The following is a 57,671-nucleotide window of genomic DNA, read 5'->3' as shown; positions in this document are numbered from 1 at the left end:
AAATAAATGGATCATTTTGAATCAGTTAACGTCTTCAACTGAATCAAAATGATCTATTTTTTTGATTTCTTTCCCCCTTCTTCAAGTTGGAATAACAAATTAAAAAAACTTTTCAAAAATGAAACCTTTCTATATGATAGACCGTAGTACTAATTGTCACAAAAAGTGACTGCTCATTTTTAAAGGGAGGAACATACACCATGATAAAGAAATTATTTTCAGCAATGCTCGCTATTACCTTACTTTGCACTCCAATAAGTGGATTTTTAGTTGGAGATCATGTTACAACAGTTAGCGCAAAGGGCTACAAATCTGGTAAAAAATCATTTAACTCAAATACAAACAGCCCGTCACTTATTAAAAAGGATGATACTCAGCAAAAATCCTCTACCACAACAAAAAGTAACACTACTACAAAGCCAAAAGCCGGCAGTTTAATGAAAGGTTTGTTTTTAGGTGGGTTAGCTGGTTTATTACTCGGAGGATTGTTAAGTAATCTTGGCATTTTAGGTTCATTAATTGGCCTAGTTATTAATGTTTTAGCCATATTTGCCGTTATTTTTATTATTCGAAAAGTATTTACTTACTTTGTAAATAAAAATAAGCGTAAACACAAGGAAGATACAATATGGGGCAAATAAAGCTTTCTGAACAAAATATTGTAAATGCACTCTGTTTACACATTGCTCATAAAAGGCAAATCAAGCCTCAGGACGTTGAAATTGAGCTATTATATGATGATGACTATGGTTTTTCTGCTGAAGCATATATACAGGATCGAAAGCAAATATTGATAACTGCCAATATAATAGAGGCCATTCGCTTTTGGTTGGAAAACGAAATGAATATCGATCCTTTTGCTGCCGCAATAGAGCTAGTATTAGATGAAAATGAGGGAATCATTACATTGATTAAATAACAAACCGAGTGGGTAAAAGCCACTCGGTTTTTATTTTCACAAGAATCTTCGCTATAATTGTTATGAAAGCACGCTAATAATTAAAGGAGATAGTATAGCATGAGATCCCCGAGGGTACTTTTTATAGGTTCAATTTTAACAGATATCATACTAATCATTTACCTTCTAACGTTAATTGATGAAATTGGATTAGGTTTTGTCATTTTGTTATCTACTCTACTGATAGGCGGAACATTTATCACCTATAAATTTATGTCTAAGATATAAAATTGTAGGTAACTTATCAAGAGTTCTCTTTCAGTTAGGGAAAGAGAACTCTTTTAAATTAGAAGAACTCTAAAACCATTCACCTTTTGCAACCTTAACTACATTTCCTCCAACATGAATAGAATAGTTTCCTTCTCTTTCTTCTGCCCGAATATGAATTAAGGATTCTCTTTGAATCTCGTACCCCTGCTCAACTTTTAAATCTAATGAGTTTGTTTGAAAATATTGATGTTTTAGCAAGTAACCTGCCAAGCATCCATTGGCACTTCCTGTTGCAGGATCTTCGGGTATACCGAAAACATCAACAAACACCCTTGCATTTAGGTGATGTTCCTTGTGATAAGTTTCTTTACTGAAAACTAGAATGGCTTTTGCTCTAGTTTTTTCGGTTAATTTAAGAAGTTTTTCTTGATTAATTTTGGCTTTTTTTACTTCAGCCAATCCTTTTAAAGGAACAATAATGAAAGGGAGACCTGTTGAGACATCCTCAATTGGATAGTTCTCATCAAAATCATCAATATCCAAGTTAAGTACATCACTCAATTGTTCATATGTAAACGTTTGAGCAAAGCTAGGCTCATTTTGTTTCATCCAAAGTATTTCAGATTCATCAAAAGAAACAGGGATATCTCCAACCTTTAACTTTAATATAACCTCTTCTTCTAGCTCTTCCATTATCTCATTTCGAATAATATATGAAGTCCCTAAGGTCGGATGTCCTGCAAACGGCACTTCTTCATTAGGTGTAAAAATTCTTACACGGTACCCTCCATCTACCTTTTCATCAGTTTCAATAAAAGTTGTCTCTGAGAAATTAGTTTCTTTCGCAATTTTCTGCATTTCCTCACTAGATAAATCTCCTATATTCCGAAAAACAGCCAATTGATTTCCTTTATATTTTTCTTCAGCAAAAACATCAACAACATAATAGATCATGCTAACGTCAACTCCGATTGAACATAATGATAAAGCAAGTTTGAAGTATGCTCCAATGAGGAAGTATGTGTTCGTTCAAACGCATGTGAAGCATCAATGCCAGGCCCGATTAAGCCATGAATAATATCATGTCCTGATCGTATCGCAGCAGAAGCATCTGATCCATAATATGGATAAATATCAACTTTATATTTAATATTATTTTGTTTCGCTAACTCAATTAGTTTCCTTCGTAGCCCTAAATGATAAGGTCCACTAGAATCCTTTGCACAGATTGAAACTGTAAATTCATCCGTTTCTTGGCCGTCCCCAATTGCCCCCATATCCACAGCTAAATATTCAACTGTTTCACTAGCTATATTTGAATTACCACCGTACCCGATTTCTTCATTATTTGAGATCAGGAAATGAGTTGTATAAGGCAGTTCAATAGGATCTACTACTATTCTTTTAATTAGTTGTAATACTATCGCAACACTTGCTTTGTCATCTAAATGACGAGACTTAATAAATCCACTAGGTGTTACTTCAACTCTTGGATAAAGTGAAATAAAATCACCAACCTCAATTCCAAGATCTTTTACATCGTCTGCATTATGTACTTTCTCATCAATTCTTACTTCGATATTTTTTTGGTTTCTCTCTAGCTTACCGGCATCCTTATATACATGGACAGATGTTTGATGCATAAGAATTGTACCAGTATAGGTTTTCCCACCGGCGGTTTCAATCTGACAGTATTCACCTTCTATAGAGTTATAGTTAAAGCCCCCGATTAAATCAATCATTAATCTGCCGTTAGATTTAATGTTCTTTACAATTGCACCTAAAGTGTCTACATGAGCCGTTAACATCCTATGTCGATCATTATTTTTTCCAGGTATAGTAACAAGTAAGCCACCTTTGTGATTTCTTTTCATATTTACATTCAAAGGCTTTAAATACTCCTCTACAAACGAAATGACTTTTTCTGTATTCCCTGATGGGCTTGGTATTTCAACCAATTTTTTAATTAACTGTATTGTTTCATCCATTGTCTATTCCTCCTTTTTATGAATATCCATAAATATGATTGTAACTTAGATAAAATACAAATAAAACTCGCAGCTTGCGAGTTCACAAAGAAGTTTCACTCTATTTATTCAATAAAAATCCCCTTAACTTGTTTAAGGAGTTTTTATCTATTCCACACCCTTTGATAAAATAGTTTTCCACTGTTCCAAATTCCTTCATAATTTCCTGTAAAACATCTTCTAAATATTCACGACTTACAATTAATAACGGTTTTATTTGCTGTGAAGAAACACGGTATAAACTCATCACTCGAATAAAGTTTTCAACTTTTTTCATTCTCGGCCCAACCAATTCATTTGACAATAAATAATGGTCGATTACTTTATCATACGGAACATGTAAATAAAGCTGTATGAGTGCGGTTATTAAACCTGTACGATCTTTGCCTCCGGTACAATGAATTAAGCACGGAGCTTTGTTATAATTAGCAATTAAAGTAATGATCTCTTTTATTTCTTCTCTTCGTTCTATGATCATACAACGATAAAAATCCTTAATCATTGCTTCAAAATCCAGATTCTTAGACCCTTTAACTAATAACTGGAAAAACTCCCTATGGGAAAGGTCCTGACTTTCATGATAAATAGGGATATGCTTTAATTCAATTCCCCAGCTTTTAGGAAATTCATAAAGTTTAGATTTTCGCTCGTTAGATGTACGTAAGTCACAAATTAACTTAAATCCATATTGACTAAATTTTTCTAAGTCCTTCTTAGTCAATCGCGAAATATCATCAGACCGAAACAAGACTCCAGATTTCACATTATTTCCATCCTCTGTTTCCATTCCCCCAACATCTCTAAAATTATATAATTTTTCAAATGGTATAGTTGCTTTCTGCATTTCATTTATACTCCTTCGTTCTTCTAACTATGGAAAACTTCTCCACTTCTTATATTAACTCCTTTATTTTTAAAAAAATATTTATTTCCCGGATAATTATTTTTAAATTGGGAAACTTAACTTTAGTTTTTTAACGTTTTTTACATAGGAGGAAGGAAGCATGGATTTACATAATAATATGGAATTTGAGTTAAGCGGAAATTTCATTCCAAACATTAGCAACTCCGACAAATTAAAAATCATTGAAATTTCTAGTGACAGTGTTGTAATCCAAATGAACAACTCAAAAAGAAGAGGAATTTTTCCACTGGACAGTTTTCAGTATTGGATTAAAAGAAAGTCGCTTATTTTTATCGAGCAGGAGAAAAAAACGTCATAAAGAACAATTTATGTTTTAAAGGTTTTTAGTAAATATGTATTACATAGAGTTTTAGGTTTCGTAGAACTAATTACCTGGCGAAAAGTTTCATTTATATAGAAACTACACAAAAGAGGATCTGACTAATCAGATCCTCTATCTTAGGTTATCTTATAACCAAGCAGCACCAACGATGATTAGTAGAATAAACAGTACAACGATTAACGCGAAGCCTCTACCTGCTCCTCCGTATCCTGCACCATAACCATAACCGCCAAATCCTGCGCCATAGCCATAACCGAATCCGTAACCCATTCTATATTCCTCCTTCTTAATATTTATAGAAACGATTCATTTCTTATCAATTTTTAGTTTAACCAATGTAAGCAGAGCCCACAATTATTAGTAGGATGAATAACACAACGATTAACGCAAAGCCACCACCGTAGCCATAGCCTGGAGTTGCACCACTCATTAACAACACCTCCCTTTCGTTGTAATACTACTGTATGTATCTAGGAAGTTGTCTGTAAGGGCATCCGCACATTTTCCTAAAAAAGATAAAAAATTTTATGTTAGACATATAGAAAAAGAGGGCCTGAATAAATTCAGCCCTCCCCTTACCTATCTTATAACCAAGCAGCACCAACGATGATTAGTAGAATAAACAATACAACAATTAACGCGAAACCTCTACCTGCACCGTAGCCATAACCTGCTCCACCGTATCCTGCACCATAACCATAACCGCCAAATCCTGCACCATAGCCATAACCGAATCCGTAACCCATTCTAAATTCCTCCTTTAAATTATTTATAGAAACGATTTCTTACTAATCAATTTTTAGTAACCAACGTAAGCAGAGCCTACAATTATTAGTAGGATGAATAACACAACGATTAACGCAAAGCCACCACCGTAGCCATAGCCTGGAGTTGCACCACTCATTAACAACACCTCCCTTTCGTTGTACTATTACAATATGTATCTGGGGACTTGTCTGTAAGGGCACCCGCACAGTTCCCTAAAAAAACTTTTAAAAAATCCAGTCATAAAGTTTTTTGTTTGCTAATTTGTCAGAAATGGTTTATGAATGGAGAATACATTCAATGCTAAAATAGGTAACAGAAATAAATTAATAAAGGATGTTTTGATATGAAGAAAAAAATGCTAACAATACTAAGCTTTTTATTAATTTTTCCTTTAGCAGTTTCAGCACATACAACTGTTAAAACTTCAAATCCTTCTGAGGGTGAGGAAATCACGCAAGAACTTACAGAGCTTTTTATTGAATTCGCAGGAGAGATTGAAGACCAAAGTACGATGACCTTAACAAAGGAAACGGAAGAGCAATCCTTTGATACGGTAACAGTTCAAGGAAGTAAGCTAATTGGGACATTTAATCGTCCACTTACAAATGGAAGCTACGTGTTATCTTGGAAGATTGCAGCAAAAGATGGTCACATCCTTACAGGAGAAATTCCCTTTACTGTGAATCTTCCAGCTACAGAAGAAGAAAATATTACAAATAAAGAAACTGATACACTCATTGACGAGGAAGCGGAAGCACCATCTGATACAGAGTCAAATCAAAATGACAAAGAAGAAACAACATCAGTTAATGAAGAGCAAACTTCTCCAGAACCTGAAACAAATGCTAAAGAAGAAACAAATAACTCTTCTGTTGCCACTATTTCAATTACGATCTTAATCCTTTTATTAATTGGTGGGGCATGGATCTTATTTCGTAAAAGAGGTAAATGATGAGTCAACTAATTCCAGTAACTGAATATGTTTCGTATATGCTTTATTCTTTTTTAGTCGGACATGTTGTATTACAATTTGTTCCACAAACACATAAACCTATTGTTACCGTTAAAAAACAAAGCTTATTATTAGCTGTGTTAGGAATTATAATTTTAACTTTTCTTCCTGTATTACAAGTTATTTTATTTTTCTCTCCTGATGGGTTAATAAGCTTAACTTCTTATTCAATCTTAACTGAGTTTCAAGTCGGTATCGCTTGGTTATACGGAAGCTTCTTTGCAGTATTATTATGGATGACTATTTATGTCGAAGGCTCTAAATATATTCAAGCCCTTTTCTTGCTACTAATGATCTTCTCAGTAGGGTATGCTAGCCATTCTTCAACACTTAACCTTTGGCCTGGTTTATTTTCACATGCTATTCATTTTTTAGTGATTACAATGTGGGTTGGAGTGCTATTACATGTTGGATGGCTTTCTAAAGATAGTAATGATTGGCGTTTGTTTTTAAAATGGTTTACCCCTTTATCCATAATCTTGTTTCTAACAGTCACGATCACAGGCATTTTTCTTATGTTTTTTGTTGTTGAACCAAGAGATTATGTTAATTCATGGGTAATCACATATGGACAGGTGTTGCTATTAAAGCATTTAAGTATTATTCCCATTCTTGCTTTTGCCTTAATAAATGGATTTTTAGCTAGAAAGGTCAAAGCCAATAATCAATTTAACCCTATAAAATGGGTACAAGCAGAAACAATGATCTTAATGGTTGTGTTTTTCATCACAGGTGTATTAGGAACATTGCCGCCACCACACCAAGTAAATGCGACACTCATTCAAGAGGGACCAGCACCGTGGATAGAGTTCTTGCTCGGGCAAAACATTACGGCTCCTTTTATCGTTCAACTTTCTTTTCATTTAAATGCTGTCTTATTAGTTATAATTGGGCTCCTATTTATTGGATTGCTTATTATTAGCTTTTATAAAAAGATCTCTCCAATTCTTGCCGTAGGATTTGGAATAGCCTTTATTATTTCTACCTATCTGGGTCTAATGTTTTCAATTGTTATTAAGTAAGAAATTTCAGTGCTACAATATAGAAAGGCGAACCATTTAGCTTTGGTTCGCCTTTTTATCATCCTACAATTTTCTTTTGATCTGTTCTTGCAACAGTAATACCTGTCGTTTCTTCAAAATTATATAAGCTTGTTGGTAAGTCTGTAAAACGTTCTAATTCATTATAAGCAGGAATTCCATGGTAAGACATGTCTAATCCTTCCTCTTCTTCCTCTAATGTAGCACGCAAACCAACAGTTGCCTCTGATATTTTGGCGATTGCCGCACCACCTACTAATCCCCAAGCTGCCACAACAACTGCACCCAATAGCTGAACTCCTAATAGTGAAACTTGACCTGTTGTAAATAACCCGGCAGTTGTGTCAAACAACCCAACTGCAATTGTTCCAAATAAACCATTAAAACCGTGGACAGCAACTGCTCCAACCGGATCATCAATTTTAAGATTATCGATTAGTAATGTTGCATAAATAACAATAACACCACTAATTGCCCCGATGATAATTGCACTCCAATGATTCACAAATGCACAGCCAGCTGTAATAGCAACTAATCCAGAAAGTACCCCGTTAATCGTCATACTCGGGTCAGCTTTTCCAAACTTATTCATTGTTAAAAGTAAGGTAACTGTCCCACCGCTTGCCCCAGCTAACATTGTATTAATTGCAATAGATGCTAAAGATGCATCGGAAGCATCTAATGTACTACCACTATTAAAGGCAAACCAACCGAACCATAAAATAAATGCACCACTTGATGCTAACGGAATATTACTTGGTGCGAATACGTTGACGCTTCCATCAGAATTAAATCTTCCTTTTCTTGGACCTAAAATTTTGGCCATTGCCAATGCAGCAAAGCCTCCAACTGCGTGAATTGCAGCTGATCCTGCAAAGTCCTTCATTCCAAGCTGTGCTAACCAGCCTTCACCATTCCAAATCCAATGACCAGAAAGTGGGTAAATGATTAATGTAATCAGTGCAGCTGTTACTATATAAGCCTTAAAATTCATTCGTTCGGCTACAGCACCGGAAATGATCGAGATACAAGCAACAGCAAAGCCCATTTGAAATAGCACGAACGCTTCACTCGGTAGTTCTATTCCTAAAGAAATTTTCTCAGGACTTCCAAATAAACTTGTGCCTATAAACCCAAAAGCACTCTCTCCAAACATAATGGCAAATCCAAAGACCCAGAATGCTAAAGCCCCAATTGTTAAGTCAACAAAGATTTTCATCGTTACGTTAACAGCATTTTTTGTGCGAACTAAACCAGCCTCTAATAAGCTAAATCCACCTTCCATGAACAAAACCATTGCTGCCGCTATAACAATCCAAACGGTATTTAAATGAATAAGTTCCATTGATTAGATTCCCTCCTTTGCGGGAAACTCTCTTATTGTCAAATCATCAATTGACACATCCGGTTCGCCAGTGCGAATATTATAAGCTTCTAGAATAGGATATACATAGATTTTGCCATCACCATCTTCACCTGTTTGAGCAGATGAAATAATTGTTTTAATAGTTGGTTCTACCATATGATCAGATAATATAATTTCAAGTTTAATTTTCGGATGTAACGTTACATTATAATTTTTCCCTCGATAAACACCCTTTGTGTCTCTTTGCTTTCCTCTTCCTACAACTTGAGAAACAGTAAATCCAGTAATTCCAATATTCTTTAATCCCTTTATTGTTTCAGTAATTTTCTGCGGTCTTATAATCGCTTCAATCTTTTTCATCTTCATCACCCTAATTGTCTGTTAGATTTTCTAACATTATATGTTATTGATTATAACACCGATGAAATAAGAGTCAATACTTTAAAAAATAAAAGTTTTCAGATAAGTTCACTTTGTCTATGTTATCTCTAAAAAACAAAATACACCTCTTATACTGAATAGGATAGGTCAAACTTGTTTATCCTAACAATGAAGGAGGTGTTTTATAATGGCACTAGACGTATTATGTGAAGTAAACAGCTGTGTTCATAACATCCAAAATGAAAACAAATGTGGTGCATCTCAAATTTATGTAGTCAATCATAAAGAAAAGAATGCATCAAGTAGTGGAGAAACTGATTGTAAAACATTTGAACCAACTGATCTTTAATATGTATTAAGAGGCAACCATCACCGTGGTTGTCTCTTTTCATTACTATTATTGAAAATAATTATCATTATTATTCATGAATGATAAAAAAACTTTTCCAGCAATAAAAAAAGCCAACATCATAAGATATTGACTACCTTTCTATACTTTCTTTAGCTTTTGCTTCTTTAACGTTTACTACGTTATATAAGCCGCCTTCTGAGTTTACAATGTACTCTGGGTTTGGTTTACCTCTATTTGCTTTATGACCGGCGATATGTGCTTCACTTTTTTCCCACTGCTTCCAATATTCTTCTGATTTCCAACGAATTTGGACCATTACCTCTTCTTCACCGCGTCTTACTTTTTTCACCATTACTGTTGCATCAACAAAACCCTCTTGCTCTTCAATAATACCTGGCTTACTAAACCGATCAACAACTTGAGCCGAACTTCCCTCTGTTACTGTAATTTTTTTCACTTGAACAAACATGCAATCTTCTCCAATCAATAAGTTATTTTTTGTTCTACAAATATTATAATCAATAATGATTATCATTGTCTATTTATAAAGTGTATTTTTCTAATAGAAAATTAAAAAAAGTAAAGAAAACTAAATTCAAATTTTTATACTTTCTGATCTTACTAAAAAGAAGTGACCGATATTCGGTCACTTCTCTTTTTACTTATCTTGTTTGCCCATTACCTGACATCATAAATTTTACTGTTGTTAAAGCCGGTAAGCCCATCGGTCCTCGCGCATGGAGCTTTTGAGTGGAAATACCAATCTCAGCACCAAAGCCCAGAGCTCCACCGTCAGTAAAGCGAGTAGACGCATTATGATATAGAGCTGAAGCATCTACTAAGCTCATAAATGTTTTAGCTGTTTCTTTGTTTTCAGTTACAATCGCCTCTGAATGCTTTGTACCGTATGCTTCGATGTGATCTATTGCTTCTTCGACGTTACTAACTGTTTTAACAGCTAAGTCTAAGCTTAAATATTCATTCGCCCAGTCTTCTTCGTTTGCAAGAACTGAGTTCGGAATATAGGATAAAGCTGTTTCATCACCATGAACAGTAATTCCATTTTCCTGCAAAGTTTTCACTAGGACATCTCGATTCTTTTCTAGCCAACACTCGTGAATAATAGCTGTTTCTAACGCGTTACATACAGCTGGACGGTCCGTTTTTGCATTAACAAGAATGTTTAATGCTTTTTCAACATCTGCTTCAACATCAATATATAAGTGGCAGTTTCCGACACCTGTTTCAAGTACTGGAACAGTGGCATTATTTACAACTGCATTTATTAGTGAACCTCCACCCCTTGGAATTAACACATCAATATGTTCTTTCATAGTGAACAGTTGCTGTGTTGCTTCACGGTCTGTGCTGGCAATAAATTGTACAGCTTCTTGTGGGATCTTTGTTTCTTTTAATGCCTCATGCATAACCTGCACGATTGCTTTGTTTGATGATAAAGCAGATGATCCGCCTTTTAATACAATGGCATTTCCTGATTTAAGAGCAAGACCTGTCGCATCGACTGTTACGTTAGGACGTGCTTCATAAATCATACCAATTACACCTAGTGGTACTGTAACTTTTTCAACTAGAAGACCGTTATCTAAAGTCCAGTTAGAAAGGATTTTACCTGTTGGATCTTCTAATTTAGCTACTTGACGTAAGCCATCAGCAAAGTCAAAAATTCGTTCTTTTGAGAGAGCCAGACGATCCATGTAAGCCGTATCGTAACCTTTCTCACGACCTGCTTGTAAATCTACTTCATTCGCTTTAAGAATAACTTCAGTATTTTTTTCTAAAGTATCAGCTAAAATGTGTAATGCTTCATTTTTTTCTTCAGTTGATAATAAACTTAATGTTTTTGCAGCTTTTTTTGCTGCAATTGCTTGTGATTCGACGTTTGGTTGTTCTTTTGTTACAGACATCTAATTCCTCCTTTTTATACTCCGACAGGCAACGATAATTCAAGTTCACAAACTAAATCATCAAAATGGACAACCTCTTGCTTTTTAACACCCTCACCTGAAGCCTTTGCAATCTTTTCTAACTCTTCATTTGAATAGTTCACAACACCCAAACCAATTCTTTCTCCTTCATGATCAAGAATTCGAATAACTGCACCCTTTTCAAACTGACCTTCTACTTTTTCAATGTCTGATGAATAGATGCTGTGTTTATGATCAACAATGGATGTTCTTACATTTTGATTAATTGTTACTTCACCCTCAGGACCGGAATGGAAAGCAATCCATTGTTTTTTCTGATTTAAGTTAACTGTTTCGTTTGTTACTTCGAAATAAGTTCCTTTGGCTTCTCCGCGAACAGCATCGCCAAGAATATTAGGGATCGTTGCTTTTCCTAAGAAGGTCGAAATACCAGACGCCATCGCAATCTTTACGGCATCTATCTTCGATCTCATTCCACCTGTTCCAACGTTACTACCTGATTCACCTGCTCCTTCTTCGATTTCAGGGGTGATTTCATAAACTTTCTCAAGTAGTTTTGCTTCTTCATTTTTTCGAGGATCTGAATCGTATAAACCATCTATGTCAGATAAAATCATCAATTGATCAGCTTCTACTAAGCCAGCAACTTTTGCTGATAACGTATCATTATCACCAAACTTCAAGCGATCAACTGTTACAGTATCATTTTCATTAACAATTGGAATAATGCCACGTTCTAATAAAACATTTAGTGTATTACGTACATTGTTGTAGCGTTTTTCATCTGAAAAATCACTTCGTGTAATTAAGATTTGTGATGCCACATACCCGTGTGATAAAAAGATCTCTGAATATGCCTCAATTAATAATCCTTGCCCAATAGAAGCAGCTGCTTGTTTTTCAGGTAGAGATGTTGGACGGTCAATACAACCTAGCTTACGATAGCCTGCTGCAACAGCACCTGAAGAAACAAAGACAATCTCATGTCCTTCGTCCTTTAATAAGGCAATTTCATCAGCTAATTTCTCTAGTTTACGTCGACTGATTTCTCCGTGTCGACTTGTTAAGGAACTGCTTCCTACTTTTATTACAACCCGTTTTTTTTCGTTGTCTAGGGTCGTCATGATATCACTCCTGAGTCGTATTTATCTCTCTAAATCACTTGTTTCTCTATAAGTCTTTCATTTTCTTAAACTATAATCTTATTTATTTTGATGAGCTAACCAGTAAACTCTCTTGGATTTGTTCACTAATTTCTTTTGAACGTTTTGCCGCATGCTCAACTGCCTTCGCAATAGCTTTACCCCCACCATTTTCGTCCAATGCGTTTAACCCTGCTGCTGTTGTACCATTTGGTGAAGTAACCTTTTCTCTTAGTACAGTAGGCGTATAATCTTGCTCTTGAACCATTTTCGCAGCACCAACAATCGTTTGAGCAATAATTTCTCTTGTTGTTTCCAAGTCAAAGCCTGCTTGTGATCCTTGTTTTTCCATATGCTCCATCAAATAATAGAAATAAGCCGGACCGCTTCCTGCAAGACCCGTAAAGATATCCATATCTTTTTCTTCTATTGTATAAACCTCACCGATGCAACCTAATAAATCTTGAGTTAGTCGAACATTGTTTTCTGATGTTTCATGACCTGGGGATATGGCAGTAGCTGACTCACCGATCGCACTTGACGTATTCGGCATCACTCTAACTACTTGCTGGCCATTATGAAGGTTTTGTTCAAGATATGTTGTTGTAATTCCAGCTAGAACTGATAATATGAGTTGATTTGGTTTGATATGATCTTTAATACCCTTTAATGCTGAATCAACATCTTTTGGCTTCATAGCCAATATCATGACATCTATTTGATCAAACGGTAAATCTTTAAGTTTGATTCCTTTGATACCATACTTTTCGTTAAGTGCAGATAACCGTTCTTCATTGGAACGATTTGTCGCAATGATATTTTCTGTTGGAAATTCAGATCTGACTAATCCTGATATCATAGCTTCTGCCATCGAACCTGCGCCTAAAAATGCAACTGTCTTATCGTGTAGCATCTCATCTCTCCAATATCGTTCGTATTTTTGTTCGTATTTTTACTCACGATTTAATACTAACATGATGATTTTCATAATCAAGGTCTTAAAGAAACGTTGTGAGTATTTCTTCCAATTAGTTAGTGTAAGCGTTACCATTGATAGGTAATTTCTTTTAAAAGCTTCTCAGACGACTCTAACGCTTCATATCCGTTTATTTAAGGATTTGTTTTAAGTTATTATTCAAAATTTTTATGATATTCACCCATCTGCCAAAATGTGTAACCTTTCTTTAAAAATCTGCTATGGTTTATATGTAAACCTTTTATTTTTTCTTTAGTTGTTATACAATTCCAATTATGTACATAAGATATGTCCTTCTATAGGGACGAAAGGGGTATACAAAATGAAAAAATATTTATTAACAGTTTTAATCGGGTTGCTTTCACTCTCTCTTGTAGCGTGTAATAACGACGAAGAAAAAGCTAGTGAGGACACTAGCACCTCTGAAAAGGCAACTGAAGAAGCAGCTGATGTAGATGCTGAGGAAATGCAAAAAAAGCTTGAAGCTCAAAAAGTGGAAGAAGGAAAAGTTGTTGCTATTGTAAATGGTGAGGAAATCAAAGGAAATCAATATAATGACGCCTTAAGTATTTCTCAAATGCAATTTTCACAATTAGGACAAGACTTAACTACAGATGATATGGCAAAGCAAATTAAAGACTATACCCTTGAAAGTCTTGTTGGACAAACATTACTATTACAAGAAATCGACAAAAAAGGCTATGAAGCTTCAGAAGAAGATATTAACAAACAGTTAGAAACTTTAAAAGCTAGCTATAAAACAGAAGAAGAGTTTGAGGAAGCGTTAAAAACGAATAACTTAACCTTGGACAAGCTAAAAGAACAAATTGCTGATACGGTAAAATATGATCAATTTGTAAAGAATGATTTGAAGGTAGAAGAAGTAAAAGAGGAAGAAATAAAAGAATATTATGATTCAATGGTAAGTACGGCTGGTGAATCTGAAGATACTCCAAAATACGAGGAAGTAAAAGATACTTTAAAAGCTAATCTTGAACAACAAAAAACACAAGAAAAAGTAGCTACAAAAGTGGAAGAACTTCGTAAAGCAGCAGACGTTGAACTAAAAATATAATGTAAAAAAGAGATGTGACCCACACATCTCTTTTTTATTTTTTTTACATATGATGTTATAAAATGCATTTTTATGAACATAATATAATTGGACTTGTAGCTCAAGTGGTTAGAGCAGTCAACAGTTTTGTCGTAAATTGTTGTACATCTTGTGGGTTCAAATCCCACCAAGTCCTTTCTTAATTATACTGGGATTTTGTAGTACCGTTCTTATCTGCTTTCGATGTGTGTTTTAGACTAAATAATATAAAAAACGTACCCCCAATTAACTAAGGAATACGCCTTTTACCTTTACTCTACTAAATTTACAAATATATCTTCAACCTCAGGTTCTGTTTCAATTAAGCCTGCTTCCTTCATCCAACTTATTGTACTTTCCCATTGATCTTGGTCCTGACTTCCAAATCCATTCTCAGATTTCATCAATGGTAATAATATTTCTAGGCTTTCTGTTTCCACTTCTTTTACTAAAGGAAAGTTTGCTTCATCTTGGTTAGTAAGAAGTATTTCTAAAGCCTCTTCAGGGTGGTCCGCTGTAAATTCGTATCCCTTTGTAGCAGCACGCCAAAAGGCTGCAATACTTTCTTGTTCTTTTTCCCATGTTTTGTCGCTTGTTACTGCTACTAACTCATAGTAATTAGGAACTCCATATTCGGTCGGGTTCATATTTCTTGTGTTGTGTCCTTCATGAGCTAATACAGGTACTTCATGATTTATATATGCACCAATTACTGCATCTACTTTTTCACTAACAATTGAAGATCCTAATTCAAAGCCAACATCTATCATTTCAACTTTTTCAGGGTTTCCACCATCAGCCTTAACCATAGACTGAATTAATGATTCATTAAGCGGAATACCAGGAAAGCCAACAGTTTTTCCTTCTAAATCCTTTGGAGATTGAATTTCACTATCTTCCATAAAAATAACTCTGTTTAATGGTGAACGAACAATCGCACCAACTGATTTTATTTTTACATCCTGATTGGCACGAGCAATAATAACATCTGGTTGATACGATATGCCAAGCGTAATTTTCCCTGCAGCAGCCAAGTTGATCGGATCTGTTGGATTAGCAGGAAATTGAATATCAACATTTAATCCTTCTTCTTCAAAGTATCCTTTTTCCTTTGCAATATATAAAAAGCTATGTACAGCATTAGGATACCAATCAAGCATAATACTTACATCCTTTAGATCTTTCGCTTCTTCATTTGCTTCTGTTGATGCGCTATTGTTAGCACCACAAGCTGTAAGTACTCCTAATACTAAACATAAGAACATTAATAATAACTTCTTCATTCTGTTTTCCTCCATTTTAATGTTTTTTTCTCTAATGAGCTTACAATGACAAATAAAAAAATTCCGACTGCAGATAAAATAATAATTGGCGCAAAAACCCCTGCTCCATCGAACTGAGTCATCATTCGTCTACTAAAATACCCCAACCCAGCTTGAGCACCGATCCATTCTCCAATTGCAGCACCAATCACACTTAACGTTACAGCCACTTTCAATCCAGAGAAAAAGTAAGATGCGCTTCCCGGTACTTGCAGCTTAAAGAAAATGTCTTTTTTTGTTGCTCCCATAGTTCGCAAAAGATCTTTATATTCCTTAGTTGTTGCACGTAGGCCATCATACGTATTTACTGTTATCGGAAAAAAAGTAATAAGCACCGTAACGACAACCTTACTCCATATCGTATAGCCAAACCATAAAACAAAAATCGGTGCCAATGCGATAATTGGAATTGTTTGTGACGATATAATAAGAGGATAGAAGGTTTTTTCTACTGTTTTATTTATGCTCATCCATACAGCAAGCCCCACCCCAAATAGAATAGAAAGGGAGAGTCCAATCAAGATAATTAGAAATGTAGCAGGTAAGTGTTCTAAAAACAAAGGTACTCTTAATTCCCATATCTTTAATACAACATCTGTTGGTGTTGGCAAAATGAATTTCATGTCTAAAAGCCTTGCACCAATTTCCCAAACAATGAGAAGTAAGATCGTTAGTGTGCTAGAAGCACCATATTTTTTAAAAACTCTCATGTTTTCATCCTCGTTCGTAAATCTTCAAGCAACTCATCTTTTAAAGAGATTACCTCTGGCCGGTTTAAATCTTTCAATGTTCTAGGACGCTCTAGTGGAACAATTATTTCTTTTAAGGTCGTTGCAGGTGTTTCTGTAAATAGAAGAATCCGGTCAGATAAAAATAATGCTTCATTAACATCATGAGTGATGAATACAATCGTTTCTTTTCTTTTTTGCCATTGTGAGAGTAGCCATTCCTGTAAAGATAACCTAGTGATCGCATCTAAAGCACTAAACGGTTCATCCAAAAGGAGGATTTTTGATCCGCTTACTATTGTTCTTAAAAACGAGACCCTCTGCCGCATTCCTCCAGATAATTCACCTGGATAGAAATTCTCTACACCCTTCAACCCAAACTCCTCCAATAACTCGATAACATTTTGAAGGGCCACGTGTTTTTTTACTCCTTTTATCTCTAATGGAAGTAATGCATTTTCCATAATTGTCCGCCACGGTAAAAGCAAATCCTGCTGCGGCATATACCCGACTTGACCAAGTCGACTTATAGCTAGTCGATTTCTCAGGAAAATCTCTCCCTCTGAAGGCTGCTCCAACCCTGTTATTAGCTTAAATAATGTACTTTTCCCAGAGCCACTTGGTCCAATAATGCTAATAAATTCTCCTTCACGAATATGTAGATTCATATTTTTCAAGATTGGTGTTCCATTAGAGTGCTCCCCATATCGAAAGGTTATATTTTTAAATTCAAGAGCTACATTATTCATTTGTAGGCCACATCATTTCATGATAGGCCATATCCCAGAACATGTATTCAAATCTAGTAGTATTAAGGAAGATTTCTTCTAGTTTCACTAATTCTGACTCTGGCTTACCATCTGAGAGCTCATCTATTAACTCAATACACCATGTAGCTAATTGACCAAATTCATCAGATGAATACATCGAAATCCATTCTCCATAAAATTCATGTTCGCTTGCTCCTTCAATTTTCTTTAATTCTTTACCAATCTCCCAATAACTCCACATACATGGGAGTAAAGCGGATACCAATTCGGCAAGTGTTCCATTTTGGCTTACATGAAGCATGTAATGAGTATAAGCCAGAGTTGTTGGAGAAGGTTTAGCTTCTTCAAGCTCTTCTGTAGTAATACCAAATTTCTTTGCATATTGACGATGTAACTCCATCTCTTCATTTAAAGTAGAATTCAGTAACGCTGCAAATTTCCCCATTGTGTGTAAATCTGTAGCTTTTACAGCACCTAAGGCAAATACTTTTGCATATTCAATTAAATACAAATAATCCTGTATCATGTAAAACCGAAATTTATCTTTTTCAAGAGTCCCATTCCCCATTCCTTTAACGAATGGATGATTATGATTACTTTCCCAGATTGGTAGAACCTTTTGGTATAGCCTTTGACTAAATTTCATTGCATTTCCCCTACTTCCTATTAGTTAAAGTGTACTAACTACTCGACAGATTGTTCACTTTTCTTAGAATGGCACCATTCATAGATGAAAGCTAAAATAACCTTTGTATACTCAACAAGTTCTTGAATGGAGAGTTGTTCGTTTACTGCATGTGCATGTTGTAATTTTCCTGGTCCATAAATGACAGTTGGTATGCCTGCATCTCCTAGCCATCCTCCATCGGTTACGGTTGGAGAAACATCAACAATAGCTTGTGTAGATAGAATGTGTTCGTGGGTTTGGGATAATACTTTCACACCTGGATGATTTGGATCCACCTCCAATGAAGGAAAAATCTCCCCCCGGTCAACGATCATTGATTTTCCTCCCCATACAAATGTTGGAGGATTTTCCCTTAGCCAAGGATCTGCATGAGCAACATGAAGAATATGCTCTTCTATTTCTTTTATAATCTGCTCATGTGTTTCATTTGGATAATAATGAACAGTTATCCACAAACGACATTCATCAGCAATAAATGCTGCGTGCCTTCCCCCTTCGATTACGGCTGGATTGATCGTGTTTGTGCCAGGAGGATATCCAGGGTAGCTTTTGGAAACTGCCCAATGTCTTTCAAGATCCTGCAAGCCATGAATAATGTTTGTCATTTTTTCAATAGCACTAGCAGCAAAAAGTTTCCCTCCGGCATGTATCATTTGCCTTCTAGTTGCATCATGATACGTTTGATCACTTTTTACAGTGATCCAACCAGTAATCACACCACCTTGTCCTTGAATATGTAAATCACTTGTATCCACCACCACAGCAAAGTCTGCTTTATAACCCTTTTTACAGCATTCAAGAGTCCCGGCTTCTCCAACTTCTTCACCAATGACAGATTGTAAAGTCAAATCACCAGGAAGCCTTATACCATGTTCATGTAATAACTGGATGGCAAACAATGCACCAGCTAATCCACCCTTCATATCAGCTGCACCACGCCCGATAATCACATCATCTTTCACAATAGGAACAAACGGATCAACATCCCACTTTTCATCCTCACTTACTTCAGCTACATCCATATGTCCATTAATAATCAAGCTGTTATATAAGTTAGGTTCGTTCCCTTTTAACACTCCAACAACATTAGGGTCGTTTGGATACACATCCCACATATCAATGGAAAAACCTTTTTCTTCTAAAAACTCTGCAATAAATTGCTGTGCTTCTTTCGTGTTTCTAGCTGGTGGTGCAGGTGTTTTATATTCAATCAATCTTTTTAGTAAGGAAACCAAATCCTCCTTACGTTCCTCAACGATATTAATTAGCCGTTCTATTTGATTCGACAATGTTTTTCCCTCCTTTTTTTTAAAAGTACAGTAAAAGAAAAAACCACTTCTTTTTTAAGAAAAGAAGTGGTTTGAATCGCACACCGGTATATAAATTAGTTACCATATACTAATTATTACCGAATTGCGTTAAAGTCTTTATATTCAAACACCTCTTCCCTCCGCTAGTATTATCTAGATCAGGTATTAAGGGTCAAGGCGTTGGCCTCTCTCAGCTAAAAGCTCCCCTAGTGGTGAAATCTATCATATTATGAAATTAGTAAGTCACATTATTTTTAACACACTCAGATATATTTGGCAACATCTTCTTATCAAAATACACAAGTTCAATTATTGTGAAACGGAAATTGTCCCCTCAATTTGTTGCTTTTGTTTTTGATCAAAAAGATGAAATAAAAGACCAAAAATTGATGCAAGCACTTGTTGAAACAACATTCCCAGAACAACAGGCACAGCTACAGCTGCAGGAAAATATTGAACAGCGATTACTGCCCCTGCACTAATATTCCTCATTCCACCTGTAAACATCATGACTACTTTTGTTTCGCGGTCTCTTTTAAACAGAATTGACAGCATCCATGCTAAGAAATATCCAAAAGAAGCAAGAATCAAAACTGTAATAGCAATAATAACCAATTTTAAACTAAACTGTTTAAGATAGGGAGAAATAACAGCTCCATTCATCATCACAACGCAAGCAAGTGCAATTTTTGAAAACGGGGCAAGAGTTTTCCCTGCTTTAACACTTTTCCCCTTTGTCATAAAATTTGTAAATATCCCTAAAATAGAAGGAATAACAACCATAAATAACAACCCATACATTATATCCATTGTATTTATTTGAATTTTTTGACCAACTAGAAAAGATAAAGTAAACGGAACAAGGAACGGTGACAACAATGTGTCAAACAAAATAATGGATAATGCTAAGCCTATATTTCCCTTATAGATTGTTACCCATATAAAACTGGTAATTCCTGTGGGAATAACGCTAGCTAACACTAATCCTGTCATTGTTAAATGATCATTTACAAAAAATGCGTGTCCTATTGTCCATGCAAGAAGCGGCATAATAATATGCAACAGCATTAAGATAATGAATAATGGCAGTGGCTTTTTTAATGCTCCTGTTAAAGAAGTAAAAGTGGAGCTCAGGCTGCCTGAAAAAGTCATAAACGCAAATAGCCACGGTATTAAAAATGTAAGAGGTAAAAGATTTTCAGCAAGCATCACCCCTATCATCACGCTTATTGGCGTGATGATTGGCATCCATTTTTCCAGCTGCCGATTAACTGTTTGAAGCATGAATCATTCTCCTAATCTATTTGGATAAAAACTATGTATATGACATTGTAACAGAATTAAGAAGAATGAGTATCAGAAAAGTACTTAATTAAGTAAACTATTTGCTCTTTATTTTTTCTACTACCTCTTTTATATAAGAATCCTGATGAGGAACAAAGTCTTGTTTCGTTAAAAATGTCTCTAGCTTCCTTTGTACTTTATGTTCATTTTCCAGAAAGCCCTCTACCCTAATTTTTTCGATTTCTCCAAACCACAGTTTTTCAAATTCAAGTAATTCAGCTCTTACAACACCTGAAACCTCATCTTGTTGGAGATTGAACTGGTCATCACGATAACCAGTATTATATAAAAACACATGACAGAACTCACGATCTGTAAATTGATTTGCCTCCAGACAATCCTTAACGATACCAAGAGAAAGAAGATCTTCAAACATTAGCTGTATCCCAAGTTCTTCTCTAACCTCTCTTACTCCATCTTGTACCGTTTCATTAGCCAAAATGTGACCCGCAGCTGTTATATCATATAGGGATGGGTAATCCGCTTTATCATCTGATCGTTTTTGAAAATAAAGATACTGTACTCCCTTTTCCTCACGTACAAACCAGCAATGAAATGTTTCATGCCATAATCCTTGCACATGAACTCTCTGTCGTGTTTCAATTCCCCGCCTATGTCCAAATTCATCAAAATAGGCTAACATTTCTGTTGTCATGATAAAATCTCCTTTTCATGTTTTAACGAAAAACAGATGACGGTACACCAAAAAACGTCCATAAAAACAAAAGAAAAACAAATGAAAGGATCCAAGTTATAAATGGACGATAACGATGCAATGCCAATAGAGAAAACATAGCACAATTGAACAATACTGACCACCATTCATTCCATCCATTATAATGATATATTCCTCCAAAGGAATGTGTTAAAAGCTCATTTGCTGTATAAATTAAAATCCAAACCCCAATATAGGTAAACTGTTTTAAGCACTCAATTGGAAAATTTCTTAAATACCAAAGAATTGTACATGGATATTTGATAAACATGATAAATAAAGAAATATGGGTACCTGTAATTCCTAATTTTTCATCAAAAGGAATGGGATTAAACTTCCATAATGGAAAATAATCATAAAATAAAAAATGATATAACAAGTCACCAATGATAAAAAATAAGATAGTTGGATAATATTCTCTCCAATTTTTCCAATCTCCCCACTTCCATGCAGCAAATAAATACAGAAACCCATAAACAAAATTCATTATATTTCTCCAGTATTTTCTTTTTTTACCTATAACTCTCCGTTTCAATTATTCTGTTCATTTCGGCACAATCGATACCTTATATTCCCATTTATATATAGCTATGATATAAAGTTTTTTACACAAAATATATGTAACAAGATTAATTTGGAGTGACTTTTTATGAAAAAAACATTGTTGCTTATTTTTCTTTTTATATTCCTTTCCCAAAAACAAGCATTAGCTGTAAATGATCAACCACGTCCCTACATTAGTTTTCAACCAGATTTGCTAAGTTGGGATGAAGTAAATGAAATGATTCCAAGAAAATCAACTTTTACTGTTATTGATATTGATAGTGGACAAAGCTTTAAAGTTCAAAGAAGAGCCGGAAGTGGTCATGCAGATGTGCAACCCCTAACAAAAAATGATACGAAAATGATGAAGAACATTTATAACGGAAAATGGAGTTGGCGAAGACGAGCCGTTTTTATTCTCGTAGACGATCGGTTAATTCCCGCATCAATGCATGGGATGCCACACGGAGCGGGGGCAATTCAAAATGGATTTCCCGGACATTTTTGCATTCATTTCTCTGGCAGTACAACTCATCGCACCCGAAAATTCGACCTCTCCCATCATGTGATGATTTTAAAAGCAGGTGGTAAATTCGATGATTATATAGCAACACTCTCAGCTAAAGAAATACTAAATATCTTTCTTATTACAACAAAAAATAATGACAAGCAATTAATGGAAAGAATAAGCATTTCAAATATAAATAAAAACGATAACTCTAATGAAGTCCTCGACAATATAGAAGGAATGAAATGGACAATTAAAAAGAGTAAAGAAGACCATGACTTCCCTTTAGTATCGACCTTTCCAGTTGAAACGAAAATATACCTAGATGAAGTTGGTCCTGTTAAAATAACACAAACCTTTACCTTAATAAGAACTTCACTCTTTTCTCCATGGAAAGTAATAAGAGATCCATTCGTAACTGAGTTAAACGAAACTGGGAGGTGAGTTTTTCCATGAAATATCTTTTAGCGATTTTTATGATTATGATCCAGCCTTCTGTACAATCTGAAAACTTATCTGTAACTTTTGAAGGGAAGGAAATAACATCTCTTCACCGTTCAGACCTTGCCCTACCATCCTTAGAAGGAGAATTTATTGACCAAGGGAAATTAGATGAATTTACAGCTTCTTTAGAATCAGTTGTTTATGAACCTCCATCTAATGCATACTTAGATGATCATGGCCAAATAAAGAGTGAAAAAATGGGGCATAAACTCGATCAAGAAAAGTGGAAATCAATTGTTTATGCTACATATTTGCAAAAAAGCTCAACATCTATTGAAGTGCCTGTCAAAACGATCTACCCAAAGGTTGACAGTGAACTGCTAACATCTATTAGAGCAAAATTAATTAGCCATTACGTAACTTATTTTAATAGTAGAAACATGGAACGGTCACATAATATTAAGTTAGCATCTGAAGCAATTAATAACCATGTCGTTTTCCCCGGAGAGACTTTTTCGTTTAATGCTGTTGTTGGTAAACGAACCATTGAAAAAGGCTATTTACCTGCTCCGGTAATTGTAAGAGGAGAACTCTCAGAAGGGATTGGTGGAGGCATTTGTCAAGTTTCCTCTACATTATTTAATGCAGTTGATCAAGCCGGAGTAAAAATTATTGAGCGATACTCCCATAGTCGAAGAGTCCCTTATGTCCCTTCAAAACGCGATGCTACTGTCAGTTGGTATGGACCTGATTTTACATTTGAGAACGAACATAATCAGCCGTTGCTTATTCAATCTAAAGTGTACGGGGGACAACTAATAATTAAAATTTATTCTTCAGAAACATTAGAAATTAAGCAACAAAATATTCAAAGCGCTCCGTATCAATTACCAGAAGAGGAAAGCTTATAAATAGCGAAATCGGAGCACCTCTCAAAAAAGGAATAAAGATCAGTTACTAGTATGAATCTGATCTTCTTTATTTCTTTTGCTCAATTTTGAACATACGTTTGCTACTAAATATCTCAATTAGCACTTTAACTATACTTATAATGACTATGGAATATATCTATATTAATATGATCAGTTCAACTAAATAACATAAAAGTGAATAAAAGCTCTTTGTTCATGTTATAATCCTGTGTAAGTGACCCTTACAAACCTCTTATTCTATTACATATGTGTTTGCAAAGATATGTAATGAAAAAATACTTGCTGCATTATTTCCTTGGTAGTATTAAAAAACCTTTAACTTATAATTCACAAGAACCTATAGATTAAGAAACTAGTTAATGATATGAAAGCAAGAGAAAGTTTGTCTGCCCATTAAACTAAGTTTATATTATAATTATATTCATCCGAAAACTTTGGAAATAGGTGAAAAAATTGAGTCAACTTACATGGAATCAACAAATTGTGAAGAAAAATAACACCTTGCTTGTTTTTCAAACTATAACAAATGAAGAGCCCATTTCTAGGGCTGATATCGCTCAACAAACAGGTTTAAATAAAGCCACTGTTTCTTCTCTTGTTAATGAGCTATTAACTAAGAATTTAATCTATGAATCAGGACCAGGAGAATCTAGTGGCGGAAGAAGACCTGTTCTTCTTCATTACAATGTGAATGCTGGATATTCTATTGGCATAGATTTGGGTGTTAATTATATCTTGGGGGTTGTAACAGATCTAAAAGGAAAGATACTATTAGAAAAAACAGTAAAAGTAAATGAACACACTTTCATAAAAGTCACAGAACAAATTAAAGAGGTTATCCATTCTTTAATAAAAGATCTCCCTAAAACACCTTACGGAATTATTGGAATTGGCTTAGGTATACCTGGAATTGTTGATAAACAAGGTGAAATACGAGTTGCTCCAAATCTTGGTTGGAAAAACAGCGATATAAAAACCCTCTTAGAAGAAGAATTTCAAATTCCTGTTATTGTCGAGAACGAAGCAAATGCTGGAGCGTATGGAGAAAAGCAATTTGGAGTTGGTCAAGATTATAAGAATATTGTTTATGTAAGCGCAGGAATTGGAATAGGTGTTGGACTTATATTAAATAATGAGCTCTATCAAGGTCTCCATGGTTTCTCTGGTGAAATGGGACATATGGTCATTAGTATGAATGGAATCCCTTGTAGCTGTGGAAGTAAAGGATGTTGGGAAGCATATGCATCTGAACACGCTCTTTTAAAAAGTGCAGGCTCTGATTCAACCCTTGAATCATTAATAGACAAAGCACAAAACCAAGATGAAAAAGCAATTGCTCTTTTTAAAGAAACAGGCCAATATATAGGATACGGAATAAATAACATTATAAACACATTTAACCCTGAACAAATTATTATAGGGAATCGTTTAGCAATGGCTCAAACATGGATAAAGCAATCCATGCTGGATATTATTTATTCCCATTCTCTTTCTTTTCAACAGCAAGATCTACAAATTAGTTTTTCTAAGCATTCCACCCATTCAGCAGCTTTAGGTGTAGCAGCCATTACAACTGAAAGCTTTATTCAGCGGGAGTTACAGGATTATTAATTTTTTTCATTTTCCCTGGATAGATATGTTAGACGTTTAAAAAACTAATTCATAGAATCGGTTCAGACTGTAGACAAACTCGGGTAGTAATCGATCTTGTCTACAGTCTTATTTTGTCGTGATGTGAAAAGAGGCTGTTGATTTCCGTTCCAGGCACTTCGCTTTCCGCGGGGCTGGCGGTGAGCCTCCTTGTCGCTAAGCTCCTGCGGGGTCTCACCTGTCCAGCTGCTCCCGCAGGAGTCTGCGTGCCTTCCACTACAACCAACAGAGTTTATAAAATTTATGTACAGCAGAAATAAAACTTAATATAAAACAGACTAATTCATTAAGTCTTTAAATGACAAGTATGTTCAATAAAACATCATTAGGTGTATGGTTGCAGACAAAATTAAAAATCCGGCTCCCATTGGGAACCGGATTAAATGTTAAAGTAAGGTGCCGCGATTGCCGCATCGTAAGTTATAGAGTTTTAAACCACCACTCCTACAAGTGGGTGTTCGCAGAAGGTTTCATATCGTCCTCTACATAATGGAGGCTTGATAGTCCGTCTTCAATGTAAAACTCCCTATTTCAGCTTAAAGGTTAAAACTTTATAAAAAATGCGTACAGCGCAGCTTGTATTGTTATAATACTAGAAATTGTAGGCGAATGCAATAGGAGATTTTTCCATACTATGTGCAGATTAAATTACTACACTTTTTGGTGTTTGATTAGTAACTCCTAATAGTAAATTTTCTATTGCTAGTTCAGCCATTTTTCGTCTTGTGTTAATAGTTGCACTTCCGATATGAGGAATAGCAACAACATTTGGTAATGATAGAAGTGGATGAGTAGGATCCACTGGCTCCTCTTCAAATACATCTAGACCAGCAGCCCAAATCTTATTTGTAGATAACGCTTCATATAATGCTATTTCGTCAACAATTCCTCCTCTAGCTGTGTTAATTAATATTGACGTGCTTTTCATCAATGAAAGCTCTCTTTCCCCTATTAGATTTTTAGTTTCATTAGTATATGGAGTAAGTATACATATGAAATCAGCACCTTTTAAGATATCGTCTAACTCAGCATATGCCACACCTAATTCTTTTTCAGTTTGAGGCTTTCTACTTCTATTGTAGTAGATGCAAGTCATATCAAATCCTTTTGCTCTTCTAACCAGCGCTTCTCCAATCCTCCCCATTCCTACAATACCAAGTGTTGCTCCATACACATCCTGTCCTGTTAATTGCATAGGTGACCATGTTTTCCATTCACCTTTTCTTAGATATTCTGCGGACTCCACTAACCTTCTAGAAGTAGCCATTAAGAGAGCAAAAGTAAGATCAGCAGTTGTTTCTGTAAGAATTCCTGGGGTGTTCGTAACGGTTATCCCTCTTTTATGAGCAGCTTCAATATCAATATTATTATACCCTACAGCCATATTGCTGATAATTTTCAAAGAATTTGCTTTATCTAGTAAAGACTGATCAATTGTTTCCGTTAATAAACAAAAAAGACCATCAATATCTACAATTTTTTCTTCCAATACATGACGTGGAACAGGAATATCATCGTGTTCCCATACATCCACTTCACAAACAGCCTTTAATTCTTTCAATAGATCAATAGGAACCTTACGCGTGATATATACCTTTGGCTTCACCTTTTTATCTCCTTTTTTATATATTAAGGTTAAGTATTTTAACTATCGATTCAGCCCTGTCTACGATCCACCTCTCAGAATTTTTAAAAGCTTCTTCTAAAGAACATGGACCAGGCACAATTGAAAAAGCAGCTAATATTCCTAGCTCTTTTAACTCTTCCTGACTTAAGTGTACTGCTCCACAAAGCGCGATAGTTGGAATCTGCTTACTTCTAGCCTGTTCAGAAACACCTTTTATCACTTTTCCAGAAAGTGTTTGAGAATCAAGTTTTCCCTCACCAGTAATAAGAAGATCTGCATTTTCTAAAATTTGAGTAAACCCAATCTCTTCTAAGACTACATCAATTCCTGATTTTAATTGCGCATGACAGAAGGCAATTAGTGCTGCTCCCATCCCCCCAGCTGCACCTCCACCAATAAGCTCTCTCATATTAATTCCTTTTTGCTTCAACACGATTTCACTAAAATGATATAAAGCTCGATCAAGCTGCTCTACCATTTCAGAAGTTGCGCCTTTTTGTGGGCCAAAAACCGCTGTCGCCCCAGTTGGTCCACATAAAGGGTTTGTCACATCACTTGCAACTAATATAGTAGACTCCTTTATGCGCGGATCTAGATTTGTATCATCAAAGTATGATAATTCACTTAAAGAAGCTCCTCCATCCTCAAGAATATGACCATCGCTCGTAAAAAAATCTACACCAAGTGCTTTAAGCATCCCTGTTCCACCATCATTTGTTGCACTTCCACCTAAACCAATTATAAATTTTCTATACCCCGCATCTAATGCATGTTTCATAAGCTCACCAGTTCCGTAGCTTGTAGTAATTAATGGGTTTCTTTGATCCTCATTTAACAGTGGTAACCCAGAGGCCTGTGCCATTTCAATCACAACTGTTGATTGATTTCCTAATACTCCATAAGCTGCTTGAACTGGTTCATTTAAAGGTCCATTTACTTCCGTAAAAATGAAATGACCATTTGAAGCGGCCACTATATTCTCAGCGGTCCCTTCACCACCATCTGCCAAGGGGACATGAGTTATCTCTACATTTGATAGAACTCTTCGGATACCTTTTTCAATTGCATAGCAAATATTACGTGCCGAAATAGAACCTTTAAATGAATCTGGTGCAATAACAATCTTCACAAGCGTCCTCCTTTAATAAAAATACGTTAATGAATAAAAATGAAAAGCAATCGGTTTTTAGACCAATTACTTTTCAGGGTGTTTCATCAATAATCATCAATATTGATAATAAATAGCTTTTACATTTGTATAAAATTCGCTATTAGATTTTCCAATTGAATAAGCCCCAAATCCTGATTGTTTCCAACCCCCAAATGGCATATGTGCAGCACTGGCGGTTCCGTGGTTAACGTGAACCATTCCAACCTCTGCTTCTTCTGCAAAGGTGTGTGCAGCTGAGAATTTAGTTGTAAAGACGGATGCGGCCAAACCATAGTTGATCGAGTTTGCTATATCAAATGCTTCTTCTTGTGTATCCGCTTCAATGACACATAATATCGGGCCAAATATTTCTTCTTGTGCCACTCTCATTTGTGGGGTAACTTGATCTAATAAAGTTGGCTGCATATAGGCACCTTCTCCATAGATATCTTCAGTTAACACCTTACCGCCAAAACGTAATCTCGCTCCTTCTTTTAAGCCAATTTTTAAATAGTCCTGTACAGAATCTAGTTGTTGTTGATTGACTAAAGGACCCATCGTTATATCCTTCTCCCAAGCTGGACCTACTTTTATTTGCATCATCTCTTTTATTAAAGCTTCAGTGAGCTCTTCCTTTTTTTCTTTTACGACAATAACTCGACTAATTGAGGTACATCTTTGGCCACTACAAGCAAAAGCTGCGGCAACGATTTGTTTAGCTACATCATTAGGATTCTCATAATCTAGAACTACAGCAGGATTTTTCCCACCTAGTTCAAGTTGAGTTTTCGCTAATTTTCTAGCTGCAAGCTCATTTATTTGCACTCCTAATTTAGTAGAACCTGTGAAACTAATTCCTTTCACCAATGGATGTTCAACTAATGGAGTTCCTACTGATGAACCATTACCAACAACCAGGTTTACTACTCCTTTCGGTACACCAGCTTCATTTAGTAGCTCCATTATCCGTACTGATGTCCATGGTGTTGCAGAAGCTGGTTTATAGACAACTGTACATCCATATGCAAGAGCTGGTGCAATTTTCCGAACAGGTGTAACAACCGGGAAATTCCAAGGTGCAATGGCTGCGATAACACCAATTGGTTGCCTAATCGTTGAACCATTAACACCAGACCTTTCACCTGGTAACGTTTCACCTTCAATTCGAAAAGCTTCTCCTGCACAGAACCGAGCCTCTTTTGCGGCTCTAAGAACTTCACCTCTTGATTCCCCCAACGATTTTCCTTGTTCAGCGGAAAGCATATAACTTAATTCTTCCGCTTGTTGTTCTAGTAAATCGGCAAACCGATACAGGATGGCTCCACGATCTGGCCCAGGTACTTTTGACCAACTTTTAAATGATGTATTTGCAGCCTCTACGGCATTGTCAACATCCTCTTTAGTCGAATTTTGAAAAAAACTAAGAATTTGACTCTTGTTGGCAGCATGATAAATAGGATATATTTTACCACTGTTACTATTAATCCATTTTCCATTAATAAAATTACCATATGTTTTACCTACATTTTGCTCTAACCAACTAAGCATGGTTGTTTTTGATGTTGAAATCATGAAATCATCCCTTCTTTCATCATTAACCAATTATCACTTCTTTTTTATTATGTTTACTCATAACGCCACGACAAATATTTTTTAAATCCTCTTTTGTTGGTTTAACAGGGTTCACAGGTACATTTCCTGAGAGAATCGCTTCATCTACGATCAGATCAAGATGCTGTTCTTCGACTCCGTAGTCTGATAAAGTTTGTGTTATACCAATATCTTTATTTAAGAGTTTGATTGCTACAACTGCTCGCTCAGCTGCCTCTCTTGTTGAAAGATGATCTGTTTTTTCGCCAAAAATTCTTGCTATTTCAGCAAACTTTTCTGTATTTCCAATAATATTAAATTTCATAACCTCTGGTAATAAAATGGCATTAACAACACCATGTGGAATTTTGAAATGGGCCCCTAAAGGTATGGCCAATGCGTGGGCTAAACCAAGACGAGTTGTATTAAAGGCCATTGCAGCAATTGTACTTGCCATTAGCATATCTTGACGCGCATCCATATTTTCTCCCTGAGAAACTGCTAATCTAATACTTTTCGAAATTAGTTTCATAGATTGAATAGATAAACCTTCAGATATTGGTTGAGTTGCTTTATTCACGAAAGATTCTAGAGCATGAGTAAGCGCATCCATTCCTGTGGCTGCTGTTATATGTGGTGGTAATGAAGTAGTAAGTTCTGGATCACATAATGCTAAAGTTGGACAAGCAAACATACTACCAACACTTAATTTTGCCTTTGCCTTTTTGTCTGATAAAACCGCAAACCTTGTCATCTCACTTCCTGTTCCTGCAGTGGTTGGAATGGCAATAACAGATGCTCCGGGGCTCGGTACTTTATCTAGGCCAATGTAATCTCTAATATTACCTTCATGTTTTAACATGATTCCAATTGATTTTGCTGTATCTAAAGCACTTCCTCCCCCTACACCCACGACGATGTCACAGCCAGAACGTTTTGCCATCTCTACTCCATAATCTACCGATTCAATTGAAGCTTCTATACCTACATTAGTAAAAGTCATGTATGGAATTCCAGCTTTTTCAAGAGGCTCTTCAACTCGATTTACAATACCTGCTTGTAAAACACCGGGATCACCTACAATTAGAGCCTTATTACCTCCTAACGCTTCCACATGCTTCGGTAATTCATGAACAGCTCCTCTACCAAATTCAATTATTGTTGGAACTTCATAGCGAAACGATGATAATGTTAACATTCGTTAAGTGCCTCCTTTTGTTGAAAAGAATCAGTTTTTACAGCTTTATATAAATCTACTTTATAGCGATTACCTATCTCTATTAACTCCTCAACAACCTTACTCGGTAATTCAATTCCATATTTCATTCGTTCTATTACTATATTCTTCTCAATTTCTCCTGGAATGAAAATTTCTTCGACACCCTCAGCTTTTGGTTCTTTTTTTATTTCTCTAATATAAAGATCCATTCGTTTTTTAAATGTTTCAATCGGCATAAATCGATCTATATCAATAGCTAAAAAGAAATGTCCTACATTTTGTGGTTCTTCCCAATTTTCATACATGTTATTCACATACTTACCAAATCCTGCTCCTGTTAGGACACCTGCTAAGATATCAATAAACATGGAGATTCCATATCCTTTAGGACCACCAACAGGTAAAACTGATCCTTCTAGTGCATCGTTTGCATTCGTTGTTGGATTTCCATCTTTATCAATTGCCCATCCTAAAGGAATGTCTTCTCCTTTCTGAGCTGCCACAATAATTTTCCCACGGGCAACAACACTTGTTGCCATATCTAAAAGAAAGGGATCCTCTTCTCCAGCTGGTATCCCAATTGCTAAAGGATTTGTTCCAATAAATGGTCTTATTCCTCCTGTCGGTGGCATTGTTTGTGATGCATTTGACAAGACCATTAAGATCATATTCTTCTCTATAGCTTTTTGTAAGTAAAAGGCACCTGTCCCAAAATGATTGGATCCTTTCACACCTACAATAGCAGCACCCTTTTTTTGTGCCTTATGTAAAGCAATCTCCAGAGCCTTTGTGCCAACAACAGCTCCTAAATGATTGTTTCCATTTATCAATACGACTGCCTCATCCTCTGATTCAATTGAAATTTCTGCGGCTGGATTAATCATGTTTTTTTCTATTCTTTTTAAATAAATGGCAGTTCTAACCACCCCATGAGAATCTACACCTCTTAGATCTGCTTGAATCAAAGATTCAGCTACTACCTTGGCACTTTCCTTATCTACACCAGCTTGGATAAATACCTCTGAGCAAAAGTTCTGTAATTTTTCCCAATCATACCTTGTGGGTATTGTCATTAAATTCACAACCTCTCTGCTTTAGAGTTTTATCTATCCAACTTCTATCAATGGTGTTATTATCTATTGAGTTAAAAATCTCTAACTCTTTCTGTTCTTGTTGTCTGACTCTTATTAACAACTCCTCAGCAGACTCCACTGGTATTACAGCAATACCATCCTCATCACCAATAAGTAAATCTCCAGGGTTAACACACATACCATCTACCGATATTGGAACATTTATTTCTCCTGGGCCGTCCTTATATGGTCCTCTGTGTGTGACTCCTGCCGCATAAATTGGGAAATTCCCCTCCATAAAGGCTTTCGTGTCGCGTATTGCTCCATCAATAATAAAACCAGCAATTCCATTTCTTCTTGCAATACGGAGCATAATCTCACCAACGATCGCATTTGTTGTGTCTCCTCCGGCATCAACTACTATCACATCACCAGGCTCTGCAATATCAATCGCTTTATGCACTAACAAATTGTCACCTGGTCTAGTTTTAACTGTAATCGCTGTACCAACTAATTTTCCTTCTTTATGATATGGACGTAATTTAGAACCAACTGCATGCATTCGATTTAAATTATCACTGATATGTGGTGTTACCACATTTCGGAATTCATCAATTAATCTTTTCTCAACTTTTCGTTTGACCGGTAAAATTCGAAATCCAATATTACTCACATATACCCCTCCCTATTATTTTAAAGAATGAACCCCATAATTTCTTAATCCATCCATCCTCATTCCGAATAGCTCATTAGAAAAAATTCAAAATTAAGAACGTTTTCCACCACAAGATTCACGTATAATCAAGCTTGGCTCTAGTGATACAACCTTTGGAAGTTGTACTTCATCCTTTGAGCCCTCAATTAATTGAATCACCTTTTTCGCAGCAAAACTTCCCATTTCATATGCAGGTTGTTTGACTGTAGTAAGTGGGGGATATAGATGTTTAGCCCAAATTGTTTCATCATACCCTACCAAAGCGATATCATCCGGCACTTTCAGCCCTTGATTTTTTATACCTTCTAATATTTCAAGTGTCATCATGTTGTTCGTTGAAAAGATCGCATCGGGAATATGTTTAGAATGAATTACCTGTTTCACCGCTTCTTCCACTTCCCCTTTTTCTTCTCCTACAATTTGAATAAGGGATTGGTTTATCTCAATTCCATTATTTAAGAGGGTTCTTTTATAGCCTTCCAATCGTTCTAACCTAGGACTAATTTCAGCTGGTGGATATAAAAATATAGCAATCTTCTTTTTTCCTATATCTATCAAATGCTGAATAGCAACATTTGCACCATTTATGTTATTTACCGTTACCACATGTACATCTAAGTTGTAGATTTTTCGATTAATAGAGACAAAAGGAAAACCATCTTCCATTAATTTCTGATATAAATGTTTATTCTTTAACGTAGGGTTTATAATTAATCCATCAAGCTGTCTCATTTGAAAAGATCTGATATGATCTTCTTCTAGCTGTCCTTCATCATTTGAGTTACAGATCATTAAGTTATAGCCTAAACTTCTACAAGTATCTTCAACACCCTCCAAAGCATTAGACCAAAACTGATTTTGCAAGTTTGATAGAATAATTCCAATCACATTTGTTTTTGTTGATTTTAAACTCCTCGCTAAAGCATTCGGCTTATAATCTAATTCTTCTATCACTTTTAAAACTCGTTGAATTGTCTCTTCTGTGTTTTGTTCATGATTCCCATTTATAATCCTAGAAACTGTTGACTTAGAAACTCCAGCCTTCTTGGCCACATCAGAAATCGTTACCTTCATTTTATTAACCTCTTTTCCATACAACTACAAGTACACGATAACCAAAAGTCTAGCTTTCTTAATGTAAAAGGTCACTTTGACTAGCTGAACTTTTAAAATTATATAATTAGCCTTTTACTCCTCCTGTTGTAATACCTTCAATTAAATATTTTTGGAAGAAGATGAAGATGACAAACAACGGAACTAGTGAGAGAGTAGACATCGCAAACAACGCTCCCCAAGAGTTTTGTCCCATTGCATCTAAGAACATCCTTAAACCAAGGGCAACAGTGTATAACTTAATATCACTTAAATATAGAAGTTGGCTAAAGAAATCATTCCAAGTCCAGATAAAGGTAAAGATTATCGTTGTAATAACAGCTGGTAAGGCTAAAGGCATAATTAATTTATAAAACATTTTAATTGGTCCACAACCATCTATTTTTGCTGCTTCATCTAAATCTCTTGGAATTGACCGAATAAATTGAACCATTAAGAAAATAAAGAACCCGTCAACTGCTAAAAATTTTGGGAGAATTAGTGGTATATAGGTATTAATCCAATCAAGCTTATTAAACATAATGTATTGCGGAATGACTGTAACATGAAAGGGAAGCATCATTGTTACTAGCATGATTGCAAATAGTACTTTCTTTAATGTGAACTCTAATCTTGCAAAAGCATACGCAGCCATAGAGCAAGAAATGACATTTCCTATAATACAAAAAACAACTAGAATAAATGTGTTCAGAAAAAATTTACTAAATGAAACTCCTGAAAGACCTGACCATCCCTCAACATAGTTTTCAAATGTAACACTTGTCGGCAAAAATGAGATGTTTTTAAAAATTTCAGTTGCTTCCTTAAAAGAACTACTTACCATCCATAGAAGTGGATAGAGCATGATCATACCGATCAAAATAATGACTGCATGTAATCCAATATTCTTAAGCTTTAGCTTTTTCTTTTCAGTGTAGATTTCCCGTTCAAAAGTTGTCATAGAATTAAGAGAATCTGATGCTTTATTTGTTTCCATTTCATCACCTCTATTCCTGGTAGTACACCCATTTTTTTGAAGAAACAAAGACGAGTGCCGTAACAATTGATATACAAATCAATAGAAACCATGCCATTGCAGATGCATATCCCATCTGAAACTGTGTAAATCCTTTTTGATAAAGATATAGCGTATAAAACAAAGTGGAATCTAGCGGCCCACCACTTCCACCACTCACAATATAAGCTGGAGTAAAAGCTTGAAAAGCATTGATGATTTGCATAACAAGATTGAAAAAAATGATAGGAGTAATCAATGGAAGTGTAATACTGAAAAACTGTTTAATTGGACCCGCACCATCTATCTTAGAAGATTCATATAATTCAACCGGAACTTGCTTTAGCCCAGCGAGGAAGATGACCATCGGAGCACCAAATTGCCAGATTGTTAATATGATTAACGTATATAATGCTGTATCTGGTGATGATATCCAGTTTTTACCTTCGATACCGATGATAGCTAAAAGACTATTCACTAATCCATCTCCACCGAATAATTGTCTCCAAAGTAACGCAATGGCAACACTACCACCAAATAAAGAAGGTACATAATAGATAGCACGATATACTTGTAATCCCTTTAACCCTTTGTTTAATAGAACAGCTACTCCAAGGGCAAAACCTAATTGTAGAGGTACCCCTATGAACACATATGATAATGTTACCTTTACGCTATTTAACCATTTGCTATCTTGAAACATTTCCAAGTAGTTTGCCAGCCCAATCCACTCTGGAGCTGTAAACATATCATAACTAGTAAAAGAAAAATAAAGAGATGCCCCCATTGGTATGACACTTAATCCAAGTAAACCTATTAACCAAGGGGTTAAAAAGAAATAACCAACCCAATTCTTCTCCCAACTTCGTTTAAGAGCTTTCATAGTAACCCTCCATATTTTATGAGGTTAACTTGAATGGACCCTTTTAAGTATTTTTTTAAATGCCCAGCCATTCAAATTAACCTCCTTTAACATCATTTAAGCATTATGAGTTTTATAGAGTTTTTATTTTAAAATTCCTTCTGCTGTGTTCATAAAATCTTCTGCTGCCTCTGCAACAGTTTTTTGTCCAAATGAAATGGCACTAGCATTATCTTTGAATGCTTGCTCTACTTCATTAACACCTAGTGGAGCATATGGTGCAGGCTCACCGTACTCTACAGTCTTTTGAATAAATTCTACTGCTCTTTGTTGCGCTGGATCTAATAGTGGCTTAACAAATTCTTGCATCTCTGTTGATCCTGGTGCACCTTGTTCAACCTTGAATAATTCAAGGGCTTTTTCTGCATTTACAAAAAAATCAATAAACATGGCTGCTTCTTCAGGATGTTCAGATTTTTCTGTAATACTTAAATACGCTCCTTCAATGTACTCACCATTTTCTCCACCATCTATATGTGGCATTCTTACGATTTGGATCTCACCTTCATTAAACTGCTGTTGGTATAAATAAATTTGGTTAGCCGGTAATTGTTGTATTGCGGTTTTACCAGTAACAAATAAATTTTGTTCTAAAGGAGCACCTTCATACTCTGTTGAAGTAGCTGCATCTGGAATTGCTCCTTCTTTTCTCAAGTTATCCCACATTGTCCACCATTCGATAACATCCTCTTTTGTGAAAGCTATTTTGCCTTCATCATCAAATAAATCCTTACCTTTTTGTCTTAAGAAGTAACGTAGATTTGGCTGCAATTGACCTCCACTCATATCGGCTGAACCCCATATTTCTCCATTAGATGCTTTGTGAATTTCCTTCACTTTTTCTTGGAAGTCTTCCCAAGTCCAGTCCATGTTGGGATATTCTACACCAAGCTTATCGAATAGGGCAGTGTTATACACCCATCCTGACATTGTTACCCCTTTCGCTACCATGAAAAGATCATCGCCAACTTTACCACTATTTGTAGTAGACTCAGGAAAATTTTCCAAGTTAATCTTACCTGCATCAACATATTCATTTAAATTAAGTAATGCATTCCGTCGTGCATAATCAGATACATAAAATTGGTGCATACTTACGACGTCAGGTGCGTTTCCACCGGCTGTTTGAGTTGCAAGACGATCCCAATAATCTGTCCATCCTCCAAATTCACGTTTTACTTTAATATTTGGATGCTCTTCTTCAAATCGGTCTACAATTGCGTTGTATACTTCGTTACGTTTAGTGTCACCCCACCAAGAAAAACGGATTTCTACTTGCTTTTCATTAGAACCTTCTCCATTTGATTCATTATTTGATGTTGTCTCTCCACTAGAACAACCAACTATACCTATGATTAAAAAAGCCGATAATAGCATTATTAAAAACGCTTTCATTTTTTCCAAAACCATTCACCTCATTTAGTTTTTTTGTATAGTGTTTCTTTCATGTTTAGTGATTAAGAGATATAATTTTAAAAGTTTGATATAATGTACTTACAAGAATTTTCTAGGTTCTTGTGTGAGATATTCCTTTGCTGCAGCAATCTCCAGTTGCTGTAGCTTTTTAACTCTTCTCACAAAATGATCTTCTGTCTTAAAATTTGCGTTAAGAAATGCTCTAATTAAATCTTCTGCTAGCCAAGGTCCGACAATTTGAGCTCCTAAACACATAATATTTACATCATCATGTTCTACAGCTTGATGTGCTGAATGAAAGTCATGACAAACAGCAGCACGAATACCAGGTATTTTATTTGCTGCAATGGCTGCTCCTACACCAGTTCCACAGATTAATATTCCTCTTTTAGAATGACCATTTCTTACAGCATCACAAACTTTTTGTGAAATGTCTGGAAAATCTACCGGTTCGGTTGAATCACAGCCATAATCTACAATTTCACACTTAAGAGTCTGTAAAAATGGCAACAATGTTTTTTTCATTTCAAAACCACAATGGTCACTTCCAAGAGCTATCTTCATCTTTAATCTCCTATCAAAATGAGATCCTTTCATCACTATCTTCATTAAGAAGATAGTGATGATTTACCAACTGCTGAAAAATCTTTCTCTCCTAATTCTGTTGATGCTTGTTCAAAAAGTTCTAGTACATAATTTGCAAGTGGTAATTGTTTGTCTTGTCCTTCTTTCACTGCAATTTTCACATCTTTTTTCATTAAATTAAGCTTAAAGCCTGGAGTAAAGTCTCGATTCACTAAACTGTCCATTTTATTTGCTAGCATCCAAGAAGCACCTGAGCTGTTTCCAACTACTTCTTTTAAGCTATCCATATTTATTTCAAGCTTTTCTGCTAGTGCTACTGCTTCAGCTGAAGCTACCATATGAACTGCTGCTAACATTTGGTTGATCGCTTTAATGGCTTTTCCAGCACCAACAGAACCTACCAGATAAATATTTTTTGCTATTGCATCCAGTACTGGTCTTGTTTTCTCAAGGACTTCTTTATCCCCACCAGCCATCACTGTTAACGTTCCGTTTTCAGCTCCAACTGTTCCACCACTAACTGGACCATCTAAAACAGGAATGCCCTTTTTCCGAAAAGTCGCATGAACCTTCTTCATCATTTCTGGTGACCCAGATGTCATTTCAATAAGAACACTACCAGGGTTTATCACTTCAAGTGCTTGTTCATTTAGTAGAACACTTTCCATTTCCTTATCAGTTGGTAGAATGCTAATAATACAATCACATAACGCAAATATATCAGACAATGAAGAATGCTCAGTGGCACCTAATGCTCTTAATTCTTCAACAGGTTGTCGATTACGATGTGCAATGACATGTAATTCAAACTCTTTACTTAATAAATTTTTTGCCATTGGTAATCCCATTGCTCCTAAACCAATAAAACCAATTCGTTTTATACTCATTTAATACTCCCTTCATGTGAAGGACTGATCCAAGATAGGATTCAGTCCTCTAAATTAGTAAGTATATTTTTTCAATATGATATGAAGTAAACAGAAGGTTATAACACTGTTTCGTCTAACTCAATACCTAACTTTTCATAATGTCTTCTTCTTCCTTCTTTATCACCTTGTAACTCTTGATGTGCATATCTCGCTACCTCTCTTGCTAGTTTACGAGGTACTACAACAACACCGTCACCATCAGCAACAACTACATCTCCTGGATAAATTGCTACTCCTCCGATTGAAATTGGAATATCTTTTTCGTGGTACCGAATTCGTGCTTGATCCATTCCTTGAGAAACAAATTTTGACCATACCGGAATTTTCTGCATAATTACTTCATCTGTATCTCTTACTCCACCGCCATTTGTTAAATAACCTCTAGCACCTTTTCCTTTAAAATCTAACGTATTGTTAGAACCTAGAAGGCCAACATCAATTCCAGCTACATCAAGGCAAACAAAATCTCCCTCTTCAATATCATGACCCCAAGGATCATTACAAACCTCACTGTAATACCATTTCACCCATGCCGTATATTCGTCACCAGTTACTTTTGGTGCTGGGCCTTCGAAAGGTAAATAACGAGCAGTTCGTGCAATTCCAACTACTTTTGTACGGAACAACGGTTTGATTTCATGACTAACTGTTCCATATCCATGCATACCAACCCAGTCCATTCCATCGCGAACATCTGTTACACGTAAATCTTTATATAATTCTAGTATTTCAGCACGATCGTCTAATTGATTTTTATTTTCAACTGTTTCATTTACTGACATGTAAACCTCTCCCTTTTGTTTAAGTTTCCCATCCTAACTTTGCAGCGCTTAAATGAATTAAACTAGTAATCTATATAAGTCCGATAATAAAGTGAGTTCACCTCCTTTAAATGTAAACGCTTTAAAAATAATTAAAATAAAAGATAGTTGATACTTGTAGGAAATTCATGATGTGAATAATGTTGTGTAGTCAAAAGACGAATTAAAAAAAGTAGAAGAATAAAGGTGTATTATATAGTGGGTGATTAACTGGGATAATTGCTAGGAATAAAGGTAGGAGACCGATTTTGGAAATCGTTTTTGGAAACCGTTCCCCTTACACTTAAAACCTTACAATCTCTTAGAAATAAAGTCAATATAATTTTCTGAATTTTTTAACAATTACTCAAATTATATTGTTGTAATAAAATTATATTTTTCCTTTCACCCTACTAATAAATGTAGGGGTAAGGTTAAGTTAGTCTTTAACAACACTATAAATAAATTTAAAATATTCATCACAACAAAAACACTAAAGTCATGCAAAAATATTTTATTATAAAAAGATAAAATAGCCATTTTTTTTGTCATCATTTATAGAATCCTTCATAAATTTCCTTTATCTTATTTTTAAGGGTTTTACATTTTCCTCAATCAATAAATAATAAAAAAGACCTGACAATTGATGTCAGATCTCTCACAGTATTTAAGATAAACCTTTTATTAGCTGATCTAGCAGTACTTCTGGTAGTATATTGCGTTCTCCTCCGCCTTGAACAAATGAGGGCTTACCTCCTCCTTTGCCATTTATAGAAGGTAATACTCCTTTTAATAATTGATTTAAATTGAACTCAATATCCTCACTTCTCGCGCAAACAACCTGCAGCTTATTTTGATCATCGTTAACAAAAAGAACAATAGTATTTTTATTTCCTTCAACAATCTCTTTTGCTAGAAGTTGTAATTCATTTATTGTGCGGTTATGAAACACTGAATGAATCATATTATATCCATTGATCTTTTCCACTTTTTCTAATAGTTCTTTTCCCTCAAATTGTAGAAGCTGATCTTGCATATTTACAATTCTTTCTTCAAGACTTTTTGTATGTTGCAAAAGACGATTTACTGCTTTATCAATTTCTTGCTGGGGAGAACTTAGTTGTGTTGTTAATTTTTTTAACACCTCTTGTTTTTCTTGAAGCTGCTTTAAAAGCCTACCACCACAAACAAAATGCACACGTGTATGTTTTTTCTGTTTTTCACATGTTAGTATTTTTAATAAGCTAACCTCTCCTGTTGACCTTGGGTGAGTTCCACCACAGCCGTTGTAATCATATTCTGGAATAATCACAAGTCGAATGTGTTCACTAACGGCTAACTCTTTCCGAAGGGGTAAACCTGATAATTCCTCTTTTTTATCCACCCATTTTGTCAAAATCGGTCTATTCTCTAGGATGATTTTATTTGCCAATTTTTCTGCTTTATGTATTTCTTCATCTGTAAGGGATGACGTATCGAGATCAATCGTACATGTTTCTTCACCCAGGTGAAAGCTTAATGTTTTATAGCCTAGGTTGTCCTCAAATGCAGCAGTTAGAATATGTTGACCGGCATGTTGTTGCATATGATCAAACCTTCGTTCCCAATCAATCACACCGTTAACTTCTTCCATATCTATACTAGTTTCCATATAGTGACGTATCTCACCATCAACCTCTTCCACCTTTAGCACGTTTATCTCATTTAATGTTCCTTTATCAAATGGTTGTCCACCACCTGTTGGATAAAAGGCAGTTTCTTGTAATACAACAAAATAGCCAGATTCATCATTGTTGCGCTTAATCACTTTCGATGAAAATTTAGTTTGATAAACATCATCGTAGTATAGCTTTTTAGTCATATAGCCCTCTCTCTTCTACAGATCTTATTTTAAAAAAACTTTGTCAGAAAAATCATAAAACACGTGATCTACAATTTTAAGAATAAATTGTATTGGCAGCAACCAACACATGTCTATCAATCGACAAGTTTTCTTTATTTTTACTATAGCATAAGAACAAGAAATCTTCGGGACTACTCACCTATATTATTCTCAAACCACTCCTGTAATTGTTCTAAAGTTGTAAACGTGAATATTTCTTCTCCGTTTTGACCGTTATCGTCCCCTGCATTTCCTCTTAATGTGATTTGACCCTCATCTTCTGAAAGCAATATCGCATAAGGATGCTCAACATTTATATATCTTGAATCAAGGTCTTGATCAAGCCACCTTTTACTTTTTAAGAAATCATGACAATGTTCCAATGGAAATCCTCCTTTTTCTTATTTATATTTTTTATTGTTGGCTTTTTAAGAAATAAAAAACATTCATTTATGACAGAAAAATAGTAATAAAATATTTTCTAATAGAAAAAACTTACGATAGGGAAACTGATATCAAGGGGGTTATATGATGGCAAATAAAAATAAGATACTTGTCCCTGAGGCAAGAGAACAAGTAAACCAATTAAAAGCAAGAGTTGCAAATACAACTAAACCTGAGCAGGCTAAATATGAAGCAGCAAAAGAATTAGGTATTCCTTTGCATGAGGGAGACAATGGAAATTTATTATCCAAACAAGCCGGAAAAGTTGGTGGCAAGCTTGGTGGCGATATGGTCAGAGAAATGATTAAGCTAGCTGAGCAACAGTTGAAGAAAGAAGGACATTGAATCATTGTTTCCTTATAAACACAAAAAAACAAGGGTTTAATTACGCCCTTGTTTTTCATCAAAGAGTAAAAACTCTTTTTCATTCATAATGATCTCGTTTGGTACATGCTTTGTTTGTGGTTGTCGATTTCGATGGTTAAACCAAATACACTTCCACCCTACTTCAATTGGCGGAACAATGTCATTTTCCCAAGTATCTCCGATATATAGGCATTTACCTGGGTCAATATTCATTTTCGTATGAACATGTTCAAACACACGGTTATCAGGCTTAGCCATCCCAATTCCATCCGAGATAAAAATGTGCTCAATTGGAATGAACTGATCAATTTTTAGTGCCTTTAACTTGTTCATTTGATGATTCACAGGTCCGTTTGTAATAATTCCAACGAGCGGTTTAGTTTCTACTAATTGCTTTAACAATAAGTGGACAGTTTCAAATGGTTTTATTTGTTGTTGCTCTTGTTCATAACGCTCTTGTATAGCTAATGCTTGATCGTCTGTAATAGATAGTTGATAATCTAAAAATGAACGTGTTAGTCGTTGTATTCTTAACTCTTCTAGACTTAATTCACCTTTTACATGTTCCTTCCAAAGCAGGTCACTATAATGTCTGACTTTTTTATAGAATTCCTCTGCATTTGAACGAGGTAAACCAACTTGATAATATTCAAGGGCGTTTTGGAAAGGTAATAATGAATCATATAAGGTATCGTCCAAATCGAAAAAAATTGCTTCAGCATTTTTAATACTATTCATATCCCGCACTCCCGTATTTCTATATCCCTTTTTATTTAATAAAAAAGAATAGGCTTTACTTTGAAATAGCTTTGGTTGAACTTCGTATAACTAATTCAGGCTGATAAACTTTTTGATAAGTACCAGCTTTATCTCTATTTTCTACTGCAGAAACAACCCATTTTGCCGCCTCAACTCCCATTTCCATTTTCGGATGAGTTACAGACGTAATCTTGGTCTCAGAAGCTTCAGCTAAATAAGAATCATCATAGCCTACAATAGAAATATCATCAGGAACCTTTAATCCTAGTTCACGCAATAAATTAAGAACACTGATAGCTATCTCATCGTTATAACATACTATTCCAGTTGGTCTTTCTCCAGATAATAGAACACCTTTAAGTTTATTTAGAAAATCCTCTTCTTCTTGCTCTGTTGTATACGTAATAATCATTTCAGGAAAAAATGCGATATTCTTTTCTCTAAATGCTCTAATGAACCCTTGCATACGATTTAACCCCTGAATATCATCGCTTTTGAATAAGCCGATTACCTTTCGATGGCCTAGACCAATAAGATGATCTGTTGCAATAAATCCACCTTTTTCATCGTCTAAAATGATATGCGGAGGATTTAATTGTGGGTAGTACTGATTGATCATTAAAAAAGGTGTATTATTTTGCTCCATTTGCAAATAATAATGTAGATTTGGATTATAACTACTACTTCTAGTTGGTTCTACAATCAGGCCATCTACATTTCTATTTATCATTGTTTCAAGGCATTGTCTTTCTTTTTCAGGATTGTTATCAGTACAAGCAAAGGTTAACGAATAACCTTGTTGTGAGAGATGTGATTCAATACCTTTAATAATGGATGGAAATATGTAATCAGTAATATATGTTGTTATTACACCAATATTTTTACCAGTTGGAGGCATGCGTTTAGCTTCTGTCCTGCGATTTGCGACAAACGTTCCCGCACCCTGTTCTCGATATAAATACCCCTCATGTACCAAATCTCCTACAGCTTGTCTAACTGTATGTCTACTAACCTCAAACATCTTGACAAGTTCGTTTTCTGAATAAATCTTTTCTCCTGGTAAAACCTTTCCCTCATTAATCCATTCTTTAATTTTCTGTTTTACCATCCCGACTTTCGTTTGTTGCGCCATTATGTCACCACTTTCAGCTTGTATGTTACCGTATAACTTATTCGTACAACTGCTTTCATTATTATATACTACTAAGGACTATTAATAAAACGTTAATTATTATAGCAAACTGTTATATATATTCATCTTATTTTAAATGAAAACATCTCATCAGCAAAATTTTTTTGCACATAAATGCCATCTTATTTGGCATTTTATCTTTCTTTCAAATAAAATAAGTGAGAAAATAGACTGGTTCTTTTCTTGGCATAAAAATTGCATAATATTTAGTAGAAATAAGATAGTAGGTTTACCTAGAGATTAAGAATGGTTTTTATCAAATATACGATAAAGACATTAATCAACCCCACATTTAAGATTGGTTAATACGTCGGAGAAACACGTATAAAAGGAGAGGTGTTTTTGTGGAAAAAATGTTAAAAAAAGAAGTTGAGCAAAGAAATACATATAAGACAATCGATTATTTACAGTTCATTATTCCATCATTACTAGGAATTTTACTCTTTGTTATTCCTATATCAATTAACGGAGAAATATCAGTTACAGTTGCTTTACTAGCAAATTTTATTCAAACTCTTTTTGGAGAAACATTACCCTATATTGCAACTTTTATTATATTTTTAACTGCTGTGGTCTCTCTGTATACGAAGGTTTTTCAACCAAAAAAAATAATCAACCAACCATTTTTAAATAAACTCTTCAACGTTTCCTGGATTTGGCAAATAACAAGAGCGTTAGGGATGATTTTCTCAGTTTCTGCATTATTTCGTGTAGGTCCTTCTGCTGTGTGGAGTGAAAATACAGGTGGGTTGCTTTTATACGATTTAATTCCTGTCTTGTTTTCAGTCTTTCTTTTTGCAGGTATACTTCTACCGTTGCTTCTCGATTTTGGCTTATTAGAGTTATGTGGAGCACTTTTCACTAAAGTAATGAGGCCACTTTTCACACTTCCTGGACGATCATCTATTGATTGCTTAGCATCCTGGCTCGGTGATGGTACAATAGGAGTACTTTTAACTAATAAACAATATGAAGATGGCTATTATACAAAGCGCGAAGCAGCGGTCATCGGTACAACCTTTTCCGTTGTATCCATTACCTTTACAATCGTTATTATGTCGTATTTAGAATTAGAAGCATATTTTGGAAGTTTTTACCTAACTATTGTACTTGCAGGTATCGCATGTGCACTTATTAGTCCAAGAATCCCTCCCTTATCACGCAAATCTAATACTTATATTGGTGAAGTTGAAAAAGAAGATGAGCTAATTCCTCCAGGTGTGTCAAGCTTCAAATGGGGGGTCAACCGTGCTGTCCAAGAAGCAAAAAAAGTTAAGTATTCAAATGTCATAAAAGGTGGAATTGAGAATGTTGTTGATATGTGGTTAGGTGTTTTACCAATTGTTATGGCAATCGGTACACTTGCACTAATCATTGCTGAATACACACCACTATTCAGTATTCTTGGTACTCCATTTATTCCATTATTGGAGATTATGCAAATTCCTGAGGCTGCAGAAGCATCACAAACGATGGTAATTGGATTTGCAGATATGTTTTTGCCTGCTATCATTGGAAGTGGAATTGAAAGCGAAATGACACGTTTTGTCATTGGTTGCTTATCGATCACACAATTAATATATATGTCAGAGGTCGGCGGATTGCTATTAGGATCTAAACTTCCGGTTTCTTTCCTTGATTTAGTGATTATTTTCCTTCAACGTACTATTATTTCTCTACCAATTATTGTACTTATCGCACACATCGTATTTTAATCTTGATATTTGGTAAGACAGATTAACTAAAGAAAAGAAGCCCTATTCCAAGCTTGGAACGGGGCTTCTTTATTTGATTTTTTATGAGTCTAAAAATTTTCCAATTAATCAGACCCGGTTATTTTATTATCATCATGCAATCTAGCTAATAATGAACACCTGTATACAGGATCTCCAGCCTTCACAGAAATATCCTTTACTAGCCCACTTGCACCAATCGTTATATTGACTACATTTCCTTTATCTGTTTTGATCTGAAAAAGTGTTTCCCATTCATAAACATACTCATTTTCATTAATACAAACTTGTGAGACAACTCCATTATCAAGACTTTCAATAGAATAAATAGGATTCATACTAACCTTCCACTCCTCATTTATAACAAGTATAAAAAGCCTTTTCTTACACCCATCCTCTATATCTTGATGCTTCAGCCATCATTCGAACTCCAACCATATAGGCTGCTAACCTCATGTTAACATTTCTGGACTCAGCAAGTTCATAGACTTGATTAAAAGATTCAGTTAATACTTTATTTAACTTTTGTAATACCTCTTCTTCTGACCAGTAATAACCCTGATTATTTTGTACCCATTCAAAATAAGAAACAGTAACACCGCCAGCACTCGCCAACACATCAGGTACAAGTAATATACCTTTATCAGATAAAATCTTTGTTGCTTCCCAGGTAGTTGGACCATTTGCTGCTTCAACAATAATTTGTGCATTTATATCATTTGCATTTTCTACTGTAATTTGATTTGAGATAGCTGCTGGGACCAAAATATCACATTCTAACTTTAAGAGGTCTTCATTTGAAATTGTTTCATTGAAAAGTGTAGTTACTGTACCAAAACTATCTCTTCTATCCAATAAATACTCTATATCCAATCCATTCTGATCATACAAGGCTCCATAAGCATCTGAAATCCCAATCACTATAGCCCCTGCATCATTCATCATTTTCGCTAAAAAGCTACCTGCATTTCCAAAGCCTTGAATAACAACTTTGGCTCCTTTAAGCTCGATCCCCTTCCTCTTTGCAGCTTCTTCAATACAGATGGTCACACCAAGTGCTGTTGCCTTTTCTCTGCCATGAGATCCGCCCAATACTAACGGTTTCCCTGTAATAAATCCTGGTGAATCATACTCACGTAAACGACTATATTCATCAACCATCCAAGCCATAATTTGTGAATTTGTATAAACATCAGGGGCTGGTATATCTTTGGTTGGTCCAACAATTTGACTAATAGCACGTACGTATCCCCTGCTAAGCCGCTCTAATTCCGTTTGAGACATATTTCTGGGGTCACAAACAATTCCACCTTTTCCACCACCATACGGGAGACTGACAATTCCACATTTCAAGCTCATCCACATCGATAGGGCCTTTACCTCATCCTCATCAACATGAGGATGAAAACGAATCCCACCCTTAGTCGGTCCTACAGCATCATTATGTTGTGCTCGATAGCCGGTAAAAATCTTTGTTGACCCATTATCCATTTTAACTGGAATTCGAACTGTTAACATTCTTAATGGTTCTTTTAATAATTCGTACATTTCTTCTGGATATCCTAAATGATTTAAGGCCTCTTTAATTACGACTTGCGTGGATGAAAATAAGTTTAAAACCTCATTTTTTTGAATAGTTGTATTCAATTGTCATCACCTCATATGGAATAAAAGCTTATTAAGTTTGTTTCTTAAAAAGATATAATTGACGAGCTCTTAAAACATTTATGATAGTACACGCTTAATACGGTCAATCGCCCAATCTAGCTCCTCTTCATTTATAACTAATGGAGGAGCAAAACGAATAACAGTATCATGTGTTTCTTTGCACAGTAAGCCATTTTCCTTTAACTTTTCACAATAACTACGTGCAGGCTCCGTTAACTCTACCCCAATAAACAAGCCCCTGCCTCTTATCTCTTTAATAATCGGATTGTTAATTTCTTTTAGGCGTTCCACAAAATAGTTTCCTAGCTTCAATGAACGATCAACTAGCTTTTCATCCTCTATCACATCAAGTGCAGCAATTGAAACAGCACATGCAAGAGGATTACCTCCAAATGTAGATCCGTGTGAGCCAGGGTTAAATACGCCTAAAACATCACGATTAGCTACCACACATGAAATTGGGAAAACTCCCCCACCTAGTGCTTTCCCTAAAATATACATATCAGGTACAACATCTTCCCAATCACAAGCAAACATTTTTCCAGATCGCGCTAAACCAGCTTGAATTTCATCGGCTACAAACAAAACATTATTATCTTTACATACTTGATAGGCTTCTTTTAAAAACCCTTCTCTAGGAATATTAATTCCTGCTTCACCTTGAATTGGCTCGAAAAGAAATCCTGCTGTTTGCGGAGTAATTGCTGCTTTTAGCGCTTCTACATCTCCATACGGAATAAGTTTAATTCCTGGCAGCATTGGTCCAAATCCTTTACGATATTCTTCTTCAGAAGATAGTGATACAGCTGTCATCGTACGGCCATGAAAGTTACCTTCACATGCTATAATCTCAGCTTGATTATCAGCAATCCCTTTCACTTGATATCCCCAGCGTCTGATTGCTTTTATTGCTGTTTCCACAGCCTCGGCTCCAGTGTTCATCGGTAGTGCCATTTCCTTTTTGGTGATTCTTGCAATTCTCTCATACCACGGACCTAACTGATCATTATGAAAAGCACGTGAAGTTAGAGTAACGCGGTCCGCCTGATCTTTTAATGCCTGAATAATCTTAGGATGTCTATGTCCTTGGTTAACAGCTGAATAAGCACTTAACATATCCAAATATTTGTTACCTTCAGGATCTTCCACCCATATTCCCTCTGCTTTTGAAATAACAATTGGTAGAGGATTATAGTTTTTTGCACCAAATTGTTCTGTTTGATTGATCACTTGTTCTGTTTTTGTTGTCATTATATATTCCTCCTTGTAAAAAATAAGACATTTCTTATCTATCTACTATGCAATATCTATGCCAACATTAATTCCCCTGATTTCATTGGTTACCTTGAATCTTATCGCAAAATTTCTTTACACTTCCAAATCATCCACGTTACTATTATGCAAATTATTATTGCACCCCTCTTTTATATAATCTATTCTTATTCTAGGAGGGTGGAAAAAAATGAAAATAGATAATTTAACGAATGCTGAAATGCAAGCCATTATTCAAACTTTGGTTAATATGATCGACATCGGAATACATGTTATAAATAAAGATGGTAAAACAATTATTTATAATAAAAAAATGGCTGATATTGAAGAGATGGATCCTAGTAATGTACACGGCAAAAATATTCTTGAACTATTTAAATTTAATAATGAGACTGAAAGCACTCTCATTTCAGCTTTACGAGGTAATGCTACAAAGAAGTCAAAACAAACGTATTTTACCCACAATGGTCAAGAAATAACGACAATTAATGATACCTGCCCTTTATATGATTCTACTAAGCAAATATGCGGAGCAATCGAAGTAGCTAAGGATATTACAAACCTTGAGCGCATTATTAGAGATAACATCCTTAAAAAGGGAGATACAAAATTCACGTTTGATCACATTATTGGAAAAAGTATAAAGATTGCAGAGGTTATTGAAGCTAGTAAACGAGCAACAAGAACTTCATCTTCAATCCTTATTGTTGGTGAAACTGGCACCGGAAAAGAGCTTTTTGCCCAGAGTATTCATAATGGGAGTAAGCGTTCCTCCTATCCATTTATTAGCCAAAATTGTGCTGCAATACCTGAAAGTTTAATAGAAGGTATTCTCTTTGGCACAAAAAAAGGAGCTTTTACCGGATCAATTGAAAGACCAGGTTTATTCGAGCAGGCTGAGGGTGGAACGTTACTTCTTGATGAAATCAACTCGTTAAATCCAACTCTTCAAGCAAAACTCCTTCGTGCTCTCCAAGAAAAAACCATTAGAAGAGTTGGAGATACAAAAGATAAGAAAATAGATGTTAGAGTTATTGCAACAATCAACGAAGATCCAATTGATGCCATTGCCAATGGTCATTTAAGAAAAGATCTTTTTTATCGCTTAAGTGTTGTCTCATTATTCATTCCTCCACTGAGGGAACGTAAGGATGATACTCAAATACTTGCACAGTCGTTTTTGAAAAAATTTAATCACATATTTGACATGAACGTAAAGAGCATCAGCAAACATGTATTAGCTTTGTTTGAAGCCTATGATTGGCCTGGAAATGTCCGCGAACTTGAACATATCATTGAAGGTGCAATGAATTTGATGGAGCCCGAAGAAGCAATCATTGACGTTCCACACTTACCGGTTCCCTTTAAACAAAAAGCTACTGAACTTCTTGATCCAGCTGTATATGATGAAAATCAATTCTACGAAAAGGATAAAGTAGAATCAAAAGAACTCCTAACACTTGAAGACTATATGACAAATCGCGAAAAAGAATATCTAGAAAAAATATTAAAAGAGCATGACTACAATATCTCCCAAGCCGCAAAGACTTTACAAATTAGTAGACAGAGTCTTCAATATCGTTTAAGAAAATTTAAACTTAAATAAAACTGGTGAAGGGGATGCCCCCCTTCAGTCTGTTATAATAATTTTTCTCCAAAAAGTGAGCCCATTAAAGCTACCGCGACAGTAGCTGTTTTATTCTTTTCATCTAAAATTGGATTAACCTCAACAAATTCAGCAGAAGTTATTAATTTTGATTCTTCTAAAATTTCCATTGCTAAGTGACTTTCTCTATAACTTATTCCACCTAAAACTGGCGTTCCAACTCCTGGTGCCTCATCCGGATCAAGTCCATCTAAATCAAGTGATAAATGTACTCCATCTATGTTTCTAGCTTTTAAATAATCGATCGCTTCTTCCATTACCTTTGTCATACCTAATCGATCAATTTCATGCATTGTATAAACTCTAATCCCTTTTTCGCGGATAAGTATTCGCTCTCCCTCATCTAAAGAACGAGCACCAATGATCACGATGTTTTCCGGCTTAATTTTCGGGGAATATCCAGCTATATTTGTTAAATCTGGATGACCTATACCTAAACTTACCGCTAAAGGCATTCCATGGATATTACCTGATGGAGATGTGTCTCCTGTATTTAAATCTCCGTGTGCATCATACCAGATGACACCCAGGTTCTCATAATGCTTAGCAATTCCAGCTAGTGTACCAATTGCAATGCTATGATCACCACCAAACACTAATGGAAATGACCCCTTTGCTACAACCTCATCAACTGATTCAGCAAGTTTTTCACTGGCTTTTGTTACAGCCTTTAAATATTTAAGATTATTTCCAAGGGTTGCTTCTTCATCTTTACCTGGTCTGCCAATCTCTATATCTCCTTTATCATGAATCTCATAATCTAGCTCTTCTAACCTTTCCACAACACCTGCATAACGGATAGCACTAGGACCCATGTCTACCCCACGTCTTGATTGTCCTAAATCCATTGGTACCCCTATGATTGAAATATGCTTTTTCATCCAAACCCCTCCTTTTTTTCCAATTGTATCTTAACGGCATTTCCTGACTCAACTTAACATATTTATGTATAAATATTCACAGGTATACAAAAATAAATATTCTGATATATTTAATGTTCAGTATTAACCCTTTAATTTAAGCGTTTTCATCTTTTATTAATAATCTTAATATAATGACACACGAACAACTTTACCTCTTGTTGGTAGAATTATATATAAAAAATATTTTTTAAAGAACAATAATAGTGATTTTCATCACGGTAATTCATTCAATTTTTAATTATATTTAAAACCTAAATACTTACATTTGGAGAGTGAATGATTTGGAAAATAAGGCTTTACTGCTAGTTGAAGAACTAGCTCTAAAGAAGCATAAGATCTTTTATAAAAGTCCGCTTCGATACCTATTACGTTCAATGCTTGCCAGCATGTTTATTGGGTTTGGAGTGATTGTTGCTTTTAAGGCAGGAAATTTCTTTTATATTGAGCATTCTCCATTTGCTTATCCCGTTGCAGCATTAACGTTTGGTGCTGCCATTATCTTAATCGCTTATGGAGGTGGAGATTTATTTACTGGAAACACATTCTATTTCTCCTACACAGCTTTTCAGAAGAAAATGCGCTGGGTTGCAGTGATTAAGCTTTGGATTACAAGCTATATTGGAAACATTTTAGGTGCATGTTTTTTTGCGTTTTTTATTTTTTCAACTGGATTGTTTTCAGAGAAAGAAACAACAGGCTTTCTATTAAGTGTTGCTGATAAAAAAGTTCATCTTCCCACCTATGAGTTATTTTTCCGAGGAATTCTATGTAACTGGTTAGTTTGTTTGGCATTTTTTATCCCAATGAAACTTCAAGGAGATGGAGCCAAACTTTTTACGATGATGTTATTTGTGTTTTGCTTCTTCATTTCTGGATATGAACACAGCATTGCAAATATGTGCACATTTGCTATTGCTTTTGTTTCTCATCCACCTGAAAGCTTTACACTCGCTGGAGTTATTCATAATTTAATTCCTGTTACAATTGGAAATTTAATTGGTGGTGGAGTTTTAATGGGGTGGATGTACTACTTTGTAAATAAACCCTTTATGGTTGAAGAAAACGAGGGATAAATGGATATCTAGCTTTGCTTTACAAGCGGATTAACACTGATTTCTAAGATTTATCTTCAATTCTCGGGAGTTTATCTTCGATTCCGAGATGTTTATCTTCGATTCTGAGAAGTTTATCTTCGATTTCGAGATGTTTATCTTCGATTCTGAGATGTTTATCTTCGATTCTCGGATGTTTATCTCCGATTCCGAGATGTTTCTTCGATTTCACCTAACTTATCTACTATTCTACAATATACGACAAATAAAATGGAGGCTAACAAATGTTAGCCTCCATTTCTTTTACTTTTTTAATAAACCAAACGGCTTCCCAATCGGTAAGACAACTTGGCCAAAATGTGTATTTAAAACAACAGCTGCAGATCCGTAAAAAGATAGCAAGGCGATCATTAATTCTGAAACTGCGGCAAGCATATGTGTTGCTTCAGGCATCACACCAAGCGTGCTTAAAGATAAGCCGATGAACAAGAAATCAATGAAAACAAAAATAAAAAATAGTACTTTATGTGTTTCCATTGCACCTATTGTCATATAAACGCTAAAGATTAGGTAACCAATGAATGCGACACCTAACTGCTTGGGATCAGCATTTGCTGCTAGTTCTTCACCAAATGCTCCTAATTGTATTAACCAAGACATTCCAACACCGAACCAGAATAGACCAAAAGCTCCAAATGCAGTTGTTCCAAAGATGTTGTTATGTTTTGCATCCTGAACACATGCGAATAATTGAGCTAGTCCACCTAAGAAAAATGCCCATGGTAAAATAAATGAAACTCCATCTGTTAACCCTAATTTTTGTGAAGAAGCAACGAGTGTTACCATTGCTAGTCCAAATAAACCTAATGCCGAGGGATCTGCTGTTGTAATTTTTACTTGTTGTGTATTATGACTATTCATAACTTCCTCCTAAAAAAACATACTTAAATAAAATACAGAAGTTAGTATGCCATGTCAATCTGTTTTCAAGAAGTCGAATAATTGAAAAAAAACAAGAAAAAAGCACCTTCCCTTGGTATATTTGAACTGTAATCGCAACCAACTTTTCAAAAAAATTAGTAAAAAAGATGGAACAATAAATGTCCCACCCTATCTCTGAAATTGAACACGATGAAGATTAGCAAAAATTCCGCCTTGTTCAATCAGTTCGTCATGTTTCCCTTGTTCCGCTATTCCGTCCTCAGTTACAACAACAATACGATCCGCATTACGAATTGTAGCAAGGCGGTGAGCAATAACAAGAGTTGTTCTATTTTTTGAAAGCTCTGTTAGTGCTTTTTGAATGATAAGCTCTGTTTCGGTATCTAACGCTGACGTTGCTTCATCCAATATTAAGATAGGTGGATTTTTCAAGAACATTCTTGCAATGGCAATTCTTTGTTTTTGTCCACCTGATAACTTTAAGCCTCTTTCACCAATTTGAGTATCGTAGCCAAAAGGTAATGATTCGATGAAGCTTTCTAGATGAGCACGTTTTGCCGCTTCTGCAATTTCCTCTTGAGTAGCATTAAGTTTTCCATAAGCGATATTTTCTCTTAAGGTACCTGTAAACAAAAACACATCTTGTTGCACAATTCCAATCTGTGAACGAAGAGAATGCTTTGTCATATTCCTTATGTCAATGCCATCAATTTTTATTTCTCCAGATTCTACATCATAAAATCGTGGAATTAATGAACAAATTGTTGTTTTCCCTGCTCCTGAAGGACCAACAAATGCAACGGTTTCTCCAGCTGAAATGGATAGATTGATATTATTTAGAACTCGTTTATGTTGATCGTAACCAAAGGTAACTTCATTGAACGCTATATCCCCACGTAATGATTTTACTTCAACTGCGTCCTTTACATCCTGTACATCAGGATCCACGTCAAGCAACTCTGTAAAGCGTTTAAATCCAGCCATTCCTTTTGGATATAATTCCATTAAAGCACTAATTTTATCAATTGGTTTAAATAGTACATTTACATATAAGACAAATCCAACAAGCTCACCATATGTTAATTGTCCAGTATAACTTAACCAGGCACCTACTACGAGTACAGCCAACGTAACAAATCTTGTCATCATATAAATTCCTGATAGACTAAAGGACATTACTTTATATCCACCAAGCTTAGCTTTACGGAATTTTAAATTGTTAACTGAGAACCGTTCATTTTCGAATTTTTCGTTGGTGAAAGATTGTACAACCCGAACGCCAGAAACACTGTCCTCCACCCGTGAGTTCACATCAGCAATTTCACCGTACATTTTCTTCCAGGCACGATTCATCTTTAAATTACTTACAATAATAAGCCATCCTAAAAACGGTAAAATAAACAAAGCAACCAACGCAAGCCTCGCATTTACAGTGAACATAATCCAAAAAGCCCCTACAAAGGTCATAATAGAAATAAATAAATCTTCCGGACCATGATGCGCAAGCTCACCTATATCCATTAGGTCATTTGTAATCCGGCTCATAATATTTCCTGTTTTGGTATTGTCAAAAAACTTAAATGATTGCTTTTGTACATGTTGAAACAATTGTTTTCTCATATCTGTTTCAATATTAATTCCAAGCATATGTCCCCAATAGTTCACAATATATTGTAAGAACGTGCTAATAATATATAACAAAAGCAAGGCGATACTAACAGAAACTATAGCAGACCAGTTTTCACTCGGAAGCAGTGAATCGATAAACCACTGAACTGCTAATGGAAATGCTAACTCCAAAAGAGCCACGATAATAGCACTACTAAAATCAATAATAAATAATTTTTTATGAGGTATATAGTACGAATAAAACCGCCTTAGCATGAATTTTACTTCCTTTCATTTTCATATAAATACTATTATATTAGCATAGCCTGATGAATTGATAGAATCTTTTTGTACTTCAAGTGTATATTTGAAACTCTTCGGCTTAATACCATAAAAACAGCCATTAATGTTGTTGAACAGATGAAACTAACGATATAATGAGAAATAGCACATTTGAAAGGAGATATGAAATTGTCAAAATTAATCGGTTATGTTGGTACATACACAAAAGGTGATAGTAAAGGAGTTTACAGCTTTACCTTAGACACAGATGCAGGAAAACTAAGTGATGTTAAAGCTGTTGCTGAATTGGACAACCCTACATATGTAAATTTAAGCCAAGACAATAAAAATCTTTATGCAGTTGTAAAGGAAGGAAACCAAGGCGGTGTTGCCTCTTATGCAGTTGACCGTGTAACAGGTGATCTTACAGCCATTAATAAACAGCTGCTTGACGGTGCTTCACCATGTCACGTAAGTGTAGACAGTCAAAATAAACAAGTTGTGACAGCTAACTACCACAAAGGAACAGTAGAATTCTTCCCAACAAATGATGATGGTTCCATCAATTCTGTTGCTTCAGTTATTGAACATTCAGGTCAAGGGCCACATGAAAGACAAGAAAAACCTCATACGCATTATTCAGGCTTCACTCCTGATGAAAAATATGTCGTTGCAGTTGATCTAGGAATCGATAAAATTATTTCTTATAAAATTAACAATGGAAAATTGGAAGAAGCTCATACATTACTTGTGAAAGCTGGAAGCGGCCCAAGACATATTACATTCCATCCGAATGGAAAATATGCTTATGTTATGACAGAGTTAAGTAATGAAGTGATTACTTTAAGCTATAATTCTGACACAGGCGTGTTCACAGAGCTTCAATACAGCCCGGCCATTCCCGAAGATTTCACGGAAAATAGTCAAGGAAGCGCAATCCATATTTCATCTGACGGCCGCTTTGTTTATGCAGGCAATCGTGGGCATGATAGCATCGCTGTTTATCGTGTAAATCAAGAAAACGGTGAGCTTTCATTCATTGAATTTACATCAACAGAAGGAAATTGGCCGCGTGATTTCGCGTTAGATCCTACTGAGAAATTCATTGTCGCATCTAACCAGGAAAGCAGTAACCTTGTGTTATTTGCCCGAGATACAGAATCAGGTAAACTTAGCTTGCTTGACTCACAAGTATCTGTTCCAGATCCAGTTTGTGTGAAGTTTTTGAATGTAAAATAATGTATAGGGATGAGCTTTTTTAAGCTCATCCTTTTTTAGTTTTCAAGATTTTCTATAAAATAGGGGTAATGAGGGAAAAATTGAAATGTCATTTTCCCGAAAAGAACTATTTTTCATTCATGAAGTACATTTTTACTGGGATTATTAAATGAAATGGTCTTCATCATCTTGATGAAGTACATCTTTCATCGCATTTCGCACTCGTATTGGTCTTCATTCCCTTGATGAAGTACATCTCTTAAACATTTCGTGCTTGTAATGGTCTTCATCACCTTGATGAAGTACATCTCCCAAGCATTTCTCACTCCTAATAGTCTTCATCACCTTGATGAAGTACATCTCTCAAGCATTTTGTACTCGTATTGGTCTTCATTCCCTTGATGAAGTACATCTCCCAAGCATTTCTCACTCCTAATAGTCTTCATCACCTTGATGAAGTACATCTCCCATACATTTCGTACTCGTAATAGTCTTCATTCCCTTGATGAAGTACATCTCCCAAGCATTTCGCACTCGTAACGATCTTCATTCCCCAAAGTTTCACTTATTCATCGTTTCTTGATCCACATTAAATTCAATTAAGTTAAAGTCAGGGTCCATGCAAAAAATTTGCGCAAATCTGCTTTTGCTTTTTGGTTTTTCTAAGATAGGAACTCCTTGGTCCTTCAAGTACGTAAGAGTTTCCTCATAATCGTTTACTCTAATAGCAAAGTGACCTTCTCTAGAGTTCAATTCATTTACTTTTCGTAGTGTAGAAGAAACTTCATCAACAATTAAATGTAGTTGCTGAGTCCCAATTTGGTACCATGCACCTGGAAAGTCGAATTTCGGTCGCTCTATCTCTTTAAAGCCTAAAACTGTCCCATAAAATTGCTTTGCTTTGTTTAAATCTGTTACAGAAAGACTAACATGATGAATACCCTCGGGCTTTATCAACAAAACCCACTCCTTTGAATTTTCAAAATTTAGCTACCTATGGAATATAAATTGAATAACTTGATGAACTCTCTATATCAGGTTTCACCCATAGTGATCGTA

Annotated in this window: 61 protein-coding genes, 1 tRNA gene, 2 pseudogenes and 1 riboswitch (2 of these 65 running past the window's edge); of the genes and pseudogenes, 18 read left to right on the top strand and 46 right to left on the bottom strand. The window is 35.4% G+C overall.

Translation table 11 applies throughout. The features are described from left to right. The 4 genes from D9842_RS02170 to D9842_RS25590 all read left to right on the top strand — a co-directional run. Positions 1-2 carry a 2-nt sliver of a GNAT family protein gene (locus tag D9842_RS02170; RefSeq protein WP_121661069.1) on the top strand. The gene continues 514 nt to the left of window position 1, outside the view, so only 2 of the gene's 516 nt are visible here; its start codon lies off the left edge, out of view; the stop codon is cut by the window's left edge — 2 of its three bases fall inside, at positions 1-2. A gap of 198 nt (positions 3-200) precedes the next feature. Continuing rightward, positions 201-641, top strand: a complete 441-nt coding sequence (locus D9842_RS02165; protein WP_232273541.1) for a hypothetical protein — start codon at positions 201-203, stop codon at positions 639-641. Beyond that, on the top strand, positions 629-919 hold the full coding sequence (locus tag D9842_RS02160; RefSeq protein ID WP_121661068.1) for a YxcD family protein: 291 nt from the start codon (positions 629-631) through the stop codon (positions 917-919). Before D9842_RS02165 ends, D9842_RS02160 begins: the two co-directional genes overlap by 13 nt. A 99-nt stretch (positions 920-1,018) precedes the next feature. Beyond that, positions 1,019-1,186 carry a hypothetical protein gene (locus tag D9842_RS25590; protein ID WP_162987272.1) on the top strand — a complete coding sequence of 56 codons (168 nt, stop codon included), beginning with the start codon at positions 1,019-1,021 and terminating at the stop codon, positions 1,184-1,186. Between the two features lie 69 nt (positions 1,187-1,255). On the opposite strand, the gene D9842_RS02155 is transcribed toward D9842_RS25590, so the two are convergent. The 3 genes from D9842_RS02155 to D9842_RS02145 all read right to left on the bottom strand — a co-directional run bounded on the left by D9842_RS02155 (position 1,256) and on the right by D9842_RS02145 (position 4,039). Beyond that, entirely contained in the window at positions 1,256-2,122 is an 867-nt protein-coding gene (locus tag D9842_RS02155; protein ID WP_121661067.1) for a PhzF family phenazine biosynthesis protein, read from the bottom strand. Then, positions 2,119-3,156 carry a M42 family metallopeptidase gene (locus D9842_RS02150; RefSeq protein ID WP_121661066.1) on the bottom strand — a complete coding sequence of 346 codons (1,038 nt, stop codon included), beginning with the start codon at positions 3,154-3,156 and terminating at the stop codon, positions 2,119-2,121. The genes D9842_RS02155 and D9842_RS02150 overlap by 4 nt, the downstream gene beginning before the upstream one ends. Positions 3,157-3,256: 100 nt before the next feature. Then, the gene (locus D9842_RS02145; RefSeq protein ID WP_121661065.1) at positions 3,257-4,039 is read right to left on the bottom strand and encodes a tyrosine-protein phosphatase; all 783 of its coding nucleotides are present in this window, start codon (positions 4,037-4,039) and stop codon (positions 3,257-3,259) included. A 160-nt stretch (positions 4,040-4,199) separates the two neighbouring features. On the opposite strand from D9842_RS02145, the gene D9842_RS02140 reads away from it, so the two are divergent. Continuing rightward, the gene (locus D9842_RS02140) at positions 4,200-4,418 is read left to right on the top strand and encodes a hypothetical protein (protein ID WP_121661064.1); all 219 of its coding nucleotides are present in this window, start codon (positions 4,200-4,202) and stop codon (positions 4,416-4,418) included. 150 nt (positions 4,419-4,568) lie between these two features. Here the strand turns inward: D9842_RS02140 and D9842_RS26590 are convergent. The 4 genes and pseudogenes from D9842_RS26590 to D9842_RS02120 all read right to left on the bottom strand — a co-directional run. Continuing rightward, positions 4,569-4,640: pseudogene (locus D9842_RS26590) on the bottom strand (YjcZ family sporulation protein); the annotation flags it as partial. A 130-nt stretch (positions 4,641-4,770) separates the two neighbouring features. After that, positions 4,771-4,872: a YjcZ family sporulation protein gene (locus tag D9842_RS02130; RefSeq protein ID WP_121661062.1), complete on the bottom strand. Its 102-nt coding sequence runs from the start codon at positions 4,870-4,872 to the stop codon at positions 4,771-4,773. A 154-nt stretch (positions 4,873-5,026) separates the two neighbouring features. Continuing rightward, positions 5,027-5,098, bottom strand: a pseudogene (locus tag D9842_RS26585) (YjcZ family sporulation protein); the annotation flags it as partial. 143 nt (positions 5,099-5,241) lie between these two features. Further along, positions 5,242-5,346, bottom strand: coding sequence for a YjcZ family sporulation protein (locus tag D9842_RS02120; RefSeq protein WP_121661060.1), 105 nt, complete (start codon positions 5,344-5,346; stop codon positions 5,242-5,244). Between the two features lie 207 nt (positions 5,347-5,553). Between D9842_RS02120 and D9842_RS02115 the strand changes: the two genes are divergently transcribed. Next, positions 5,554-6,162, top strand: a complete 609-nt coding sequence (locus tag D9842_RS02115) for a copper resistance CopC family protein (protein WP_121661059.1) — start codon at positions 5,554-5,556, stop codon at positions 6,160-6,162. Next, positions 6,162-7,244 (top strand): copper resistance D family protein, encoded by a 1,083-nt coding sequence (locus D9842_RS02110; protein WP_121661058.1) that lies wholly within the window; start codon positions 6,162-6,164, stop codon positions 7,242-7,244. The genes D9842_RS02115 and D9842_RS02110 overlap by 1 nt, the downstream gene beginning before the upstream one ends. Positions 7,245-7,302: 58 nt before the next feature. On the opposite strand, the gene D9842_RS02105 is transcribed toward D9842_RS02110, so the two are convergent. Continuing rightward, positions 7,303-8,607 (bottom strand): ammonium transporter, encoded by a 1,305-nt coding sequence (locus D9842_RS02105; protein ID WP_121661057.1) that lies wholly within the window; start codon positions 8,605-8,607, stop codon positions 7,303-7,305. A 3-nt stretch (positions 8,608-8,610) separates the two neighbouring features. Beyond that, on the bottom strand, positions 8,611-8,988 hold the full coding sequence (locus D9842_RS02100) for a P-II family nitrogen regulator (RefSeq protein ID WP_121661056.1): 378 nt from the start codon (positions 8,986-8,988) through the stop codon (positions 8,611-8,613). Between the two features lie 208 nt (positions 8,989-9,196). On the opposite strand from D9842_RS02100, the gene D9842_RS02095 reads away from it, so the two are divergent. Further along, positions 9,197-9,358 carry a DUF1540 domain-containing protein gene (locus D9842_RS02095; RefSeq protein ID WP_121661055.1) on the top strand — a complete coding sequence of 54 codons (162 nt, stop codon included), beginning with the start codon at positions 9,197-9,199 and terminating at the stop codon, positions 9,356-9,358. A gap of 133 nt (positions 9,359-9,491) precedes the next feature. Here D9842_RS02095 and D9842_RS02090 read toward each other — a convergent pair whose 3' ends face one another. The 4 genes from D9842_RS02090 to proC all read right to left on the bottom strand — a co-directional run bounded on the left by D9842_RS02090 (position 9,492) and on the right by proC (position 13,362). Further along, positions 9,492-9,830, bottom strand: a complete 339-nt coding sequence (locus tag D9842_RS02090; protein ID WP_121661054.1) for an antibiotic biosynthesis monooxygenase — start codon at positions 9,828-9,830, stop codon at positions 9,492-9,494. Positions 9,831-10,023: 193 nt separating this feature from the next. Continuing rightward, the gene (locus D9842_RS02085; protein WP_121661053.1) at positions 10,024-11,286 is read right to left on the bottom strand and encodes a glutamate-5-semialdehyde dehydrogenase; all 1,263 of its coding nucleotides are present in this window, start codon (positions 11,284-11,286) and stop codon (positions 10,024-10,026) included. Positions 11,287-11,300: 14 nt separating this feature from the next. Beyond that, positions 11,301-12,431, bottom strand: a complete 1,131-nt coding sequence (proB, locus tag D9842_RS02080) for a glutamate 5-kinase (RefSeq protein WP_121661052.1) — start codon at positions 12,429-12,431, stop codon at positions 11,301-11,303. Between the two features lie 82 nt (positions 12,432-12,513). Next, positions 12,514-13,362 carry a pyrroline-5-carboxylate reductase gene (gene proC / locus D9842_RS02075; protein WP_121661051.1) on the bottom strand — a complete coding sequence of 283 codons (849 nt, stop codon included), beginning with the start codon at positions 13,360-13,362 and terminating at the stop codon, positions 12,514-12,516. Between the two features lie 385 nt (positions 13,363-13,747). Here proC and D9842_RS02070 point away from each other — a divergent pair, with 385 nt between their 5' ends. Then, a complete protein-coding gene (locus D9842_RS02070) occupies positions 13,748-14,500 on the top strand; it encodes a SurA N-terminal domain-containing protein (RefSeq protein WP_121661050.1) in 753 nt (250 codons plus the stop codon). 89 nt (positions 14,501-14,589) lie between these two features. Continuing rightward, positions 14,590-14,675: transfer RNA gene (locus D9842_RS02065), tRNA-OTHER, on the top strand. A 115-nt stretch (positions 14,676-14,790) separates the two neighbouring features. On the opposite strand, the gene D9842_RS02060 is transcribed toward D9842_RS02065, so the two are convergent. The 8 genes from D9842_RS02060 to D9842_RS02025 form a co-directional block, all read right to left on the bottom strand. Further along, positions 14,791-15,801: an ABC transporter substrate-binding protein gene (locus D9842_RS02060; RefSeq protein WP_121661049.1), complete on the bottom strand. Its 1,011-nt coding sequence runs from the start codon at positions 15,799-15,801 to the stop codon at positions 14,791-14,793. Next, positions 15,798-16,550, bottom strand: a complete 753-nt coding sequence (locus tag D9842_RS02055) for an ABC transporter permease (RefSeq protein ID WP_121661048.1) — start codon at positions 16,548-16,550, stop codon at positions 15,798-15,800. Before D9842_RS02055 ends, D9842_RS02060 begins: the two co-directional genes overlap by 4 nt. Beyond that, positions 16,547-17,317: an ABC transporter ATP-binding protein gene (locus D9842_RS02050; RefSeq protein ID WP_121661047.1), complete on the bottom strand. Its 771-nt coding sequence runs from the start codon at positions 17,315-17,317 to the stop codon at positions 16,547-16,549. Before D9842_RS02050 ends, D9842_RS02055 begins: the two co-directional genes overlap by 4 nt. Further along, on the bottom strand, positions 17,310-17,984 hold the full coding sequence (tenA, locus tag D9842_RS02045; protein WP_121661046.1) for a thiaminase II: 675 nt from the start codon (positions 17,982-17,984) through the stop codon (positions 17,310-17,312). Before tenA ends, D9842_RS02050 begins: the two co-directional genes overlap by 8 nt. A gap of 38 nt (positions 17,985-18,022) precedes the next feature. Continuing rightward, the gene (locus D9842_RS02040; protein WP_121661045.1) at positions 18,023-19,315 is read right to left on the bottom strand and encodes an acetylornithine deacetylase; all 1,293 of its coding nucleotides are present in this window, start codon (positions 19,313-19,315) and stop codon (positions 18,023-18,025) included. Positions 19,316-19,454: 139 nt separating this feature from the next. Further along, positions 19,455-19,554, bottom strand: a riboswitch (TPP riboswitch). Positions 19,555-19,645: 91 nt separating this feature from the next. Then, positions 19,646-20,620, bottom strand: a complete 975-nt coding sequence (locus tag D9842_RS02035; protein ID WP_121661044.1) for a bile acid:sodium symporter family protein — start codon at positions 20,618-20,620, stop codon at positions 19,646-19,648. Between the two features lie 97 nt (positions 20,621-20,717). Beyond that, positions 20,718-21,335: an NUDIX hydrolase gene (locus tag D9842_RS02030; RefSeq protein ID WP_121661043.1), complete on the bottom strand. Its 618-nt coding sequence runs from the start codon at positions 21,333-21,335 to the stop codon at positions 20,718-20,720. A 22-nt stretch (positions 21,336-21,357) separates the two neighbouring features. Then, complete coding sequence (locus D9842_RS02025) at positions 21,358-21,882, bottom strand: CBO0543 family protein (protein WP_121661042.1); 525 nt, start codon at positions 21,880-21,882, stop codon at positions 21,358-21,360. Between the two features lie 162 nt (positions 21,883-22,044). Between D9842_RS02025 and D9842_RS02020 the strand changes: the two genes are divergently transcribed. The 3 genes from D9842_RS02020 to D9842_RS02010 all read left to right on the top strand — a co-directional run bounded on the left by D9842_RS02020 (position 22,045) and on the right by D9842_RS02010 (position 25,433). Beyond that, entirely contained in the window at positions 22,045-22,890 is an 846-nt protein-coding gene (locus D9842_RS02020; RefSeq protein ID WP_121661041.1) for a hypothetical protein, read from the top strand. Between the two features lie 8 nt (positions 22,891-22,898). Beyond that, positions 22,899-23,801, top strand: coding sequence for a VanW family protein (locus D9842_RS02015; protein WP_121661040.1), 903 nt, complete (start codon positions 22,899-22,901; stop codon positions 23,799-23,801). Positions 23,802-24,275: 474 nt separating this feature from the next. After that, positions 24,276-25,433: an ROK family transcriptional regulator gene (locus D9842_RS02010; RefSeq protein ID WP_121661039.1), complete on the top strand. Its 1,158-nt coding sequence runs from the start codon at positions 24,276-24,278 to the stop codon at positions 25,431-25,433. Positions 25,434-26,115: 682 nt separating this feature from the next. On the opposite strand, the gene D9842_RS02000 is transcribed toward D9842_RS02010, so the two are convergent. From D9842_RS02000 to D9842_RS01930, 15 genes are all read right to left on the bottom strand, one after another. Then, positions 26,116-27,078 carry a 2-hydroxyacid dehydrogenase gene (locus tag D9842_RS02000; RefSeq protein ID WP_121661038.1) on the bottom strand — a complete coding sequence of 321 codons (963 nt, stop codon included), beginning with the start codon at positions 27,076-27,078 and terminating at the stop codon, positions 26,116-26,118. Between the two features lie 16 nt (positions 27,079-27,094). After that, positions 27,095-28,228, bottom strand: a complete 1,134-nt coding sequence (locus tag D9842_RS01995) for a glycerate kinase (RefSeq protein ID WP_121661037.1) — start codon at positions 28,226-28,228, stop codon at positions 27,095-27,097. 96 nt (positions 28,229-28,324) lie between these two features. Beyond that, positions 28,325-29,821 carry an aldehyde dehydrogenase family protein gene (locus D9842_RS01990; protein WP_121664912.1) on the bottom strand — a complete coding sequence of 499 codons (1,497 nt, stop codon included), beginning with the start codon at positions 29,819-29,821 and terminating at the stop codon, positions 28,325-28,327. Between the two features lie 22 nt (positions 29,822-29,843). Then, the gene (locus D9842_RS01985; RefSeq protein ID WP_121661036.1) at positions 29,844-31,037 is read right to left on the bottom strand and encodes an iron-containing alcohol dehydrogenase; all 1,194 of its coding nucleotides are present in this window, start codon (positions 31,035-31,037) and stop codon (positions 29,844-29,846) included. Beyond that, entirely contained in the window at positions 31,031-32,131 is a 1,101-nt protein-coding gene (locus D9842_RS01980; RefSeq protein WP_121661035.1) for an Ldh family oxidoreductase, read from the bottom strand. The genes D9842_RS01985 and D9842_RS01980 overlap by 7 nt, the downstream gene beginning before the upstream one ends. Further along, positions 32,109-32,804: an RraA family protein gene (locus D9842_RS01975; RefSeq protein ID WP_121661034.1), complete on the bottom strand. Its 696-nt coding sequence runs from the start codon at positions 32,802-32,804 to the stop codon at positions 32,109-32,111. The genes D9842_RS01980 and D9842_RS01975 overlap by 23 nt, the downstream gene beginning before the upstream one ends. 93 nt (positions 32,805-32,897) lie before the next feature. Beyond that, positions 32,898-33,920 carry a LacI family DNA-binding transcriptional regulator gene (locus D9842_RS01970; RefSeq protein ID WP_121661033.1) on the bottom strand — a complete coding sequence of 341 codons (1,023 nt, stop codon included), beginning with the start codon at positions 33,918-33,920 and terminating at the stop codon, positions 32,898-32,900. 106 nt (positions 33,921-34,026) lie between these two features. Further along, positions 34,027-34,899 (bottom strand): carbohydrate ABC transporter permease, encoded by an 873-nt coding sequence (locus D9842_RS01965; protein ID WP_373995110.1) that lies wholly within the window; start codon positions 34,897-34,899, stop codon positions 34,027-34,029. 46 nt (positions 34,900-34,945) lie between these two features. Beyond that, positions 34,946-35,836: a carbohydrate ABC transporter permease gene (locus tag D9842_RS01960; RefSeq protein ID WP_121661031.1), complete on the bottom strand. Its 891-nt coding sequence runs from the start codon at positions 35,834-35,836 to the stop codon at positions 34,946-34,948. 123 nt (positions 35,837-35,959) lie between these two features. Further along, entirely contained in the window at positions 35,960-37,285 is a 1,326-nt protein-coding gene (locus D9842_RS01955) for an ABC transporter substrate-binding protein (RefSeq protein ID WP_121661030.1), read from the bottom strand. 84 nt (positions 37,286-37,369) lie between these two features. Next, on the bottom strand, positions 37,370-37,855 hold the full coding sequence (gene rpiB / locus D9842_RS01950; RefSeq protein WP_121661029.1) for a ribose 5-phosphate isomerase B: 486 nt from the start codon (positions 37,853-37,855) through the stop codon (positions 37,370-37,372). A gap of 44 nt (positions 37,856-37,899) precedes the next feature. Beyond that, the gene (locus D9842_RS01945) at positions 37,900-38,763 is read right to left on the bottom strand and encodes an NAD(P)-dependent oxidoreductase (RefSeq protein WP_121661028.1); all 864 of its coding nucleotides are present in this window, start codon (positions 38,761-38,763) and stop codon (positions 37,900-37,902) included. Positions 38,764-38,861: 98 nt separating this feature from the next. Continuing rightward, complete coding sequence (locus tag D9842_RS01940; protein WP_121661027.1) at positions 38,862-39,587, bottom strand: RraA family protein; 726 nt, start codon at positions 39,585-39,587, stop codon at positions 38,862-38,864. A gap of 685 nt (positions 39,588-40,272) precedes the next feature. Then, positions 40,273-41,466: an alanyl-tRNA editing protein gene (locus D9842_RS01935; protein ID WP_121661026.1), complete on the bottom strand. Its 1,194-nt coding sequence runs from the start codon at positions 41,464-41,466 to the stop codon at positions 40,273-40,275. Between the two features lie 173 nt (positions 41,467-41,639). After that, positions 41,640-41,870, bottom strand: coding sequence for a hypothetical protein (locus tag D9842_RS01930; protein WP_121661025.1), 231 nt, complete (start codon positions 41,868-41,870; stop codon positions 41,640-41,642). 148 nt (positions 41,871-42,018) lie between these two features. Between D9842_RS01930 and D9842_RS01925 the strand changes: the two genes are divergently transcribed. Next, the gene (locus D9842_RS01925) at positions 42,019-42,276 is read left to right on the top strand and encodes an alpha/beta-type small acid-soluble spore protein (protein WP_121661024.1); all 258 of its coding nucleotides are present in this window, start codon (positions 42,019-42,021) and stop codon (positions 42,274-42,276) included. Positions 42,277-42,312: 36 nt separating this feature from the next. Here D9842_RS01925 and D9842_RS01920 read toward each other — a convergent pair whose 3' ends face one another. Both D9842_RS01920 and D9842_RS01915 read right to left on the bottom strand, forming a co-directional pair. Beyond that, positions 42,313-43,035, bottom strand: a complete 723-nt coding sequence (locus tag D9842_RS01920; protein ID WP_121661023.1) for an HAD family hydrolase — start codon at positions 43,033-43,035, stop codon at positions 42,313-42,315. Positions 43,036-43,090: 55 nt separating this feature from the next. Further along, positions 43,091-44,188 (bottom strand): GntR family transcriptional regulator, encoded by a 1,098-nt coding sequence (locus D9842_RS01915; RefSeq protein WP_121661022.1) that lies wholly within the window; start codon positions 44,186-44,188, stop codon positions 43,091-43,093. Positions 44,189-44,601: 413 nt separating this feature from the next. Between D9842_RS01915 and D9842_RS01910 the strand changes: the two genes are divergently transcribed. Next, positions 44,602-45,963, top strand: coding sequence for a YjiH family protein (locus tag D9842_RS01910; RefSeq protein ID WP_121664911.1), 1,362 nt, complete (start codon positions 44,602-44,604; stop codon positions 45,961-45,963). A gap of 104 nt (positions 45,964-46,067) precedes the next feature. Here the strand turns inward: D9842_RS01910 and D9842_RS01905 are convergent, their stop codons facing one another. From D9842_RS01905 to D9842_RS01895, 3 genes are all read right to left on the bottom strand, one after another. Further along, positions 46,068-46,319 carry a biotin/lipoyl-containing protein gene (locus D9842_RS01905; RefSeq protein ID WP_121661021.1) on the bottom strand — a complete coding sequence of 84 codons (252 nt, stop codon included), beginning with the start codon at positions 46,317-46,319 and terminating at the stop codon, positions 46,068-46,070. A 46-nt stretch (positions 46,320-46,365) separates the two neighbouring features. Continuing rightward, positions 46,366-47,628, bottom strand: coding sequence for a Glu/Leu/Phe/Val family dehydrogenase (locus D9842_RS01900; RefSeq protein ID WP_162987271.1), 1,263 nt, complete (start codon positions 47,626-47,628; stop codon positions 46,366-46,368). A gap of 78 nt (positions 47,629-47,706) precedes the next feature. Beyond that, the gene (locus D9842_RS01895) at positions 47,707-48,900 is read right to left on the bottom strand and encodes an ornithine--oxo-acid transaminase (RefSeq protein ID WP_121661020.1); all 1,194 of its coding nucleotides are present in this window, start codon (positions 48,898-48,900) and stop codon (positions 47,707-47,709) included. Positions 48,901-49,111: 211 nt separating this feature from the next. On the opposite strand from D9842_RS01895, the gene D9842_RS01890 reads away from it, so the two are divergent. Then, a complete protein-coding gene (locus D9842_RS01890; protein ID WP_121661019.1) occupies positions 49,112-50,527 on the top strand; it encodes a sigma-54 interaction domain-containing protein in 1,416 nt (471 codons plus the stop codon). 32 nt (positions 50,528-50,559) lie between these two features. Here D9842_RS01890 and rocF read toward each other — a convergent pair whose 3' ends face one another. Then, positions 50,560-51,468, bottom strand: a complete 909-nt coding sequence (gene rocF, locus D9842_RS01885) for an arginase (protein WP_121661018.1) — start codon at positions 51,466-51,468, stop codon at positions 50,560-50,562. 323 nt (positions 51,469-51,791) lie between these two features. Between rocF and D9842_RS01880 the strand changes: the two genes are divergently transcribed. Next, positions 51,792-52,583, top strand: coding sequence for a formate/nitrite transporter family protein (locus D9842_RS01880; RefSeq protein WP_121661017.1), 792 nt, complete (start codon positions 51,792-51,794; stop codon positions 52,581-52,583). Between the two features lie 282 nt (positions 52,584-52,865). On the opposite strand, the gene D9842_RS01875 is transcribed toward D9842_RS01880, so the two are convergent. Together D9842_RS01875 and D9842_RS01870 are read right to left on the bottom strand one after the other, a co-directional pair. Continuing rightward, entirely contained in the window at positions 52,866-53,483 is a 618-nt protein-coding gene (locus D9842_RS01875; protein ID WP_121661016.1) for an acetate uptake transporter, read from the bottom strand. A gap of 189 nt (positions 53,484-53,672) precedes the next feature. Next, complete coding sequence (locus D9842_RS01870; RefSeq protein WP_121661015.1) at positions 53,673-55,388, bottom strand: ABC transporter ATP-binding protein; 1,716 nt, start codon at positions 55,386-55,388, stop codon at positions 53,673-53,675. A 189-nt stretch (positions 55,389-55,577) separates the two neighbouring features. Between D9842_RS01870 and D9842_RS01865 the strand changes: the two genes are divergently transcribed. Further along, positions 55,578-56,633 (top strand): lactonase family protein, encoded by a 1,056-nt coding sequence (locus D9842_RS01865; RefSeq protein ID WP_121661014.1) that lies wholly within the window; start codon positions 55,578-55,580, stop codon positions 56,631-56,633. A 540-nt stretch (positions 56,634-57,173) separates the two neighbouring features. On the opposite strand, the gene D9842_RS01860 is transcribed toward D9842_RS01865, so the two are convergent. Together D9842_RS01860 and D9842_RS01855 are read right to left on the bottom strand one after the other, a co-directional pair. Continuing rightward, a complete protein-coding gene (locus D9842_RS01860) occupies positions 57,174-57,569 on the bottom strand; it encodes a VOC family protein (protein ID WP_121661013.1) in 396 nt (131 codons plus the stop codon). Between the two features lie 37 nt (positions 57,570-57,606). Then, positions 57,607-57,671 carry the final stretch of an ABC transporter substrate-binding protein gene (locus D9842_RS01855; protein ID WP_121661012.1) on the bottom strand. Its footprint extends 1,726 nt past the window's final position, so 65 of the gene's 1,791 nt are visible here — the last part of the coding sequence; its start codon lies beyond the right edge, outside the window; its stop codon occupies positions 57,607-57,609.

Origin of the sequence: Metabacillus litoralis (assembly GCF_003667825.1) — a bacterium.
GTDB classification, from domain to species: Bacteria; Bacillota; Bacilli; order Bacillales; family Bacillaceae; genus Metabacillus; species Metabacillus litoralis_B.
This window is presented reverse-complemented; position numbering and strand designations above follow the sequence as displayed.

Coding starts and splice junctions, on each gene's coding strand:
- D9842_RS02165 (WP_232273541.1), top strand. CDS start 201: ATGATAAAGAAATTATTTTCAGCAATGCTCGCTATTACCTTACTTTGC.
- D9842_RS02160 (WP_121661068.1), top strand. CDS start 629: ATGGGGCAAATAAAGCTTTCTGAACAAAATATTGTAAATGCACTCTGT.
- D9842_RS25590 (WP_162987272.1), top strand. CDS start 1,019: ATGAGATCCCCGAGGGTACTTTTTATAGGTTCAATTTTAACAGATATC.
- D9842_RS02155 (WP_121661067.1), bottom strand. CDS start 2,122: ATGATCTATTATGTTGTTGATGTTTTTGCTGAAGAAAAATATAAAGGA.
- D9842_RS02150 (WP_121661066.1), bottom strand. CDS start 3,156: ATGGATGAAACAATACAGTTAATTAAAAAATTGGTTGAAATACCAAGC.
- D9842_RS02145 (WP_121661065.1), bottom strand. CDS start 4,039: ATGCAGAAAGCAACTATACCATTTGAAAAATTATATAATTTTAGAGAT.
- D9842_RS02140 (WP_121661064.1), top strand. CDS start 4,200: ATGGATTTACATAATAATATGGAATTTGAGTTAAGCGGAAATTTCATT.
- D9842_RS02130 (WP_121661062.1), bottom strand. CDS start 4,872: ATGAGTGGTGCAACTCCAGGCTATGGCTACGGTGGTGGCTTTGCGTTA.
- D9842_RS02120 (WP_121661060.1), bottom strand. CDS start 5,346: ATGAGTGGTGCAACTCCAGGCTATGGCTACGGTGGTGGCTTTGCGTTA.
- D9842_RS02115 (WP_121661059.1), top strand. CDS start 5,554: ATGAAGAAAAAAATGCTAACAATACTAAGCTTTTTATTAATTTTTCCT.
- D9842_RS02110 (WP_121661058.1), top strand. CDS start 6,162: ATGAGTCAACTAATTCCAGTAACTGAATATGTTTCGTATATGCTTTAT.
- D9842_RS02105 (WP_121661057.1), bottom strand. CDS start 8,607: ATGGAACTTATTCATTTAAATACCGTTTGGATTGTTATAGCGGCAGCA.
- D9842_RS02100 (WP_121661056.1), bottom strand. CDS start 8,988: ATGAAAAAGATTGAAGCGATTATAAGACCGCAGAAAATTACTGAAACA.
- D9842_RS02095 (WP_121661055.1), top strand. CDS start 9,197: ATGGCACTAGACGTATTATGTGAAGTAAACAGCTGTGTTCATAACATC.
- D9842_RS02090 (WP_121661054.1), bottom strand. CDS start 9,830: ATGTTTGTTCAAGTGAAAAAAATTACAGTAACAGAGGGAAGTTCGGCT.
- D9842_RS02085 (WP_121661053.1), bottom strand. CDS start 11,286: ATGTCTGTAACAAAAGAACAACCAAACGTCGAATCACAAGCAATTGCA.
- proB (WP_121661052.1), bottom strand. CDS start 12,431: ATGACGACCCTAGACAACGAAAAAAAACGGGTTGTAATAAAAGTAGGA.
- proC (WP_121661051.1), bottom strand. CDS start 13,362: ATGCTACACGATAAGACAGTTGCATTTTTAGGCGCAGGTTCGATGGCA.
- D9842_RS02070 (WP_121661050.1), top strand. CDS start 13,748: ATGAAAAAATATTTATTAACAGTTTTAATCGGGTTGCTTTCACTCTCT.
- D9842_RS02060 (WP_121661049.1), bottom strand. CDS start 15,801: ATGAAGAAGTTATTATTAATGTTCTTATGTTTAGTATTAGGAGTACTT.
- D9842_RS02055 (WP_121661048.1), bottom strand. CDS start 16,550: ATGAGAGTTTTTAAAAAATATGGTGCTTCTAGCACACTAACGATCTTA.
- D9842_RS02050 (WP_121661047.1), bottom strand. CDS start 17,317: ATGAATAATGTAGCTCTTGAATTTAAAAATATAACCTTTCGATATGGG.
- tenA (WP_121661046.1), bottom strand. CDS start 17,984: ATGAAATTTAGTCAAAGGCTATACCAAAAGGTTCTACCAATCTGGGAA.
- D9842_RS02035 (WP_121661044.1), bottom strand. CDS start 20,620: ATGCTTCAAACAGTTAATCGGCAGCTGGAAAAATGGATGCCAATCATC.
- D9842_RS02030 (WP_121661043.1), bottom strand. CDS start 21,335: ATGACAACAGAAATGTTAGCCTATTTTGATGAATTTGGACATAGGCGG.
- D9842_RS02025 (WP_121661042.1), bottom strand. CDS start 21,882: ATGAATTTTGTTTATGGGTTTCTGTATTTATTTGCTGCATGGAAGTGG.
- D9842_RS02020 (WP_121661041.1), top strand. CDS start 22,045: ATGAAAAAAACATTGTTGCTTATTTTTCTTTTTATATTCCTTTCCCAA.
- D9842_RS02015 (WP_121661040.1), top strand. CDS start 22,899: ATGAAATATCTTTTAGCGATTTTTATGATTATGATCCAGCCTTCTGTA.
- D9842_RS01990 (WP_121664912.1), bottom strand. CDS start 29,821: ATGATTTCAACATCAAAAACAACCATGCTTAGTTGGTTAGAGCAAAAT.
- D9842_RS01985 (WP_121661036.1), bottom strand. CDS start 31,037: ATGTTAACATTATCATCGTTTCGCTATGAAGTTCCAACAATAATTGAA.
- D9842_RS01980 (WP_121661035.1), bottom strand. CDS start 32,131: ATGACAATACCCACAAGGTATGATTGGGAAAAATTACAGAACTTTTGC.
- D9842_RS01970 (WP_121661033.1), bottom strand. CDS start 33,920: ATGAAGGTAACGATTTCTGATGTGGCCAAGAAGGCTGGAGTTTCTAAG.
- D9842_RS01965 (WP_373995110.1), bottom strand. CDS start 34,899: ATGACAACTTTTGAACGGGAAATCTACACTGAAAAGAAAAAGCTAAAG.
- D9842_RS01960 (WP_121661031.1), bottom strand. CDS start 35,836: ATGAAAGCTCTTAAACGAAGTTGGGAGAAGAATTGGGTTGGTTATTTC.
- D9842_RS01955 (WP_121661030.1), bottom strand. CDS start 37,285: ATGGTTTTGGAAAAAATGAAAGCGTTTTTAATAATGCTATTATCGGCT.
- rpiB (WP_121661029.1), bottom strand. CDS start 37,855: ATGAAGATAGCTCTTGGAAGTGACCATTGTGGTTTTGAAATGAAAAAA.
- D9842_RS01945 (WP_121661028.1), bottom strand. CDS start 38,763: ATGAGTATAAAACGAATTGGTTTTATTGGTTTAGGAGCAATGGGATTA.
- D9842_RS01940 (WP_121661027.1), bottom strand. CDS start 39,587: ATGTCAGTAAATGAAACAGTTGAAAATAAAAATCAATTAGACGATCGT.
- D9842_RS01935 (WP_121661026.1), bottom strand. CDS start 41,466: ATGACTAAAAAGCTATACTACGATGATGTTTATCAAACTAAATTTTCA.
- D9842_RS01925 (WP_121661024.1), top strand. CDS start 42,019: ATGGCAAATAAAAATAAGATACTTGTCCCTGAGGCAAGAGAACAAGTA.
- D9842_RS01920 (WP_121661023.1), bottom strand. CDS start 43,035: ATGAATAGTATTAAAAATGCTGAAGCAATTTTTTTCGATTTGGACGAT.
- D9842_RS01915 (WP_121661022.1), bottom strand. CDS start 44,188: ATGGCGCAACAAACGAAAGTCGGGATGGTAAAACAGAAAATTAAAGAA.
- D9842_RS01910 (WP_121664911.1), top strand. CDS start 44,602: ATGTTAAAAAAAGAAGTTGAGCAAAGAAATACATATAAGACAATCGAT.
- D9842_RS01905 (WP_121661021.1), bottom strand. CDS start 46,319: ATGAATCCTATTTATTCTATTGAAAGTCTTGATAATGGAGTTGTCTCA.
- D9842_RS01895 (WP_121661020.1), bottom strand. CDS start 48,900: ATGACAACAAAAACAGAACAAGTGATCAATCAAACAGAACAATTTGGT.
- D9842_RS01890 (WP_121661019.1), top strand. CDS start 49,112: ATGAAAATAGATAATTTAACGAATGCTGAAATGCAAGCCATTATTCAA.
- rocF (WP_121661018.1), bottom strand. CDS start 51,468: ATGAAAAAGCATATTTCAATCATAGGGGTACCAATGGATTTAGGACAA.
- D9842_RS01875 (WP_121661016.1), bottom strand. CDS start 53,483: ATGAATAGTCATAATACACAACAAGTAAAAATTACAACAGCAGATCCC.
- D9842_RS01870 (WP_121661015.1), bottom strand. CDS start 55,388: ATGCTAAGGCGGTTTTATTCGTACTATATACCTCATAAAAAATTATTT.
- D9842_RS01865 (WP_121661014.1), top strand. CDS start 55,578: ATGAAATTGTCAAAATTAATCGGTTATGTTGGTACATACACAAAAGGT.